This window comes from Kitasatospora griseola (assembly GCF_044999035.1).
Lineage (GTDB): Bacteria > Actinomycetota > Actinomycetes > Streptomycetales > Streptomycetaceae > Kitasatospora > Kitasatospora griseola.
In genome coordinates, this window is the sequence record NZ_CP173360.1 from 444,472 (window position 1) to 500,982 (window position 56,511).

The window sequence follows — 56,511 nt, forward strand, 5'->3', positions numbered from 1 at the left end:
GTCGGCCGGGCGGCCGAAAGCGAAGGCCTGGCGATCGTCCCGTCGGTGCGACGGAATTTCGTTCGCGTCCGGGTGGGTTCGTGTTGAATGCTGACGGAATGACGCTGCACGAGGACGAGATCCCGACCGACGAGTCCCTGGTCCGCCGCCTGCTGGCCGAACAGCGCCCGGAGTGGGCCGAGTTGTCGATCCGGCCCGCCGGGTCGGGCACCGACAACCGGATGTTCCGGCTCGGTGACGGACTGCTGGTGCGGCTGCCACGGACGCCGGGGACGGCGGCTGCGGTGCGCAAGGAGCAGGTCTGGCTGCCGCGGCTGGCACCGGAGTTGGTGTGCGGGGTGCCGGAGCCGGTGCACGAGGGCGTGCCGGGGAGCGGGTTCCCGCTCCCGTGGTCGGTGTACCGGTGGATCGAGGGCGCCGAGCCCGGTCCCGACTCGGTGCCCGACTGGGGCGTCTTCGGGACGGAGCTGGCGGCGGCGGTCAGCAGCCTGCATGCCCTGCCGCTGCCGCCCGAGGACGCGCGGGAGGGCCTCCACTGGTACCGGGGCGGCGAGTTGGCGCCCTGCGACACCTGGGTCGGCGAGTATTTCGCACAGGCCCGCAGGCTCCCCGGCCTCGACCTGGATCTCGACCGTCTGCAGGCGATCTGGCACGCGGCACTCGCCCTGCCCGCCCCGTCCGGCCCCCGGGTGTGGCTGCACGGCGACCTGAAGCCGTCCAACGTGCTGGTTCAGGACGGCCGGCTGCGCGCGGTGATCGACTTCGGCGGCCTGTCGATCGGCTTCCCGGACGCCGAGCACGCCCCGCTATGGGACTTCCCGGTCGCCGCCCGCCACGCCTACCGCGCCGCCCTCGACGTCAACGAGCAGACGTGGCAACGGGCTTGCGGCTGGGCGGTGGCCGTGGCGATCACCGGAGTGCCGTACTACTGGGAGAGCGACCCGGCCTTCGCCGCCGAGTGCGTCGCCCGCCTGCGCGCCGTCCTGGACGACCCGGCCGGGCTCTGACCCCCCGCGGCCGCCGAACGGTCAGCGCTCCGGCACCACCGTGTGGGCCGGCACGGAGAGTTCGAACGGCCGCAGCGCGTCGGCCCGTTCGCTCCACAGCTCGGCGTCCACGGTGTCGCGCCGACGCAGGGAGTCCGGCGGGCGCAGGCTGTGGGCACTCAGCAGGGTGTCCACCTCCTCGACGGCGAGGAAGGTCCGCCACGGCTCGCCGCCCCCGGCGGCCGCGGCCTGCACGTGCTCGGCGCAGGCCTGCCCGGCCGGGTCGCGGTGCCGGCCGGGTCGCGGTGCTCGGCGGGCAGCAGGTGTTCGGCGATCAGTTCGGTGCCGGGCGCGAACTCGCCGACAGTGGACAGCACTTGGCCGATCGCCTCGACGCTCAGGTACATGGTGACGCCAAGCCGGCCGACACGGCCGGCCGCGCCGGGTCGAACCCGGCGGCCGCCGGAGCGGCGGTCGGTGCACGCGCCCCGCCCTGTTCGAGATCGAGCGGAACGAAGGACACCGTGGGCGGGACGGTGATCCCGGCGACAGCCGGGCGGGCCTGCCTCCACTCCTGGGTGTGCGAGTGGACCACCTCGAACACCTCTGTGCTGTGGGCGATTTCGCTGCGACAGGCGAAGGAGTCCAGGCCCGCGCCGAGCACCACGCACTGATGGATTCCGCGTCGGGCCACAGCCTCGGCGAGGCGTTCCTCGGCACAGCGGCTGCGGGTGACGGCGGCCGTCCGGGCGCCGGCCAGGATCGGGTGGGAGCCGAACACGTGGTGGTGGCCGAGGAGTTCCTCGGCGCGCTCGCCGACTATCGGCGCCGTCGCCGCCGGTTCCCCGCCCGAGGGGCGTCCTCGGCCATGGCGACTCCGTGCGCCGCCTCGGCGGAGACCAGCACCAGGAAGCTGCCGAGCACGGCGAACACCGCCGGGACGCCGGTGAGGATCCGCACCTCGGCTCCCCGGCGCCGCTCGTACTCGGCCCGGTCGATACCGGTGCGCACCAACGTCCGCCCGTTCGGGCCGAGTTCACGCTTCGTCCAGGAGTATCCGGACTCGTCCTTGTAGACCTCGGCCGCGCCCCCGCCGGTCGCCAGCCCGACGGCGAGCAGGCAGGCCGCCACCGCATAGCAGACCCGCACGCTGCGCGGCAGCAGCCACAGGTACTTCAGCAGGCCGCAGCCCCTGCGCAGGAGCGGCACCGACCAGGAACGCGCCAGTGCGGCACCGAACACCAGGACGATCGCCACCAGGGTCGAGCCCCATAACCACGCCGGCGCCGCCCACCGCAACGGCGGCGCGGTGGCCGCAAGGCAGAGCAGTTCGACGGCGCACAGCACCCACGCCGCCACGAAGTGCACTCGGTGACCGCCCTGCAGAACCCGCACGCCCCACCCCGTTCACCCGACACCCCGAATGCCCGCGCAGCCTATCCCCGGCCGCACCCCGCGGGGCACCCTTGCACTTCCGGGCCGCCCCTCGGGGTGGGACCCTGCGGGGCCGAGCACGGCCCGCAGGGTCCCGGACGCACCGGGGCGGACGTCGACACCTCGCCGACAGGCAACTATGCCTGGATCAGGGGCACTTGGGGATCCAGTTGTTGTGGAACGCGGCAGCACCGTCGACATAGGGGGCGAAGACCCAGCCTCCTACCTGCTGGTAGGAGGCGCCGCCGTAGATCTCCTGGAAGGCGTGGTACCACACGTTGCCGAAGTTGCCGACACTGCCGCCGGCGGTCCAGCAGTTCACCGCGACGGAGTCGCCGGGGTGCAGGTCGGGCACCCCGACCTTGGCGGAGCCCGCGTTGGGCGCCGAGTAGACACCGGCGCTGTAGGTGTTGCCGAGAGCGATCACAGTGCTGGCCGAGGCCTGCGCGCCACCGGTCCCGACGGCGGCCGTGGTCGCCGCGACGAGAGCGACGGCGGACACGGCCGCACGCCTGAGTATCTTGCCCATGACTGATCCCCCTTGAGTTGCGTGTGATTGATGTGCTCATAACAACAGGGCTGGGAAGGGGGTTGCCATCCGGTTTTCGGACAACGTCGGTGCTCCGGGCCGCGCCGGTAGGGGCTCGCCGACGTCGGCCACCGCCGGGCAACGAAGTGACGAGCACCCGGAGGGTCCGGGAACAGCGCGGCCGAGGGCCGCCCCCGCAGCGAACCGGTCCGGCGGACGCCCCGCTCGGGGAATTTCCGGCAAATACCTGCGAAGCGCCGCCCCGCGCTCCATGATCGGGCCATGGACGACACCGCGGCCGCGGCGGAACAGCACTGGGGAACGACCATGGAGCAGCAGGCCGGGACGGGCAGCGTCGTCGAGACGATGGACGGCATCGTCGAGCGGATCCTGTTCGTCGGGAGCAACGGCTTCACCGCTCTGCGGCTGGGCCTGGAGAGCGGTGAGAGCCTGACCGCGAAGGGCGAGGTCCTGGTCGGCGTCCAGCCCGGCGAGACGCTGGAGCTGACCGGCACCCGCGCCCAACACCCGGTCTACGGGCCGGAGTTCCACACCACCGGATGCCGCTACGTCGAACCCGCGACCGTCCACGCGATCCGCAAGTACCTCGCCTCGGGCCTGGTCCGCGGCATCGGCCCGAAACTCGCCGACGCCATCGTCGACCAGTTCGGACTCGACACCCTGCAGATCATCGACACCACCCCCGCCCGGCTGCGGGAGGTCCACCTGATCGGCGAGGCCCGGTACGCCGGAATCGTCGCGGCCTGGCAGGTCCACCAGGAGATCCGCCAGCTGATGGTCCTCCTGCAGGGCGCCGGCGTCTCCCCCAGCCACGCACCCCGCATCGCCCACCACTTCCGGGTGGAGAAGGGCGAGGCCCACGACGTCGCCGACGTCCTGGACATCGTCCAGGACACCCCCTACCGGCTCACCGAGGTCTTCCGGATCGGCTTCGCGACGGCGGACAAACTCGCCCTGTCACTGGGCTGGCCCGAGCGCAGCCCCGAGCGGCTGCAGGCCGCCCTCGTCCACACCCTCGACGAAGCTGCCGTCCGCGAGGGCCAGACCTTCCTGTGGGACGCCGACCTGTTCCGCAGGACGTGCGCGAACCTCCGCGACGACGAGCTGGCCCCGCTGCTGCCCGACCAGCTCGACCGGCTCACCGCCGACCGCCGCGTCGTCGTCCAGGACCTCCCCCACCGCGGCCGCCTGCGCCCGGCGGTGTTCCCGCCGCGCCTGCACGCCGCCGAGGTCTCCGCCGCGACCCGGATCGCCCGCCTGCGCACCGCCCCCACCCGCCTGGCGGCCCGGCACCCCTGGCGCCAGGGCCCGCTGCCGCTGGTGGACAGCCGCGTCCAGCTGACGCAGCGTCAGGAGGACGCCGTCCTGATGGCCGTCACCGAGCCGGTGTCGGTGCTCACCGGAGGCCCGGGCTGCGGGAAGTCGTTCACCGTCAGCGCGATCCTCGACCTCGTCGAAGCCGTCGGCGGCCGGGTCGCGCTGGCCGCGCCCACCGGCCGCGCCGCCAAGCGCCTGTCCGAGCTCACCGGCCGCCCGGCCACCACCGTCCACCGCATGATCGGCAGACCCAGGGACGACGACGCCGGCCCGCTGAGCCTGTTCGACGCCCACGACCCCCTCGACGGCGCCGACCTGGTCGTCATCGACGAAGCGTCCATGCTCGAACTCCCGCTGCTGGAGCGCCTGCTGACCAAGCTCCCGGCCGGCGTTCACCTGCTGCTGGTCGGAGACGTCCACCAACTCCCCAGCGTCGGCCCCGGCCAGGTGCTGCGCGACCTGCTGTCCGTCGAGGCCATTCCCCGCACCGAACTCGACACGATCTTCCGCCAGGCGGGCGCCAGCACCATCCCGCCCAACGCCCACCGCATCCGCCATGGTCAAGTGACGGTCAACGGTGGCGAGTTCTGGTTCCTGCCCACCCCGGACCACGCCCTCGCCGACACTGTGGTCGACCTCGTCACCCGCCGGCTCCCGACGACCTACCGCGTCCGCCCCGAGGAGGTCCAGGTCCTGGCCCCCTCCACCAAAGGCCCGGCCGGCACCCGCGACCTCGCCCTGGCGATCCAGAACGTCGTCAACCCGCACAAGGACGGCTCACCCCAGCACTTCGCCGACGGCCGGCCGTTCCGCCTCCGCGATCGCGTCATCGCCATCCGCAACGACGCCCGCAAGGGCGTCCTCAACGGCACCACCGGCACCGTCACCGCCGTCGACGACAAGGAACGCCGCCTCCACATCCTCACGGACGACGGCTCCACCGCGCTGTACGGCTTCGAGGAACTCGACGAACTGCTCCACGCCTACGCCGTCACCGTCCACCGCTCCCAGGGCAGCGAGTACCCCGTCGTCGTCGTCCCCCTCACCAGGAACTCCTCCTACCTCCTGCTGCGCCGCAACCTCCTCTACACCGCCGTCACCCGCGCCCGCCGCATCGTCGTCCTGCTCGGCGACCCCGAAGCCCTCGCCGACGCGATCGGCCGAGCCGCCGACCCCCGCAACTCCTCCCTCGCCCCACGCCTGCACGAACTCCTCACCGGCACCGCCCTGTTGCCCCGCCCCACCCGCGGCCCCGACGGCCAGGCCACCCTCTGCTGAACCCGGACCACCACCGGCGGGTGGCGGCGTGATCGCCGCGCACCCGCCGGCGTGAGGGCGGTGGCCGTCGGGGCCTGCCGGAGCGGATGGGTCGTCAGGCGCGGTAGGCGGCCCAGGAGGTGGCCATGCGGGCGACCTGGCCGGCGGTGAACTGGGTCATGCAGGAGTCGTAGGTGTAGTCCATGAAGTTGTGGATCGGGTCGACGCCGGCGGTGGTGCAGGTGTCGCGGCCGGTCGGGCACTGGTAGGCGGCGGTCTTCTCGGCCGGGGTGTCGGAGACCTGGTCGCCCTGGCCGCCGCAGCCGCCCTGGAAGGTGTGGTAGAGGCCGAGCCAGTGGCCGACCTCGTGGGTGACGGTGTCGCCCTCGTTGTAGTTGGTGGCCGAGCCGCCGGGGAACGAGGTGTCGAGGATGACCACGCCGTCGTCGGTCGGGCTGGACTTGTAGCTGCTCGGGAAGGTCGCCCAGCCGAGCAGCGACTGCCCGAGGCTGGCGCTGTAGATGTTGAGGGCGTTGGCGCCGCCCTTGCGCAGCGCGCTCTTCATCGAGCTCTCGGCGCTGGAGCCCGGCGCGACGCCCGCGTACCAGGACGCGTTGTCGGTGTAGTCGGTCGAGACCAGCTGGAACTGGAACTGGCTGGGGGTGTTGCCCGCGCCCTGGCCGCTGTAGGCCGCGTTGAGGACGTCGATCTGCTTGGCGATGGTGGTGGCCGTCAGCTTGCCGGTGGTCCCGGAGTGGACGACGTGCATGTACACCGGGATGGTGGTGGCGACCGTCGCACCGGGGGCGAGCAGGGCGCCGCCCTGAGCAGTGCTCGCCAGCTGGGCGACGCGCGCCTTGAGGTCGGCCTCCATCGTCCTGACCTGTGCGTCGGTCACGGCGTTGGGGTCCCGGCCGACGGAGTTGCCGGCGGGCTTCCGGGCCGCGGCGTCGTCGTGGGCCGCCTCCCCGACGCACTCGGTGGAGGCCGCGGCCTGCGCGGTGGTGACCGTGGAAGGGGCGGCGAACTGGGTGAGGCCGACGCCTGCGACCAGTGCCGCGGCGCCGAGCAGCCTGCCGGCGGCACGCGAGGGGATGCGAACGGAACGACGCATCTGCGCTCCTGGGGAGTTGTGGGGGACGGCGGTCGAGGGAACCGCCGGGTCAAGGCTACGCAAAGGGGCATGTCCGCGTCAGACGCGTTCCGGCCTGGAGATTCTGACGACGAATCGGACAGAATCCGAAAGTTTGAGCGGCTCGACCCCCGCCGCACATGGAGGATTTCCCGTCGCACACGCAGCACCGGAGGCGGCCCCCGGCTGTCCGAAAACGGACGGCCCGCTCCCCCTCGGCCCGCTCCCCCTCGGGACGCCCGCGCGAGGCACCCCGCGCGGGGTCGCGGTCGATCAACGTGGCGACTTCACCGTCGACGGCCGTCGCTTCCTCCACGAGCAGGGGCGGACGGGCCACGCCCTGGTCGCGGAGTTCACCCCTCCGCCGTCCGCACGGCCGCCGAGAGCGTGGCTCGGGTAGCGGCAGCCCGTTGCGGGACAGCCCGTAGACTTCCCCGTGTGGCCTGCCGCATCAGCGAGTTGATCCTGGACTGCGCCGACCCCGAGCTGCTCGCCGGGTTCTGGTGCGAGGTCCTCGGCTACGTCGAGCTGGGCCGCGAGCCCGACGGCGGGATCGAGATCGGGCCGCCCGGCACCGGGTTCGGCGGCCCGCAGCCCACCCTGATTCTCAGCCCCGCCACGGACCCCCGGCCGGCCAGGCTCCCGCTGCACCTCGACGTCAGCCCGACCGATCGCGACCAGGACGCCGAGCTCGCCCGGCTGCTGGCTCTCGGCGCGCGGCCCGCCGATGTCGGGCAGACCGGCGAGGAGAGTTGGCACGTCCTCGCCGATCCCGAGGGCAACGTCTTCTGCCTGCTGCGCACGCGCGTCCCGGCGGCCTGACCGCACCGCACCGCCGTCCGGGCCCCAGCCCCCGCCCGGTCACTCGGCGTCGCGCACCTGGCGTCCCGTCAGGACGTCCACGACGTGCGGCCACGCCGTCGCGCCGAGCAGTGCGTCGCCCGCCGGGGTGCCGCCGTAGGCGAAGACGGTGGACGCGGGGGCCGGGCCCTCGCCGGGGAAGCGCGGGCGGTGGCCGGCGTCCGGGCGTTCGATCACCCGGGCGCCGAGGCCGGCCCGGTGGCGGCGGGCGGCGAGTCGGTGCGCGAAGGGCGCCGAGGGCCACATCGCGTCGTCGGCGCCCGCGATCAGCAGCAGATCGGCGCGGGTGCGCTCGATCGGGATGGTCGCCGCCGGGACCGCGTCCGCGAACGTCCGTTCGCTCTGCTCGTACCAGCCGCGGATGGCCACGGGCTCGCCCTCGGGCTCCCTCTGCGTCCAGGTCTCGTCCATCGGCACGAACGGCAGTGGCCGGCCCCGCCACGTCCAGCAGGAGCGGAGCGGGCGGTCGGCGCCGTCCAGGCCGGGGCCGACGTTGCTCCAGACCAGCGAGGTGGGCGACTGGGCCACCACCGCGTCCACCCGGGGGTCGTGGACGGCCGTCAGCATCGCGGCCTCGGCGCCCTTCGACGACCCGAGCACGCCTATGCGCTCCGCCCCGGCCTGCCGCAGCAGGTCCACGCCCGCCGTGAACGTCTCCAGCGGCACCTCGCAGACGCCGGGCGTCTGCCCGGGGCCGCCGAACCACCGGATCGCCAGCGCCGTCACCCCGGCCCGGGCCAGCAGGCGCGCCCGCTCCCGCTCCACCCGCCCGCTCGATCCGGCCAGCACCAGCACTCCGGCCCGGCTCCCGCCCTCCGGCGTGCACAGCACGGCCTCCCAGGGCTCCGTCAACTCTCTTTCCACCAAGGCTCCTTCATCGATCATCAGGTGCGGGCGCACCGCTCCCGGGCGCACTCCGCGCCGGGCCGGCACGGCAGCGACACCCACCCGGCGGAGCCCGCCCGGCCCTCGCCGCAAGACTGCCCGGTCCACGCCGCACGACCGGCCGGTCCTCGCCGCACGACCGGCCGGTCACCCACCGTTCGGAATCGAACGCTACCCCGCCCGGAGAAACCCCTACTCCGGACGCACCCGGGTGGGTCCGGAGAGCGAGAGCCGCCTCCTCCCGTGGAGCGATGACGACGAACGGCCGGTGCGGCAGCGTGGATCCATGACGGAGAACACGAAACTGACCACTCGTCAGTCTCGCTCGGGAGTAAGCCGGTTGGCGTCCGGTGCGCTCGCCCTCGGGCTGGCCGCCGGGCTGTTGACGGCGCTCGCGCCCGCCTCGGCGCAGGCCGCCGACACCGACCTCGGGGCCGACCGGGGCGGCTGGACCGCCAAGGTCCGGCGGACCGAGTACGGCGTCCCGCACGTGCTCGCGCGGGACTTCGGCGGCCTCGGGTACGGCTACGGGTACGCCTTCGCCCAGGACAACCTCTGCGAACTCGCCGACCAGGTGGTCACGATGCGCGGCGAGCGCTCGCGCTGGTTCGGCCCGGACGGCGAGTCCTCGGACCGGATCGCCAACCCGGACAGCGACGCCTACCAGCTGGCCCTGCGGCGCTCCGGGACGGTGCGGCGGCTGCTGGCCGAACCCGCGCCGCTCGGTCCGACCGGCGAGGTGCGGCAGCTGGTCGACGGGTACGTCGCGGGGTACAACCGCTACCTGCACGACACCGGGGTCAACCGCCTCCCGGACCCGTCCTGCCGGGGCAAGGGCTGGGTCGGGCCGATCACCGCCGACGACCTCTGGAACATCCTCTACGACGTCAACACCCTTGCGGGCACCGCCAAGAGCCTGGTCGCCAACGCCGTCCCGGGCGCCGGGGCGACCTCCCTCGCCGCGACGCCGGCCCCGGTGCGCCGCGCGACCGACACCCCTGACCTCGGCAGCAACGGCTGGGCGATCGGACGGGACGCCACCCGCAACGGAAACGGCCTGCTGCTGGCCAACCCGCACCTCCCGTGGGTCGGCTCGCAGCGGTTCTACCAGGCCCAGTTGACCATCCCCGGCGTCCTGGACGTGGCCGGCGCGGGCCTCTACGGCATCCCGTTCCTGCAGATCGGCCACACCGACGGCCTGGCCTGGACGCACACCTCCAGCTACTCCGACCACGCGACCATCTACCGGCTCTCGCTGGCGCCGGGCGACCCGACCTCGTACCTGGTGGACGGCAAGGTCGAACGGATGACCGCGACCACCGTCCCGGTCACCGTCCGGGCCGCCGACGGCACGCTCTCCACCGTCGAGCGGACCCTCTACCGCTCCCGGCAGGGCTACGTGCTGGCCGCCGGGTGGACGGGCGAGCAGGCCTACGCCCTGCGCGACGCCAACGCCGACAACCTCCGCTCCCTCAACGAGTGGGTGGCGATGGGCCGTTCGCAGAACCTCGACCAGCTGCGCCAGGCCCAGCGCACCTACCAGGGCGCCCCGTGGGTGTACACCACGGCCGTCGACACAAGCGGAACCGTCTACTTCACCGACTCCGCCGCCGTCCCGCACCTGCCCGACGCGCAGCTGACGCGCTGCCTGGTGCCCAGCCCCTGGGAGACGGGCGTGCTGGACGGGTCGACCACCGGCTGCGACCCGGGCACCGACCCGGACGCGCGGGTGCCCGGCATCTTCGGCCCGGCCAACCACCCCGCGCTGACCCGCACCGACTACGTGGCCAACTCCAACAACGGCCCCTACCTGACCAACGCGGACGCGCCGATCGCCGGTCTGCCCATCGTCTACAACGCGGCGCAGCAGCTCGCGACGCGGCCGCAGCTGGGCCTGCGGATGATCGCCGACCGCCGGGCCGGCACCGACGGCCTCGGCGCGCCCGGCTTCACCCTCGCCTCGCTCCAGGCGACCATGTTCGGCAACCGGGTGCAGAGCGCCGAACTGGACCGCGACGACGCCGTCGCGCTGTGCCGCGCCCACCCGGCGATCACGGCGTCCGACGGCACCCGGGTCGACGTGCGCGCCGCGTGCGACGTGCTCGCGGCCTGGGACACCCGGGCCGACGCCGCCAGCCGGGGCACCGTGCTCTGGCAGGCGTACCAGCGCGCGCTGGCGGGCACCCGCAGCCGGGCCTGGCAGACCGTCCCGTACGACCCGGCGCGGCCGTTGACCACCCCGCGCGGGATCGCCGCCGACAACGCCGACGCGCAGCGCGCGTTCGCCGACGCCGTCCTGCGCCTGGCGGCCACCGGGGTGCCGGTGAACGCGGCGATCGGTGACGTCCAGCGCTGGGCGGGCATCCCGCTGCACGGTTGCACCGGCGAGATCGGCTGCTTCAACGTGCTGACGGCCGGGCCGGATTCGGGCGCGGGCGGCGGCACCTACCCGGCGGCCGGCGCGGGCGCGCCGCACGGCTCCAGCTTCCTGATGGCCACCGAGCTGACCCGGCAGGGTCCGCGCACCCGGACGCTGCTCACCTACGGGCAGTCCGCCGACCCGACCTCGCCGCACTTCACCGACCAGACCCGCCGCTACGCCGCCGAGCAGTGGGTGACCGAGCGCTTCACCGAGGCCGAGATCGGCTCCGCCCCGGGCCTCACCGTCACCACCCTGCGACGCTGACCCGCCGTCAACCCGTCGAGGCCGGACCGCCGCCGTTCTCCCCGAACGGCGGCGGTCCGGCTTAGGATCTGCGGCCTCTGGACGTCCTCCCCCGGGCGTCCTCCTCACCGGATTGGGGTGTGCCGTGGCCGGGTCGGTGCTGTCGCGTCGGGATCTGGACTTCCTGCTGTTCGAGTGGCTGGGCGCGGAGGCGTTGACCGCGCGGGAGCGGTTCGCCGAGCACGACCGGGAGACCTTCGACGCGGTGCTCGGCCTCGCGGAGGAGCTCGCCGTGCGGCACTTCGCCCCGCACAACCGTCGCAACGACGTGGAGGAGCCGCGGTTCGACGGGGAGCGGGTGGTGCTGCACCCGGAGGTGGGGGCGGCGCTGGAGGCGTTCGTCGCCTCGGGGTTGATGTCGGCGGCGATGGACCACGACCTGGGCGGGCAGCAGTTGCCGACGCTGGTGGCGAACGCCTGCACGGCGTGGTTCCAGGCGGCGAACGTGGGCACGGCGGCGTACCCGTTCCTCACCGTCGCGAACGCCAACCTCCTTGCGGTGTACGGCACGTCGGAGCAGCGCGAGCGGCTGGTGCGCCCGCTCGCCGCGGGCCGGTTCTTCGGCACCATGTGCCTCTCGGAGCCGCAGGCGGGATCGTCGCTGGCGGATGTCCGGACCACGGCGGTGCCCCAACCGGACGGCGGCTACCGGCTGTTCGGCACCAAGATGTGGATCTCCGGCGGCGACCACGAGTTGAGCGAGAACATCGTGCACCTGGTGCTGGCCCGGACGCCGGGCGCACCGGCGGGGGTGAAGGGGCTGTCGCTGTTCGCGGTGCCCAAGTACCTGGTGGGGCCGGACGGTTCGCTCGGGGCGCGCAACGACGTGGTGCTCGCGGGGCTGAACCACAAGATGGGGTACCGGGGGACGGTCAACACGGTGCTGAACTTCGGCGAGGGCCGGTACCGTCCGGGCGAAGCGCCGGGCGCGGTGGGCGAGTTGGTGGGCGAGCTGCACCGCGGGCTGGCGTGCATGTTCCACATGATGAACGAGGCCCGGACGGGCGTCGGCCTCGGCGCGGCGGCGCTCGGGTACACCGGTTACCTGCACGCGCTGGACTACGCCCGGTCCCGCCCGCAGGGCCGCCCGTTGACGGGCCGTAACCCGTCCGCGCCGCAGGTGCCGATCATCGAGCACCCGGACGTCCGACGGCAGCTGCTCGCCCAGAAGGCCTACGTGGAGGGCGCGTTGGCGCTCAGCCTGTACTGCAGCCGGCTGATCGACGACCAGCGCACCGCCCCGGAGCCGGCCGAGCGGGCGGCGGCGGGGCGGCTGCTGGAGGTGCTGACGCCGGTGGCGAAGAGCTGGCCGGCGCAGTGGTGCCTGGCGGCGAACGACCTGGCGATCCAGGTGCACGGCGGGTACGGCTACACCCGGGACCACCCGGTGGAGCAGTTCTACCGGGACAACCGGCTGAACGCGATCCACGAGGGCACGCACGGCATCCAGGCGCTCGACCTGCTCGGGCGGAAGGTGGTGCTGGACGGCGGCGCGGGCCTGGCCGCACTGCTCGGGGCGTTCGCGGCCACCACGGCGAGGGCCGAGCGCGTCGGCGGCGAGGCGGCCCGGTTCGCGGCCGCGCTGGACGCCGCCGCCGGGCGGATCCGGCACACCACCGGGGCGCTGTGGTCGGCGGGCGACCCGGACGTCGCGCTGCCGAACGCCTCGGTGTACCTGGAGGCGGTCGGGCACGTGGTGCTGGCCTGGATCTGGCTGGAGCAGTACCTCGCGCTGGGCGCCGCCGACACGCCCTTCCACCACGGCAAGCGGCAGGCCGCCCGCTACTTCTTCCGGGTCGAACTCCCCCGCACCGGGACGCAGTTCGACCTGCTGGACGCACTCGACCGGACGGCTGCCGACACGCCCCCGGAGTGGTTCTGACCAGTGGCCCGACGTCCGTCGGCCGGACGCCCACCCCGTCCTGACGCACGGTCACGGTGCGCGGACGCGGCCGCCGGCCGGACGCCGGGACAGTTGAAGTCTCAAGGCCCTATGGTGAGTTGAGGATTGAAGGGGTTCGACTGACGAGGGGGTCGGCCGATGGATCCGGAACCGGAGGAGCCCCGGGTTCACCTGGAGGCCGAGGTGTCCGGCGACGCCAGGGCCTTCATGGCCGGGCGGGACCTGTTCGCGGCCGAGCGCGACCTGCACCTCCATCTGGAGGACGGCGTCCACCAGGTGCGGCAGGTGCTGTCCGGTCAGGCCGGGGCGGAGTGCCCGTACCCGGGGCTGACCACGTTCGGGCCGGACGAATCCCGGTGGTTCTTCGGTCGGAACCCGGCGATCGCGGACCTGCTCGTGCGCCTGGCCGGGCGGCTCGGTTCGGGCGGGCCGCAGTTCGTGCTCGGGGCGTCCAGCGCGGGGAAGTCGTCGCTGTTGCGCGCGGGGTTGTTGCCCGCCCTGAGCAGGGGCGGGCTTCCACGGGGCGGGGCGGCGCACTGGCCGCACCTGGTCCTCACGCCCACCGCCGGGCCGCTGGCCGAGGCGGCCCGCGCGCTGGCGGCGGCGGTGGGCCTGGACCTCGCCGTGGCGGAGTCGCTCGTCGCCGACCCGGCCGGGTTGGCCGCCGCCGTGCGCGAGGCGATGGACGAGGCCTCGCTGGAGCGGCTGGTCATCGTGGTCGACCAGTTGGAGGAGCTGTTCACCCTGGCGTCCGACGACGCCGAACGGCGGGCGTTCCCGGAGCTGATGGCGCAGCTGGCCGAGCCGGGCGGGGGCCGCGAACCCGTCGCACTGGTCGTCTACGGCATGCGGTCCGACTTCTACGGCCGGGCCATGGACCACCCGCGGCTGCGCTCGGCGCTGGCGGACCAGCCGGTCAACCTCGGGCCGCTGCCGGAGCAGGGCCTGCGCGAGGCGATCCTGTTCCCGGCGCGCTCGGCGGGCCTCGATGTGGAACCCGGCCTGGTGGAGCTGCTGCTGCAGGACCTCGGGGCCACCGCCGGCGGCGAGTACGAGGCGGGCCGGCTTCCTCTGCTCGCCCACGCGTTGCGGGCGACGTGGCAGCTCCGGGACGGCCATCTCATGACCGTCGGGGCCTACCGGGCGACCGGCGGCGTCCTGCATTCCGTCGCCGCCACTGCGGAGAGGGTGTTCGGCGGCCTCGACGACGACGGTCGGCGGCTGGCGCGCTCGCTGCTGCTGCAACTGGTGGAGCTGGGTGACGGCACCGACGACACCCGGCGCCGACTGCCCCGGGAGCACCTGATCCGGGAGAGCCCGGATCCGCAGCAGGCTGCCGCCGTGCTGGACACCATGGTCCGGGGCCGGCTGCTCTCCCCGCGGGACGACGGGGTCGAGATCACCCACGAGGCGCTGCTGCGGGCCTGGCCCAGGCTCCAGGTCTGGCTCGGCGAGGACCGCGAGGGCCTGTTGCTCCACCAGCAGCTCGCGGAGGCGAGCGACAGCTGGTCGCAGGACGACAGGCGGCGGCGCAGCCTGTTGCGCGATCCCCGGCTGGCCCGGATCCGCGAGTGGGTGCGGAGCCCGGGCCGGCGGGCCGATCTGACCGTGCAGCAACGGGAGTTCGTCACCGCCAGCGTCCGCGCGGCGCTGGTCCGCCGGGCGGCCCGCACCGTAGGAGTGGTCGGTCTGGTCCTGACGGTCGTGGTCAGTGTGATCGCCGTCCAGCAGCACCGCGCGGCCCGGCAGCACGAGGCGGAGCTCACCTCCCGCCGGCTCGCCACGAACGCGGCGGCCATCCGTCCGACCGACCCTTCGGTGGCGCTGGAGCTGAGCCTGGCCGCCTACCGCACGTCGCCCACCGACGAGGCCCGCAACGAGATGTACGCCTCCTACACGAGCCCCTATTCGGTGACCCTCGACGACCCCTCGGGCAAGGATCACCCGAGGACGGTCGTCAGCCTGTCGTTCAGCGCCGACGGGCAGGTCCTCGCGAGCGGCGACACCGACCACAAGGTCAAGCTCTGGGACGTCGCCAATCCCGCCCGTCCCGCCTTCGGCGCCGCGCTCACCACCGAGGGCACCTCCGCGGTGGCCTTCGCGCCGAACGGCCGTCTCCTCGCGACGCACGGCCGAAGGTCACTGCAGCTCTGGGAGACGACCGACCCGCGCCACCCCAAGCTGCTCAGCAGCACTCCGGACGAGACGGAGGTGGCGTACTCGCTGGCCTTCGGCCCGGACGGGCGGACCTTGGTCTCCGGGGGCGACAAGGGAGTCGCCCGGCTCTGGAACATCGCCGACCCCGCCCGTCCCGCACCGCCCCGCACGTTCTCGGCGGACTCCGAGGACGTCACGGGCGTGGCCTTCCACCCAGACGGCCGGACCGTGGCGACCGCGAGCAACGGCGGAAGCGTGCGGCTCTGGAGCGTGGCCTCGGATCGGCCGACGGTCCTGGCCGCCCTGTCGGTCAAGAGCGCCTGGAACCTCGCCTTCCACCCCGGGGGCAGACTGCTCGTGGCCGCCGGCACCTACGGGCAGCTCAACTACTGGGACGTCACCGACCCGAGCCGACCGCTGGCGAAGGAACTGGCGCTCGACAGCGCACGAGGGGACTTCCTGGCCCTCGCCTTCAGCGCCGACGGCAAGGTCCTCGCCTCCGCCAACACCGACGGCAGCGTGAACCAGTTCCAGATCGACCGGCGCCCCGACCCCGACACCGTCGACATCGAGCTGTGGAACACGCTTCCCGGCTCGGGCGCCCTGCGCTCGCTGGCGTTCCGCCCCGACAACCGCACCGTGGCCGTCGGCGGGGACAACGGCCTGGTGCGGATCTGGACCACACCGGGGGCGGCCATTCCGCAGCGGCTGACCGGCGCGGCCGGCAGCACCTCGGGCACGGCGTTCGGCAACGACGGCCGCACGCTGGTGACCGGGGACCAGGACGGCAGTGTCCGACTCTGGGACATCACCGACCGGCTACGGCCGGTTCCCGGCGCCGCCCTGCCGCGCCCGTGGTCGAGCGGAGCCTTCCTGTCCGACGGCCGCACGCTTCTCACCGCACCGGCGGACAACTCCTCCGTCGGCCTGTGGGAGGTGGGCGACGCCCACCACCCCGTCCTGCAGGCCACTCTCGCCAGGAGCGGGTCGTCGGCCGGCCGCTTGCCGGCAGTGGCCTCCGCCGAGAGCAACGTCCTCGCCCTGACCGGCCCCTCCGCCGGTGTGGTCCACCTCTGGGACATCACGGACCGCCGCCGTCCCAAGGAGGCGGCGACGGTGGCGGTCCCGTACACGCCGGCCGGGATCGGGCTCCACCAACAGGGGCGCGCACTGGTGGTGATCGACGAGAAGCTGGACGTGCGGCTCTGGAGCCTCGCGGATCCGTACCGTCCTGACGGACCCCACCCGCTGCCCATGGAGTTCCACGACGCCTGGGCCGTCGCCGGCACTCCGCAGCGCCGGATGCTCGTCATGGAGGAGGACCGTGACATCCAGGTCCTCGACGTGTCCGAGGTCAGGAACCCCGTGCGCACGGGAGAGCTGCCGGTGGCGGCGAACGCCTTCGGGGAGTTCGGCGGCGGCAGGTACGTCGCGGCCGCGTCCAACCGGGAACGGGCCGTCAGCTTCTGGGACCTCGACCATCCGGACGCGGCGATCGCCAGGGTCCCGCTGACGGACAAGGCGCAGGACCTGACGGTCAGCGGCGACGGCCGCACCGTCGGCCTGACCACCGGTGGAATCCTCGTCAGCGGCAAGGTCCTGCTGTGGAACGTCGCCGACCCCGCGAACGTGTCCGTCGGCTCCGCCCTCACCCTGCCCGGAAGCGACCTGGAGTTCAGCCCCGACAGCAGCATGGTGGCCACCAACGTGCGCGACTCCCTGCACGGTGACAGCATCCGCCTCTGGCCACTGGACGCCGACCGGATGTACCGGCAGATCTGCGCCGACATCGGCACCCCCGTGCCCGACAGCCGGTGGACGAAGTACGCCGGGAACCATCCGTACCGGCGGCCGTGCGCCTGACGGCGCCTGACGTTCGATCGGCCGGGCCTCGCCGGAATCGCACTCCGCAGCGCGCCCGCCCTCGGCCGGCGCCGCCGATGACCGGCTGCGCAGGCCGTAGGGTGGGGCGTTCGCAGGGTGGACGGGGGGCGGGGCGTCGTGGAGCGGTCGCGGCTGGTGGGGGTGGGTGGCCCCGGCGGTCCGGGTTCGGGGTGTGCGGTCGGCGGGCGGCTGGTGCTGACGTCCGCCCATGTGGTGCGCGGCGACGGGCCGGTGGAGGTGTTCCGGCCGGCGGGTGCGGGGCCGGTCGGGGCCGAGGTGCTGTGGTGCGGCACGCCGGGCGGGCGGGACGACGCGGCGCTGCTGCTGGTCGACGAGTCACTGTGGTCCCGGCCGCCGGGTCCGGTGCGCTGGGGACGGCTGGTGACGGACCGTCCGGGGACGCCGTGCGAGACCTGGGGGCTGCCCGACCTCGCCCAGCGGGCGGGCCGCCCGGCCGAGGCGGTGCAGCTGGTCGGGGAGGTGAACCCGGGCACCGACTACGTCGGCAACCGGCACGTCATGGACCTGCGTCAGCAGCCGCCGCAGTGGTCCGCCGGCTCGCCGTGGGGCGGGCTTTCGGGTGCGGCGGTGCACTGCGGCGACCTGCTGGTGGGGGTGGTGGCCGCCGAGCGGGCGCACTCGGGCGGGGCGCAGCTGAACCTGGTGCCCGGGTACGTGCTGCACCACGATCCGGCGTTCCGGGCGGTGCTGGCGGCGCACGGGGTGCCGGCGGCCGCGCTGGAGCCGGTCGAGTTGCAGCACCTGGCCGATCCGGCGGTCGGGCCCGAGCGGGCGGCCGGGCCGGTCCGCTCGCCGGCGGCGCTGCTCCGGGCGGCCCGCCAGGTGGTGCCGTTCCACGGCCGGACCGAGCTGCTGGGCGAACTGGTCGAGTGGTGCGAGCGCGGCGGGTTCGGAGCCTGGCTGCTGCACGGCCCCGGCGGTCAGGGCAAGACCCGGCTGGCGCACGAGCTGGCGGCCCGGCTGTCGGAGCGGCAGTGGGCGGTGCTGTGGCCGCGTCCCGACGCCGGGGCCGAGGAGTTGACGGACTGTCGGCTCGCGACGCGTCCGCTGCTGATCGTCCTGGACTACGCCGAGCACCGCACCGCCCAGCTGGCCGCCCTGGTGGCGGCGGCCGCCGCGCACCGCGGTCCGACGGCGTTCAAGCTCCTGCTGCTGGCCCGCACCGACGGCGACTGGTGGCAGCAGGCCGTCACCGCCGACGACACGGCCCAGGACCACCTGGAGTACGCCCCGACCCGACGCCTCGACCCGCTCCAGGACGAGCCGGCGGGCCGCCCGGCCGCGTACCGGGCGGCGCTCGACGCGCTGGCCGCCGCACTGCCGTTCGTCGACGGCCAGTCGGGGCCCGACTGGCCCGGCGTCGCCGCGACGCTGCCGACCGCCCCGGGCCTCGACCAGCCCGGCTACGGCAACGCGCTGACCCTGCAGATGGCCGCGCTCGCCGACCTGCTCGACACCACGGGGACGGCCGGGTTCGACGGCCGCCCGGGGGCCGCCGCGGTGGAGGACCGGCTGCTGGGCCACGAACGCCGCTACTGGCAGCGCACCGCGACCGCGCTCGGCCTCTCCCCCGCGCTGTCGGTGCGCGCGCTGGACGCGGTGGTCGCCGCCGCGAACCTGGCCGGCGCCGTCGACCGCGAGCAGGCCGACCTGCTGTGGCGTCACCTCCCGGCGCTGGCGGACCAGTCCCGCGACCGCCGCGACACCGTCACCGCCTGGCTCGGCGCCCTCTACCCCGCCTCCGCACCCCGTCCCTTCGCCCCGCTCCCGCCCGACCGCCTCGCCGAACGCCACATCGCCCGCGTCCTCGACACCGACCCCGCCCTGCCCGAACACCTGCTCCCCGCCCTCGACGCCCCACGCACCGCGCACCTCCTCACGGTCTACACCCGCGCCGCCGCCCACTCGGCCGCCGCCGGCCGCCTCGACGCCGGACTGACCGCCCTGTGCGTCCGCCAACGCGCCACGCTGGCCCCGTACTTCGTCTTCCTGGCCACCCGGAGCCGACGCCCGGGGCCGCTGCTGGCGGCGCTGGAGGCGATCGTCTCGGACCCGGGGACGCCGTTGACGGAGCTGTCCGAACTCAGCCGACTGTTCCCGGACTCCAGCCAAATCCTGGTGCACGAGGCGGCCCGACTCGCCCGGGTGCACACGGACCGCCTGCGGGTGGGGGCAGCCACCGATCCGGACGGGTTCGGACTGCCGCTCGCCACCACGCTCAACGAGCTCTCCGTCAGGTTGAGCCAGCTCGGCCGCATCGAGGAGAGCCTGACCGCGATCCAGGAGGCGGTCGAGCTGTACCGGACGTTTGCCGCCGCCGACCCCGAACGCCATGCCCTTGGTCTGGCCGCCATGCTGGGAAATCTCGCCGACCGGCTCACCGAACTCGGTCGACCGGACGAAGGCCTGACCTTCGCACGGGAGGCCATCGAACTGCATCGGGCGCGCGGCGAGGCGGGGCTACCCGAACTGGCCGACGCCCTCGTCCGCCTGTCCACCGTCCTGGGCGGCCTGGGACGGCACGAGGGCGGGCTGGCTGCCGTCCAGGAAGCCCTCACCGTGATCGCGCGCCTCGCCGATTCCGACCCGTGGCCGCACCTGGAACGGCAGGCGGCTGCGATGACCAACCTGACCATCCGGCTGGGCGACCTCGGCCGTCTGCCGGAAAGTGCGGCGGCCGCGCGACGCACGGTGGCCGCGAGTCGGGCGCTCGCCGAATTCGACCCGGACGCGCACATGTCCGATCTGGCCGGGGCCCTCGGCAACGAGTCCCAGGCCTGGCGTCTCCTTCGCCGACCGGACCAGGGGCTGGCCCCGGCGGAAGAGGCGACCGCCCTGCTCCGTCGGCTCGCGGACGGCAACCCCGATGCGCACCTGCCGCGGCTCCGCACCGTCCTCACCACTCTGGCCGACCACCTGCACGATCTCGGCCGGCAGGCCGAGGCACTGGCCGTGGCCCGGGAGGCCGTGGCCATCGCCCGGACCCTGCACGCCACCTCACCCGATACCAATCGCCCTTATCTCGCCCATGCACTGGTCGGTCTGTCCCGCAACCTCGGTGAGCAGGGTCGGGTCGAGGAAGGGGTGACGGTCGCTCAGGAGGCGGTCGAGCTCTGCCGCCCGCTCAGCGCGCTCCGCCCCACCGTCCACGCGCCCCGGCTTGCCATCGCCCTGGACCACCTGGCCCGCCACCTCCAGCAGCTGGGCCGGGAGGAGGAAGCCCTGGACTCCCGACTCGAAGCGGTGGCCCTCCTCCGTGCGCTCGACGCACCGGCTCAACTCCCCCAATTGGCTGCGGCTCTGGATGACTTGGCCGAGCTGCTGCGTGTCCTGGGAGGACACGTCGAGGCGGTGCCGGTGTGGGCGGAATCCGTCACGGCCTGGTACACCCTGGCCGAGTCCGACCCGCGCACCCGCCTTCCGCGGCTCGCCGCTGCTTTGATCCGACTCAGCGAGGAACTCCGCCTCGCCGGAGACCGCGACTCGGCCATCCGCCCCGCCCGCGATGCCCTCGACCTCTGCCGCAGCCTCGACGAGGCGATACCCGGGCACCATCTCCCCCTGCTCGCCACCGCGTTGACCAACCTCGCCGACTGCCTGGACGGACCCGACCAGTTGACCGAGGGCCTCGCCTTCGCCGAGGAAGCGACAGCTCTCCGCCGCACCCTCGCCGCCACCGATCCCGACGCTCATCTGCCGCTGCTCGCCCACGCGTTGATCGTGCTGGCCACCACGCTCGGCATGGCCGACCGGGCGCAACACGCGCTCGATCCCGCCCGTGAAGCGGTCGGCATCTGCCGCGAGCTCCACCGCGCCGACCCTGGCATCCAGCTGTCCCCGCTGGCCGCCGCCCTGCGCGTCCTCGCCGTGGTTCATCTCAACCTCGACCACCGCACGGAGGCACGGAATGCGGCGCACGAAGCACTCGCCCTCTACCGAGGGCTGGCTGCCGGAGTACCCGCCGAATTCGACCGCGTGGTGGCGCAGTTCGAGCAGATACTCGCCGAGATCGACCAACTGCCGTCGTGAACCGGCCCGTTGCTCAGCCATTCGCTGGCGGAGCACCATTCCGGACAGCTAGTATCCCGAATATGCGGACGAGCGAAGGCGTCGAGTGGGGCCTGCACTGCTGCCTCACCCTGGTGTGGCTGGGCGAGACCGACCCGGTGCCCTCGGCCCGGCTGGCGGCGATGTTCGAACTGTCGCCGACCTACCTCAACAAGGTGCTCCAACGACTCACCCGGGCAGGCCTGTTGACGTCCACCCCGGGCCCGCGCGGCGGCGTCCGCCTGGCCCGCGACCCCGCCCGGATCACCATGATGGACGTGGTGACGGCCGTCGAGGGTCCCGACCCGCTGTTCGCCTGCGCCGAGATCCGGCAACAGGGCGTCTCCGCGGAGGGCGCACACCCCCGCGAGTTCACCCGCCCCTGCGGCATCGCCGCCGCGATGCGCCGCGCCGAACTCGCCTGGCGCCGCGAACTCGCCGCCCGCACCGTCGCCGACCTCGCCCAGGACGCCCCGACCACCACCATCACCCGCGTCCGCACCAACTACGCCCGCCTCACCTCCACGACCTGAGCAAGCGCGAAGGCAAAGGCAGGGGCGCTGCGCGAAGAGGAACACACTCGCCGGAAGGATCGCGACGCGGGGCAATGACCTGCACCTGTTCGCGACCTTGCTGACGTTCGCTCGCTGCTTGCGCCGTTCCGCCCCCTCGGCCTCGCCTGGGAGTACCCCCGGCGCCCCCGGTAGTGCACCTGCCTGCCTTTCGCACCCGAATTCCGGATACCGAACATCCCGAATCCTGTCAGGAGCCCCACCATGTCCCCACCCCCGTCGGCAGCAGGTCTCCGGCCCGCCGCCGTGCTGGCTCTCGGCACCTTCGCCGTCGGCACCGACGCCTTCGTCACCGCCGGCTTCCTCCCCGCCATGGCCGACGCGCTGCACGTGTCGACCGCCGCCGCCGGACAGTCCGTCAGTCTGTTCGCCGCCGTGTACGCACTGGCGTCGCCACTGCTCGCCGTCGCCACCGCCCGACTGCCCCGTCGCACTCTGCTGCTGGGGGCACTCCTGTTACTGACCGCCGCCAACACCCTCTCCGCACTCGCCCCGACCTACGAAGTCCTCCTGGCCGGCCGCGTCCTCGCGGCCCTCGGGGCGGCCGCCTTCACACCGACCGCCGGAGTCACCGCCGCCGCGCTGGCGCGAGCCGACTCGCGGGGACGGGCTCTCGCCGTGGTGATCGGTGGATTGACGGTGGCAACCGCCCTCGGGGTGCCGCTCGGGCAGCTGGCCGCCGTCGGTCTGGGGTGGCGGGCGGCGCTGGGCGCCGTCGCGGTGCTGTCCGCACTGAGTGCGCTCACAATCGAACTGACGCTCCCTCAACTCCCGGGCGCAGAGCCCGTTCCGCTGCGGTCGAGGGTGGCGGCGCTGCGCCGTCCGGGAGTGCTCGCGGTGCTGCCGTTGACGGTGCTCGGAATGGCCGCGAGCTACGTGCCGTACTCGTACAGCGTGCCGGTGCTGGCGGCGGTCGGCGTCTCGGGGCGGATCGCCGTGCCGGTCGCGCTGGCGCTGTACGGGGCGGGTGCGGTGGCGGGCAACCTGTTGGCGGGGCGGTGGACGGACCGGGTCGGTCCGGTGCGGGTGCTGACGGTGGGGTACGCAGCGATGGCGGTGTCGTTCGCGGCGCTGGCCGCTCTCGCGGCAGGGCAGCTGCGCAGCACTGTCGCGGTGGGGGTGTTGGCGTTCCTGTGGGGTGCGAGCAGCTGGTGCCAGACTCCGGCGCAGCAGCACCGGCTGCTGGCCGCCGCCCCCGAACAGGCACCGCTGGTGGTGTCGTTGAACTCCTCGGCGATCTATCTGGGCATCGGCGCGGGCACCGTGCTGGGCGGGTTGGCGCTGCCGTCGGGTGCAGCGGCGGTGTTCGCGCCGGCGGCGGTGCTGGCTTGCGGCGCGGCGGGGTGTCTCCGTGCGACGGCGGCGCGGGGTCGGGCGGGTGCTACATCCACATGAACGGCTGGCCGGCGATCGCGGCGGCGGACCGGGCGCTGGCGGTCAGCAGGTCGTCCGGGTGGTCGCCGGGGCGCTGGTCGGCGTAGCGGGCGGCGATGACGGTGATGTGGTGGCCGACCGTCTCGACCCGGATCGCCGTCATCGGCTTGATGCCCGCGGCGGGGGCCACCACCCCGTCGGGGAAGGTGAATTCGAACTCCGCCGCGTGGTCGCGCACCGCCTGCGCGGCCTGGGCGGCGGCACCGGGGTCGGCGAAGCGCAGGACGGTGATGCTGGTGATCACGGGCTGGTCGTTGCGGGTGAGCGCGACGCCGAGCCAGGCCTGGCAGTCGAGCTTGTCCAGCAGGTTGTGGCTCTTGTCGTTCTGGACGCCCTGGCAGTCTCCGCCGTCCCGGGCGGCGGTCCGGCGGGCCTTGAACTGGTCGTACTCGTAGCCGCGTTGCGCAGGGAAGTACCGTTCGGAGTTGAAGGCCTGAGCCTCCGTCAGCGGCTTGGCGACCTGTCCGGGCGCGGCGGCGACGGTGGCGGGCAGGCTGCTGGTGGGGCCGAGCCCGGGCAGGATGTCGCCGGGGTGCGGCGTGGACACCACCCAGACGCCGCCGGCGGCCAGCACCGTGACGACGCTCCACAGGGCGGCCAGGCGTCTGCGCTCGCCGACGGCCCGATGCCCGGTCACCGGCAGGTCCTCGGCGGCGCCTGCTGGCGCTTCCCCCTGGATGGTCATGGCGCCGATTCTAAGCAGGTCATCCCACAATCCCACCCTCGGGTCGAACGTATCGGAAGCACCCTTGCCACCGACCGCAAGGAGCGGGCATTCGACTTGTTGGCAGATATGACGTTATGTCCAACTTGCCTGCACCGACCGAACACTGAGACACCGCCGGACGGCCGCACCGAGGTTCGCTGAAGGAATCAGGCCGGCCTCCTCACCTATGGCTTCACATCGAGACGCACGAGCGCGCCGATCTCCACGAGTTGATCCGGCAGTGCCAAGGCGGAAACGCCCATGACCGTGCTGGCGGGCCGGTGCTCCCCGAAGTACTCGGCGTGGAGGCGGGCTGTCGTGTCGAAGTTCTCCCGCAGGTTCCTCACCAGAACCGTGGTCTCCGCTGGCCACGCTCGGCCCCGAATTGCCTCAGCACCAGGTCCAGATTCTCCAGCGTGGTGCGGACCTGCAGTTCGAAGTCGCCGGCACCCACGAAGTTGCCGTGACGGTCGTCATGAGACAGCTGCCCCGACACATAGACCGTGTCACCGACCTGAGTGGCCTGACTGCTGAGGATGAGCACGCCAGGCACAGTCAGAATCCGCGGCTGATCAACGGAGACCATGTCAGGGCGAGGGCAGCGTTCCGCAGCTGAGCCGCCCACGTCTGCTGGTCAAGCCCCAACGTGTACTCGATGCAGCAATCGCACTGCGGGATCAGCGCCACGAACGATTGCTCCGCCGCGGTCTCGACATCCGTCTCCCACCAATCGTCCGTCGCCAGGTCAGCGGGAGTTATCTCTCTCTCCATCGATGAATCTCGCCGCAACCGGATCCCGGACTCGGCAAGTGCTTGCTCGGACGCGTCACGAATGTCGCGGGCATCCGCGTTGCGGGAGAGGCGCTTGAGCTCGTGGACGGTGAGGATGACCTCTTGGTCAGGGGCGGTCTCCTTGATGTCGTACGCCGGCTTCAGCGCCTTCTCCAGCTCGGGACGGTTCTTGATACGCGTGGAGATCTTCTCGGAGAAGATCCGCTCGCAGACCGGTTCGAGCGCGGTGAGCCGGGAGGCGGGTTCCTGCTGGGTGGTTGAGCAGCAGGCGTACCCGATCCGGATCGGCTTGGCCGCCGGGGCAGCCGGCAGGGACGGGGCGGGCGGGCCCGGCGTTGGCGGATCGCGGTCGCTCACCCCGCTCCGACGCATGCCTCCGCCTCTGCCAGGTACCGCGCCACCGGGCCCAGGGTCAGCATTCCGCTAGCGGCGCCGGCGTGTTCTGCACGGGCATCACGCAGGGCAGCCGCAGCGCGCGCGGCGATTCCGCGCTCGCCGAGGCGCACGGCGGCGCGGGCGGTCAGGCACCACATGGCCTCCTGCAGGTGGTCACGCGGTGGTTCGGGCACCGCAACGAGGGCGGTACGGGCCTGCTCGCCCCGGTCCTGGGCGAGCAGCACGAGGGGGCGAGTCCAGGGCCTGTACGGGCCCCAGTCGAGGTGCGGGTCGGTGGGCGCGGGCCGGTCGTGCAGCAGGCGCAGTCCCAGTAGGGCGAGCGGGAACAGGCCGCGGTGCAGCCCCGGCATTCCGGCCGTCCGGAGGGCGTCCTCGGCGGCCCGGTAGTGCGCTGCTGCCGTGGCGGCGGTCGGTCCGCCGGGTTCGGCGCTGCGGGCGGCCGTGACCCGGGCCCTGAACCACCCGGTGAGGACGGGGACGAGGGGCGCCTCGGTGGTGGCGGCGAGCTGGTCGGCTGCATTGGCGTGCGAGGTCGCGGCGTCGAGGTCGCCGAGGGCCGAGGCGGATTGCAGGCGGACGAGTCGGCCGAGCACGGCGAAGTTCGGCAGGTCGTGCCGGGTGGCCAGGTCGAGGATCTCAGCGCCGGTCCTGTCCCGTGCAGCCGCGAGCCCGGGGCTGCTGAAGGACTGCAGGAACACCCCGTTGAGGGCGAAGGCCAGCAGGGCGGGATCGGCCAAGTCCCGTGCCAGTTCCTCAGCCTGACGCGCCGCCTGCTGCGCGTGCTTCAGCTCGGTCGCGGACAGATCGGCGCTGCGGCTCTCAACGGCGACCGTGGCCAGGAGGCGGGCGCGCAGGTCGGCGGGGCCGTCCGGGCCCAGCCCGGTGAGCGTGCGCTCGGCAGCCGCGACGACGGCGCGGGACTGCTCGGGGTCGTCGGCCCGGCTCCAGATGGCGGGCACGTCGTAGGCGCCGATGATCCGGGCGGTCAGGGAGAGGTCTCCCGTGCGTTCCGCCGCCTGGACGGCGGCGAGGCGGTCGCGCCGCGAGCGCACGAGGGCGTCGCCGCCCGCCAGTGCGAGGGTGCGGGCCAGATCCACGGTGGTGCGCGGGCCGAGCCGGACACCGGGGCCGGTCCACGCCGTACGTGCTCCTTCGGGGGGCGCGGACCCGTTGAGGATGTCCGTCTCCAGGCGCTGAAGGTCGCCACCGGGGTCGAGTCCGAGTTGGTCGACGAGCATCGCGCGGGCACGGCGGAGGGTGGCCAGCGCGTCGGCCTGGCGGCCCGCGCGGTACAGCGCGCGGGCAAGCAGCTCCCAGGCCGGCTCGCGCCACGGGTGTTCGGCGACATGGGCACCCAGTTCGGCAACGAGATCGGCCCCTTCCCCGGAGTCGAGAAGGATCCGGGCGCGCAGTTCCACCCCCTCCAACCTCAATTCCTCCAGCCGGTTCCGCTCGCGCTGCGCCCATGCGGAGCCGGTCACATCGGCGTAGGCGGGTCCTCGCCAGGCCGCGAGTGCCGCGCCGAGGTCGGTCACCGCGGCGGGGTTGCGGCGGGCTCGGGCCAGGGTGTCCTGGAACCGATGGACGTCCACCTCCTCGCGCGGCAGGCGCAGCGCGTAGCCGGGACCTTCGGTGACGATGACGCGCGGTGGATTGCGGGGCGGTCGGTCGGGTTCGAGGGCACGGCGCAGCGCGGCGACGAAGGTACGCAAAGCGCCGACGGCGCGGGCAGGCGGATCGGTCCACAGGTCATTGACAAGGGTGTCGGTGGTGACCATCCGTCCCTCGGCGGCGACGAGCCGGGCGAGTACCTCACGATGGCGGGGTCCGCCCAGGTCAACCGGGCTGCCGTCGTCGTGGAGGGCCCGCACCACACCGAGCACGTCGATTCGCATGCCCTCATCCTCCGTGCCAGGGGCCGACTGCTCCCAACCGTACTGATCGGTTGCTGATCGCCGTCGCCCAAGCTGATCCGGTCAAGTCCCCGACCCGAAAGGGTGGTCCCTCATGACGCTCACCATTCCCGGCTTCGATCACGTCCGCCTGCCCGGTGCGGACGGTGTGGAGCTGGCTGCAGCTGTCGGCGGCAGCGGAAGCCCGGTCGTACTGTTGCACGGTTTTCCCCAGACCCACCTGATGTGGCGACACGTCGCCGAGCGGCTCGCCGACGAGCACACGGTGATCTGTCCTGACCTGCGGGGCTACGGCGCCAGCGACAAGCCGGCGGCCACCCACCCCGATGTGTACGCCAAGCGCACCATGGCCGCCGACATCGTGTCCCTGGCTGCGGCGCTCGGCCACGAGCGCTTTGCCCTCGTCGGCCACGATCGAGGCGCCCTGGTCGCCTTCCGGGCGGGGTTGGACCACCCTGAGACCATCACGCACCTGGGCATCCTCGACGTCGTGCCGACGCTCGACATGTGGAACGTCCTGCATGGCGTCTCGGCGGCGGTCGGCTACCACCTCTTCCTGATGGCGCAGCCGCCGGGCCTGCCGGAGGCGATGATCGCAGGCAGCGCGGACGCGTTCTTCGGCTCGTTCCTCGACGCCTGGGCCAACGACCCGACCACCATGCCCGAGGACGTACGTGCCGAATACCTGCGCGCGAGCGCCGCGGCAGTGACGTCGATCGTCGCGGACTACCGGGCCTCGGCGGACGTCGACGTCATGCACGACCAAGCGGACCTGGACGCCGGGTCGCAGCTGGCCATGCCCGTGACGGTCGTCCAGCAGGACTGGGGCGCGCAGCTCGGCTACGACGCTGCCGGGGTGTGGAAGGCGTGGGCGCCGGACCTGGACCACCGGCTGACCCGCGCCGGGCACTTCATGGCCGAAGAGGCACCCGACGAGATCGCAGCCGTGATCCGGGGCCTGCTGGCCCGCTGAGCCTCCTGCTCTCGACTCGTCGGCCGGGCCACGGTCGGTCGGCGAGCGCCAGGTTCTCGGCGATCAGCATTCTTTCTTGCGCCGGGTCCCCAGGCGGTGCCGCCCGGCCTACCCGGGGTACCACGAACGGCCCGACGTCTTGGGTGCGCCGGCGGTCGGTTCTCTTCCTCGTCGTCCTCGGCCGCGGGGTCGCGGAAGGTGCGCAGGCCCTGCCCGGGGCCGCTGGCCGTGATGTCGAACAGGTGGCGGCCCAGGAAGTTGATGTGCCGGTCCTTGAGCGGGGAGAGGTTAGCTGCGTCCTCGCCCTTGATGTCGTGGCCCTCGGCGCGGAGCCAGGCCACGGCGGCATCCAGGTAGCGGGTGTTCCACAGCACCACCGCATTGAGGACCGGGCCCAGGGCGGCCAGCTGGCCCTCCTGACCCTCGCGGTACGCCCGGCGGATCTGGCCGCGGCCGCCGTGGCAGATCGCGCGGGCGAGCGGATGGCGTGACTCCTGGACGGTGAGCTGCCGGTTCATCAGCCGCCGGTGGGTATCGTCCACCGGGTCGAGCAGGGCGATCAGGTGCACGGTCCTGTCGATCCGCCCGTACTCGGCGAACGCGGACCGCTGGTCTTCCGGGCCCCGGAAGCGCGGAGCGAAGCGGAAGCCGAGCATCTTGTACAGGCCGAACGCCATGTCCGAGTACCAGGCGTTGTCGGTCGCGACCATCTCCGGCTTCACCCCGCCGTCGAGGTTCAGCAGGGTGTCCAGCCTGTACAGGCTGTCGCGCGGGGTGCCGCGCACGACCATCGCGCGACCAGGACCCGTCCGGTCGGTCTCGCGCGTGCCCGGCACGGTCGGCCGGACAGGACCTGGCGCTACGCCTGCTCCAGGACGCGCAGTTCGTCCAGTGCGGCGCGCGCCCGGGCCGTCAGGTCGACGTGCGCGACCTCGTGGTGGGCGACGGGGAAGGTGACCGTCGGCGGCCTGGACCGCCACTTGTACTTGCCGGGCGCGGCCCGGCGCAGGTGCACCAGGACGCCGACCTGGTTGGTGACGAAGGACAGCTCCAACTGCGAGAAGTCCCGGCCGTCCCCGGCGGGGTCGGTGAGGAACATCGACTGGTGGCCCTGGTAGAGCTGCCCGGACGCCGGAATGCGTTCGTCGATCACCCGGGCGGAGCGCTCGGTCCAGCCGAGTTCGGCGAAGGCCGCGACGGCGGCGGCCGGTGCGGCGGTCGGCGGCACCCGCAGCGGGATCCGGTGGCGGATGCCGCCTTCCTTGACCGGGATGGTGTGCAGCGTGGCCTGCACGCCGACCCCGAAGTCGAAGCCCTGGCCGTCGTACTCGGTGAACGGGCATTCCCAGGGCAGCTCCCGCCGGAACCGCACCTGGTTCTCCTCGCCCGGTGCCAGCTCGAAGCAGTAGTCGTCGACGGTGAGTCCGCAGATCACCATTTCCAGGTGCTTGCCCCGGTGGCTGTAGGCGTCGGCCACCAGCTCCATGCTGAACCTGACCATCTCCAGCGCCTGGCGGCCCGCCCGGATCACCGCCGTGCCGGCGATCCACCGGTCGGTCAGTTCCGGGTCGTCGAGCCGCAGTTCGACCTCGGGCGGGTCGGTCAGCTCCGCCTCGGGCCCGACCCCCGACTTTCCACGCTCGGCCACCGGCAGCCCCCTCCTCGGTGCGGTCAGCGGGACGAGCATAGCCGGGACGGCCTGTTCCGCCTCCGCTGTGTTCCGGCGGCGGGGCCGGCGTTAGGCTTTGCCCGAACTTTGCGCGGGGAGGCGGACGATGGGGCTGCGGAAGCTGCTGGGAATCGGCGACGGGAACGGCCGGGATCCGCGGATCGACACCGTGCTCGGCACCGTCCTCCCGCAGCCGGGCCGGCGGATCGACGGCGAGGTGCTGTTCCGGGCCGGCTGGCTGAAGCTGCGGATCCACGACCTGCACCTGGACGTGGTGAGCAAGGCCCGCGACTGGGAGGGCAACACGGTCGACGGCGACGAGGTCCCGCTCCGCCCCGAGATCACCTGGTTCGACGTGGAGCGGAACACCGAGCACCGGATCGGGTTCCACGGCCGGCTGCGCTGGGACTGCCCCGTCACCGAGCTCGGCGGCCGGTCGACCGGCGTCGACCTGTCCCTGGTCACCACGATCGGCTACGACTCGGACGACGTCCGGGACGTCGACTTCCTGCACGTGGCGGCCCTCCCGCTGCACGAAGCGGTCATGGACGCACTCCTGGCGGAGGGCTACCGCTTCACCGGGTCGGAACTGCTGGCGACGCAGGTGGAGGGCATCGACCACCGCAGCCTGCGGACCCAGGTCTTCCACCTGGAGGACCCGGCCGCCGACCCGGCCGGGTTCCCCGCGCTGGAGGTCGTCTTCGTCAACAACGTGGTGGGCGCGACGGTGTTCGTCCGCCGGGCGGCCCGCCAGTTCTTCTGGTGGCGGGCCAAGCCCCCGGCGGTGTCCTTCCCCGTCGCCCACCACGAGGCCGGCGCCGTCGATCTCGGCCCCCGGGTCCGCGACGCGCTGGCGTCCCTCGCCGTGAAGGACCGCGCGCCCCGCTGACGAGGCGTCACTCGCGGCAGCAGGCCCGGTCGAACCCGGTCCGGACCGCTGGCGGCAACTCCGGCCAGGCCTGCGCCGGCTCGCGGCGGCACCCCAGGTCGTTGCTGAGCTCGGGCGCGGACCAGGAGCACCCCGCTTCGACCTCGTCCACCAGCTGTCGCCATTGCGACACCGACCTGCTGACGGCGCCGGGCGACCCGCCGGCCCACCGGTCCGCTTCGGTCACGGCCGTCTTCGCGACCGGCGGCTCACGCGCCGAGGCCCGGGACCCACACCAGGCGCAGGACGTCGATGGTGCGTTCGTCGGGGTTGACGAAGAGCTCGGCGGTGACGGACGGGGCGAGGACGGCGCTGCGCAGGTCGCCCCAGTCGTCGACGGGGGAGCCCGCGCGGTCGTCGAGTGTCACCAGTGCGGCGGTGACCAGGGCGAACAGCAGGTCGTCCGCCTTGGAGATCTCGACCATCGCCTGGGCGGGCTGGTCCTGGAGCCAGACCCGCCACCCCTTCACGCGACGGCCCCGACCGACCGGCCGGCGACGAGCACGGGGCCGACGGCCGCCCGGTATCCGGAGCGGTCGCCGCCGTACGCCGCGGACATGGCGCGCAGCCACCACGACGTGATCACCGCCTCCCGGTCCAGCGGATCCTCGACCGGCCCCAACTCCGCGTAGAACCGCGCTCGTTCGTCATACGTGAGCGCATGCTCGATGCCGTTGATGCTCCGTGGCACCCGCAGCGTGCCGGACTCCGCCATTGCCGTCATGCCCTGCCCTCCCGTCCCGATGTCTCCGACCGTACCCGGGCTCGCGCGATCCGTCTGCCATCTTTCTCCAACGACTCCCCCGCACCGGCCCGGTGGAGCCGTCGCCGCCCGTTCTCCGCGACCCGCCGTCGAGTTGACGGCGCCCGGCGATTCACCGTCTCCACCGAGCGGCGCGCTCCTACGATGGGGAGGCCGACAGTCCGAGCGACAGGGGTTGGTCTCAATGCCGGGCGACACCACAGGAATCGATCCGTCGAAGCCGAGCATCGCTCGCATCTACGACTATCTGCTCGGCGGCACGGACAATTACGCCGTCGACCGCGAGATCGGCGATTTCTTCCTCAAGGGACTGCCCGGTTCGGTGGCCGTCCCGGTCGAGAACCGGCGGGCCCTGATTCGCGCCGTGGGGACGATGGCCTCCGACGGCATCCGCCAGTTCATCGACCTGGGCAGTGGTCTGCCCACCGCCGACAACGTGCACCAGGTCGCCCAGCGGCACCGGCCCGACGCGCGCGTCGCCTACGTCGACAACGATCCGACCGTCCTGGCCCACGGCCGCGCCCTGCTGGCCGCCGACGAACGCACCGCGGTGATCGGGGCGGACGTCCGTGAGCCGGAGAGCATCCGCCGCCATCCCGACGTGGCGAGCCTGATCGATTTCGACGAGCCGGTGGGCCTCGTCTTCAGCGCCGTCCTGCACCATCTCGACGACGCGGAGCGGCCCGGGGATCTGGTCCGCTGGTGGACGGACCAGGTGCCGTCGGGCAGTCAGGTCTACCTCTCCCACTTCCGCTCCGGCGACAACGAGCAGACCCGGATCGCGGAACGGAAACTCCAGGAAACCTTCGGCCGCGGCCGCTGGCGCACCGACGAGGAGATCACCGCCCTGTTCGGCGACCTCGAACTGCTCGCCCCGGGCCTCGTCAACTGCTCGCTGTGGCGGCCGAGTTACGCGACGGGCAGCGACGCCGGCGCGGAGCGGCGCGAGCTGACGGTGTGGGAGCGGATGATCTCCTGCGCCCTCGCCCGCAAGCCATGACTCGGCGTTGACTCTGCGTTGACGCGGCGGTGGGGGGCTTCGACGGGGCCGACGCGATCGTGCGGTGCCGCTGAACGGGCAAACCGGCTTTGACAATTCGAACGCGACCCCTATTCTTCAGCCCATCTCTGCGCGTGACCAGCACCGCAGGCACGTTCCGGTGGGGGCTCGCCGTGCACTCCGAATCCGCCTACGACCAGCCGCCGGCGCAGGTCCTGCCCGAGCACGGATCGCTCGCGGGCTTTCGGCGACTGGCCGTCGCCGCGCAGGTGGCGATCGGCGTTCAGACCGCCTGGAGCCTGGTGCTCGGCGTGACCGGCGGCACCGGGTCGACGCTGTTCCGCGTGTCCCTGCTGCTCGTGCCGGTGCTGTTCTTCGCCCCGGTCGTCCTGTTCATCCTCTGGTTCCGGCGCTGCCGGATCAATGTCGACCGCTTCGGCCCGGGGCTGCAGAAGTACTCGGCCGGGTGGACGATCGGCGCCTGGTTCATTCCCCTGGCGATGTGGTGGATCCCGCGCCGGATCGCGCTCGACATCTGGCGCATCACCGCGCCCACCGCCAGTGCCTGGCTGATCAACGCCTGGTGGGCCGCCTGGCTCGCCAAGACGCTCGGCTCCCTGTGGGTCAGCCGGCTCAGCGGGAACGCCACCGGTTACTCGCTCTTCGACATGGCGGCCGGCCTGGCCGCCGGAGCGCTCGCCATCCTGATGATCCAGCAGGTCACCTCCCACCAGGAGGCCCGCCTGCGCGCCACCGCGCAGCCCGTCCCGTCGGCCCCGCCCGCGCCGCACGCCTGACCGCCGCACGCCTGACCGCCGCGCGCCTGACCGCTGCACTCCCTCCCGACACACCCCCCGACGTCCGACTCCCGACGTCCGACTCCCGATGGAGGAGAACCCGTGCCCGATCGTCTGACCGAGGTGCTCGCAGTGCTCGGCCCCGGTGAGCACCGCTTCGCCGACGCCGCGGCGTGGGCCGAGTTGGAGGCCGGTCTCGGCATGGCGCTGCCGAAGGACTTCAAGGCCGTCGTGGACGCGCACGCCCCGATCCGGATCAACCACCACCTCTACCTGCACCATCCGGCCACCGACCGGTGGAACCTCGGGAAGTGGATCCGCGAGACCGCCCAGGCCTGGGCCGACGTCGACTTCGACGAGGAGGAGTGGGAGGACCCGGAGGAGGACCCGCGGACTGCGCTCGGCCTGTCGGAGGTGACGTTCGGGACCGCCGGCGGCCTGATCCCGATCGCGGGCACCGACCGCGGCGAGTACGTCTTCCTCGCTCCGCTCCCCCACGACGACAGCGACGACGACAGCGACGGTGGCGACGGCGACGCCCCGGGCCTGCGCATCTGCGTCGTGGACCAGGACGTCTGCTGGTACGAGTACCGGATGAGCTTCACGGAGTGGCTCCACCGCTACCTGGCCGGCGAGGACATGGGCGGTCCGAACAGCTCCGCCTTCTACCCGGGCCCGGTCGACGTCCAGTACCTGCCGATGTCCCGCGACGACCGCCCGGCGGCCCGGTCGGGTCCGGCCCGCTGAACGGGCCGACGTGCCGCCGATCGGACGTCACCCTGTGTGATGCATGTCTCGCCGGGCGCCGAGGGCCGTGGATTACCGTCGGATGGTAAGCAAAGCGGCAGGTCAGGGTGTGTTGTGACTACTCGCACACGCTCCGGGCGATCTTCTGGCGTGTTCCCTCTGGCGGACGGCGGGGCCGCCCGGGCAGGATCGGGCCATGGATCTCCTCGACACGCTGACCGACAAGGGCCTTCGCCGGGAACTGCCCACCCGCGAGGAGGCGCTGGCCGTACTGGCCACCACGGATGACGAGCTGCTGGATGTGGTCGCGGCGGCGGGCCGGGTGCGCCGGCAGTGGTTCGGGCGGCGGGTGAAGCTCAACTACCTGGTGAACCTGAAGAGCGGGCTGTGCCCGGAGGACTGCTCGTACTGCTCGCAGCGGCTCGGGTCGAAGGCGGAAATCCTCAAGTACACCTGGCTGAAGCCGGATCAGGCCGCCGAGGCGGCCGCCGCGGGCGTGGCCGGCGGCGCGAAGCGGGTGTGCCTGGTCGCCAGCGGGCGCGGTCCGACGGACCGGGACATCGACCGGGTCGCGGACACCATCGCCGCCATCAAGGGCGCGGACGAGCAGGTCGAGGTGTGCGCCTGCCTGGGCCTGCTGTCGGACAATCAGGCCGAGCGCCTGAAGGCGGCCGGCGCGGACGCGTACAACCACAACCTGAACACCTCCGAGAGCACCTACGGCGACATCACGACCACCCACACCTACGCGGACCGGGTGGACACCGTGGCGAAGGCCCACGGGGCGGGCCTGTCCGCCTGTTCGGGCCTGATCGCGGGCATGGGCGAGAGCGACGAGGACCTGGTCGACGTGGTCTTCGCGCTGCGCGAGCTGGACCCGGACTCGGTGCCGGTGAACTTCCTGATCCCGTTCGAGGGGACCCCGCTCGCGGAGGAGTGGAACCTGACGCCGCAGCGCTGCCTGCGGATCCTCGCGATGGTCCGGTTCGTCTGCCCGGACATCGAGGTGCGGATCGCGGGCGGCCGCGAGGTGCACCTGCGCTCGATGCAGCCGCTGGGCCTGCACATCGCCAACTCGATCTTCCTGGGCGACTACCTGACCAGCGAGGGCCAGGCCGGCCAGGCCGACCTCGACATGATCAAGGACGCCGGTTTCGAGGTGGAGGGCGCCGAGCAGACCACCCTGCCCCGCCACCGGGTCACCGCCTCGGCCGGCGGCTGCGGCGGGGGCGCGTCGGTCTGCGGCAGCAGCGACTCGGCCTGCGGCGGCGACTCCGGGTGCGGCGGCCACGAGGACGCGAGCGCCTGCGGCCCGTGCGGCGGTCCCTCGACCGAGGAGAGCTCCGAGGACGAGGCGCGGACCGACCTGGTCCGGGTGCGTCGTCGTGGCGCGGGCACCGAACTGGCGCCGAACGCGTGAGGGACGCAGCGCAGTTGCTCGACCTGGACCGGGCGCACGTCTGGCACCCGTACGGTCCGATGCCGGGGACGGTCCGGCCGTTCGTGGTGGAGTCGGCCGCGGGTGTCCGCCTGCGGCTGGCCGAGCCGGTGGGCGGGCACGAGGAGCTGATCGACGGCATGTCGTCCTGGTGGGCGGCGATCCACGGCTACCGACACCCGGAGCTGGACGCGGCCGTCCGTGACCAGCTGGAGCGGATGAGCCACGTCATGTTCGGCGGGCTGACGCACCGTCCGGCGGTCGAGCTCGCCGTCAAGTTGGTGGAGTTGACGCCCGAGCCCCTGCAGCACGTGTTCCTCGCCGACTCCGGTTCGGTGGCGGTCGAAGTGGCGCTGAAGATGTGCCTGCAGTACTGGCAGTCGCTGGGGCGGCCGGAGAAGCGGCGGGTGCTGACCTGGCGCGGCGGCTACCACGGCGACACCTTCCACCCCATGTCGGTGTGCGACCCCGAGGGCGGGATGCACCACCTGTGGGGCGGAGTGCTGCCTCGTCAGCTGTTCGCCGACGAGCCGCCCGCCGGGTACGACGCTCCGACCGACCCGGAGTACCTGGCACATCTCGCCGACCTGATCGAACGTCACGCCGACGAGCTGGCTGCGGTGATCGTCGAGCCGGTGGTGCAGGGCGCGGGCGGAATGCGCTTTCACTCCCCCGCTTATCTGACCGCGCTCCGCGAGTTGTGCGACGCGCACGACGTGCTGCTGGTCTTCGACGAGATCGCCACCGGCTTCGGCCGCACCGGCGAACTGTTCGCCGCCGACCACGCGGGCGTCTCCCCGGACGTGATGTGCCTCGGGAAGGCGCTTACCGGCGGCTACCTGACGCTGGCCGCCACCCTGTGCACCAGCAGGGTCGCGGAGGGCATCTCGCGCGGCGAGGTCCCGGTGCTGGCGCACGGCCCGACGTTCATGGGCAACCCGCTGGCCACCGCCGCCGCCAACGCCTCGATCGACCTGCTGCTGCGCCAGGACTGGCGCACCGAGGTCAAGCGCATCGAGTCGGCGCTGCGCGACGCCCTCGCCCCGTGCGCCGGGCAGCCCGGCGTTCGGGACGTCCGGGTGCTGGGCGCGATCGGCGTGGTGCAGCTGGACGCACCGGTCGACATGGCGGCGGCGACCGCGGCCGCAGCCGAACAGGGCGTGTGGCTGCGGCCGTTCCGCGACCTGATCTACACCATGCCGCCGTTCGTCACCGGGAACGCCGACGTGGCCGCGATCGGCCGCGCCGTCGCCGCCGCGGCGTCCGCGTCCCACGCGGTGCACAGCAGCTGAACCACCGCGCCACCGTTCCACCTGCATCGAGGAAGCACCATGTCGCCCGTTCTGTTCGTCACCGGCACCGGCACCGAGGTCGGCAAGACCGTCACCACCGCGGCCCTCGCCGCGCTGAGCACCGACCCGGTCGCGGTGCTCAAGCCCGGCCAGACCGGGCTGGCACCGGGCGAGCCGGGCGACGTGGACGAGGTGGCCCGGCTGGCCGGGCCGCTGGTGCACGGTGTCGAACTGGCCCGCTATCCCGAGCCGTTGGCCCCCGACACGGCCGCCCGGCGCGCCGGTCTGCCGACCCTCGCGCCGGAGGACGTGGCGAAGGCCGTGGCCGACCTGGCGGACCGTTTCGGGACGGTGCTGGTGGAGGGCGCGGGCGGGCTGCTGGTCCGCTACGACGAGCAGGGCCGGACGCTGGCCGACCTCGCCGCTGCCTGCGAACTCGCGGGCGTCCGGGTCGAGTTCGTCCTGGTCGCGGCGGCCGGCCTGGGCACCCTGAACGCGACGGCGCTGACCGCGGAGGCGCTGCGCCACCGCGGTCTGGCGCTGCGCGGGGTGGTGGTCGGCAGCTGGCCCGCCGACCCGGACCTCGCGGCCCGCTGCAACCTCGCCGACCTGCCGTCCGCCGCCGGCGCTCCGCTGCTGGGCGCCCTGCCGGCCGGCGCGGCGGCCGACCGGTCCCCCGCCGCCTTCCGGGAGTTGGCCGCGTCCTCGCTCGCCCCGTCGCTGGGCGGCCACTGGGACGCCGAGGCCTTCGCGACTGCGCACCACCCGGGCTGAGCAGGCACCACCCCCGGGCCGAGCAGTCGGAGACGGCGCGACGGAACCCCGTCGCGCCGTCTTCCTGTCCTCCTGTCAGCCGATGGTCCAGCGCCGCAGCGTCGACGCGGTGTCGGGCTGCTGGGTGACCAGTGCGCCGTTGGCGGTGGAGGCGGTGGTGACCAGCAGCCCGCTGCTCTGCGAGGCGATGGTGTAGCCGCCGCTCACCGCGCTGACGATCCAGCGCTGGTTGCTGCCGCCGGTGCAGGTGTACTGGATGATCGCCGCGCCCGCGCTGCCGGAGCCGCCGTTCACGTCCATGCACAGGGTCGATTCGGCGTTGCTGATCTGGTAGCTGCCGTCGGCCTGCGGGGTGAAGATCCAGCGCTGGTTCTGCCCGCTGTTGAGGGGCCAGGTGATCAGCTGGGTGCCTGCGGTGGTGGAGTGGTTGGGGTTGTCCAGGGCCTTGCCGGAGACGGTCAGGGTGTGGGTGCCGGTGAGTGCCGGGTTCACCGCCCAGGCGAAGGTGGTCGATCCGCTCGCCGTGCCGGAGGAGGCGGTGACCGTGACGGTGGCGGAGCCGGCCGTGGTCGGGGTGCCGGTGATCAGGCCGGCCGGGCTGATGGCCAGTCCGGCGGGCAGGCCGGTGGCGGTCCAGGTCAGCGCCTTGCCGGCCGAGTCGTTGCCGCCGAGCTGCAGCGAGACGGCGGTGTTGACCTTGGTGGCCTGGTTGCCGGGGTTGGTGACGGTGACGGTCTCGGGCGCGCTGCCCACCGCCGTCAGGGTGAGCGCCTGCTCGCCCGCGGTGCGGCCCGCGCCGACCGCGCTGCCGGAGGTGTCGGTCCAGGAACGGGCGGGGGCGGTCTCGACGAGTCGGCCGGTGGCGGCGGAGAGGCCGAGCGCCAGACCGCTGTAACGGTTCACCAGCTTGACGGTGCCGTCGGCGTTGCCGGCCGCGTCGGTGCCGCGCAGCACCCACCACTGCTGACCGGTGCTCGGCCCGCCGGCGGGCGCGGCCGTCGCGGTCGGCTGCGCGCCCCAGGCCCGGCCGGCCACCGCACCAGAGTCGACGCCGAGCAGCCGCCCGGTCGAGGAGTTGACGATCCGGTAGGAGCCGTCGCCGTTGGCGGCGAAGGTCCACGACTCCAGCGCGGACCCGGTGGGCGCGGCCAGCGAGGTGGTGGTGGAGCCGCCGGAGACCTGGGCGAGCACCCGGCCGCCGCCGCCCGCGATCCGGTACGCCTTCGTCAGGTCGACCGGCGGCGCGGCGGGCGCGCTGGAGTCGATGGTGACGTTGACGTACTGGCCGGACGCGCCGCCGGAGCAGCCGAACGCGCAGTACGAGCGGAACGACTTGCCGACGATCGCGGAGCTGGTGCGGTTGGCCCCGTCCAGGAACCAGCGGTACCAGGACGCGGTGTGGTAGCCGCCGGTGTCCCCGATCGGGTACCACTTCTGGGTGGCCAGGTTGTCGGTGGCGTAGAACTGCTGCGGGGCGTTGCCGCTCTGGTCGACGGCCTGCGGCTCTCCGATGTACAGGCCGAGGTAGGCGTTCCAGGTGACGTCCATAACGAACAGCGGCGAGGTGGCGGGCATCCGTCCGGCCGCGATCTGCTGGGCGGAGGTGCCGGTGTTCGCCGGGTTGTACTCGCTGGAGACGGGCGTGTACCCGGTGCTGCTCGACGCCCCGACGGGCACCATGTTGGACTCCTGGCCGCCGACACCGGGCTCGCCCCAGGCGCCGTTGTACCACTTCTGCCAGGAGCTCGGCGCCATCTTGCCGGCGATCGGGGCGCGCGCGACGTGCTCGTAGAACGCCTTCCAGCCGCCGCTCTTGTCGACCACCCGGGAGCCGTAGAACACGTAGAAGTACCCCGACGCGGCGTCCACCAGCAGACGCTGGTCGCCGTCGCCGTACGAGTAGGTCTGGTTCGGGAACTGCGCGGTGTCGCCGCGCGCGGTGCTGTACGGCGAGGTGATCACGTGGTCGCGGATCGTCCAGGTGCGGCCCTGGTCGGTGGAGACCGCGTAGTCGATGGCGTCGAAGTGCAGCCCGTCGCCGAAGGGCTGGGGCGTGAACTCGTTGTGGACCAGGCCGTACCAGTCGCCGGTGTCGGGGTCGATCCAGACGCCCGACAGGTCGCAGTAGTTCTTCTGCGCGTAACCGGAGCCGCTCGGCGCGGCGGTGGCGGTCCTCCCGGTCGGGCTGTTGTTGCAGCGCCAGGTGGTGTCGTTGTTCTTGTCCTGCGCGTTCGCCGGGTTGACGGCGTTGGACACCGCCGCGGACCGGGTGGCGGTGTCGAAGTCCGTCCCCGTGAAGAAGTCCCAGTAGCGCGGATCGCTCGCGCCGTACAGCGCGGCGGACTGCTGGAACCAGAACGTGCCGTCCTTGTCCAGGTACGGCACCGCCGGGGTGTCCGTCGGATGGTTGTACGTCACCGGAGCGCCCACCGCGACGGTGTACGTCGCGGCATCGGGCGCGACCGGAGCGGCCGTCGCCACGCCGACCGCTCCGGCCACACCGGCCGTCGCAGCCAACAGGACGGCGGCCAGCGCGGCGGCGGCCGGTCTGCGCGGGGATGAGAACACGAGGACTCCTTCGATCGCCCGTTCTGCAATGAGATGCAGTATCCGGGCCCCGATCGAGCACTTGTCAACAACCGCGCACAGAATCCTGCACGTTGTCCTGTTCAGAAGTGTTCGAAACCCACCCTTCAGCGCAGCAATCGCTCACAGACCAACACCCGGGCCGCTCGCACCGCTCGCACCGCTCCTGCCGCTCCCGCCGCTGCCGATCAGGCGGGCCACCAGCTCGTCGACCAGTTCGGTGCGCTGTTCGGGTGTGAACAGGTCGGGCAGGGCGAGGCGCTCCAGGATGAGCCAGTTCAGGGCCAGGTAGAGCAGTTGGACGGCGGTGGCGTCGCCGGGCAGACCGGCGGCGAGGTGGTAGTCGATGTTGAAGCGGAGGTCCGCGCCGATCCGGCGGGTGACCGTCTCGCGCAGTTCGGGGCGGCGCAGCGCGGCCAGCCGCAGTTCCAGCAGGGCGAGGAAGCCGGTCGGGAAGTCGGCGACCCGGTCGACGAGTTGGTGCATCAGTTCGGCGACCCGGGCGGTGTCGCGCGGCCCGGTCAGGCCCTGGGCGAGGGCGTCGGGATCGGCGCCGAGGCGCTCGTAGACGCGTTCGGCGCACTGGGTGAGCAGGGCGTCGCGGTTGGCGAAGTAGTTGGAGGCGGTGCCGGCGGGGACGGCGGCGCGCTGGTCGACGGCGCGGAAGGTGAGTCCGCGGGCGCCTTCCTCGGCGAGGACTTCGATCGCGGCGTCGAGCAGGGTCGCGCGTCGTTCGGGGTTGCTTCTGGCCATGTGCTTGTAACCACTCCACTCGTAGTGCTACGGTCCTACCACTCCAAGCAGAGTACTACAGACCGAGTGGTCAACCTTCGAAAGGCACTAGATGCGAAAGCTCGTGTACTACGTCGCCGTCTCCATCGACGGCTTCATCGCCGGCCCGGCCGGCGAGTTCGACTTCTACCCCCAGTGCGACGACATGGCGGAGTACCTCCGGGCCGAGTTCCCCGAGACCATGCCGAGCCACGTCCGGCCGCACATCGGCCTCGACGGGGCGCCCAACAAGCGCTTCGACACCGTGGTGATGGGCCTGAACACCTACCGCCCCGCGCTGGACATCGGCATCACCAGTCCCTACGCACACCTGAAGCAGTACGTGGTGTCGTCCACCCTGCCCGAGCCCACCGACCCTACGGTCAACGTGGTGCGCACCGACCCGCTGGGCCTGGTACGGGAGTTGAAGCAGCAGCCCGGCGACGGCGACATCTGGCTGTGCGGCGGCGCCCGGCTCGCGGGCGAACTGCTGCCGGAGATCGACGAACTGATCTGGAAGCGCTACCCCGTGGTGGCCGGCACCGGCCTCCCCGCCTTCGCCGGCGAGTTCCGGCCGCGCCCGTTCACCCCCGTCGAGACGCTGGAGTTCAGCAACGGCGGCTCCGTCTCCACCTACCGCGCGACCGAGTAGCGGCCTTGAAAGGCCGACGTCCGTGTGGCCGACCACAGCCTTCGACCCAGGCCGATGACCGCGGGCGTCATGTGGTCACCGGCCGGGTCGGCCGCGCGGGACGGGTCGGTCAGGCGATGTTCCTGGTGGCGATGCACACCCCCGCGGTCCGCGGCGCCGTCACCGAACTCTCCCGACGCCTCCTCGGAGCCACCCGCGAACCCGACCCCGACGGCCGGGCCCTCGTCATCGCCACCGCCCGCGACGCAGCAGGCCGCCCCCTGGCCACCACCGCTCCCACCAGCCCCGACCCCTACGAGATGACCGGCTCCCTCCTCGCCTGGGGAGCGAGCCACGCCGCCACCCCCGGCACCACCCTCACCCCCGGCACGCACGGCCCCGTCACAGCCGTCGGACTCCGGACACTCCGCGACGGCACCATGCAGGCCGGCCTGTACGAAGTCGGGGACACCGCTGTCCCGAAGTGAGGGACGAAGGCCGCCGGCACGACGCTTCCGAAGCACGACCCCGGCCCGGCCGGAAGGTGACGACGCGACGGCCCGACGCGTTCGCGGCTCCGCCCCTCGACCGCGCACCGCGAGCCACGGCGGTGGTCGGCCAGGAGCCCGTTCGAGACGACGGCCCGCGTGCGCGGCGTCCACCGGCGGCCGGCCGCGTGGGCCACGCCCCGCCGCCGAACCTGCCGCACGATGCGGCGGGCCAGCCATCCTGACGAACCGTCAGGTCGCCGCCGAGGACCGCCTCGTCCCACCCGCCGACCGGTCCCGCGTCGACGTGCGCCTCACCAAGGCGAAGGTCCTTACCACCTGGCCTTCAACAGCCCGGCCAGGCCCGGGTACGGGCCGATCCGCCCGTCCGGTCCTCGACGAGCCGGGCTCGCCGGCTGCCCCTGTCCCCACTGTCGCGACGAGCGCGAGGCCGACCGCTTCCCGACCTCCTCCGGCCTCCGGCTGCCGGGGTGGCTGCGACAGCCGGAATGCCGGGGGACCGCAGCCACCCGGTGGTCAGCTCGCCGGGGTCACGGGGAGGCAGATGGCGTAGACCACGTAGGAACCCGTGGTGCCGGCCGAGTTGTTGAACGACAGCGTCCAGGTGTTGTCGGCGGAGGGATACGACTCGCACACCTGGACCGTGAGGTTGTTGCCGCCGAGGGGCGTCTTCATTCCGCCGCCCGTGATGACGGTTCCCGGCGGGCAGACCGCGGTTCCCGGGTTGAGTCCGGACGTCAGCGTGTAGGTCTCCTGGACGATCAGGGTCGGCAGGGCCGGTCCAGCCGGCCCCGGAGGCCCCGGAGGCCCGGGGGGTCCGGGAGGTCCGGGAGGCCCCTGAGGTCCGTGCGGGCAGGTGTGCGAGCAGTTGCCGTCCCCTTCATGGCCGTCCCCACCGCCGGCCGTGGCCTGGGTCGACACCGTCCCCATCAGCATCGCGGCGACCAGCACGGGCAGGCCCGCACCTCGAAGCAGGGCTGTGCATATCCGTCTCAAGCTGTCCTCCCTGGGTTTGTTCGGCCCCGGGGCCCACTCTGCACAAGCAGATACACGAGCGAGATGCCCGAAAAGCCTTGGATCTGACGATCTGGACACGCCCAAGGCAGCTCCGCCAGCGAGAAGATGCTTCGGAAAGCGGCCACCCCGCACCGAAAGAGCCGGCGAGGACACCGGCGGAGACTCGGTTGTCGGCCTCGTCGTACGCGCGCTGCCACTCGGCCTGCCCGGCCGATGCCGCGACTCCTCCGCCCCCGGCCCTTGTCGGCAAGGAATTTGCCGGGCTTGCGCCGACGGGGCACATCGGGGGCGGACCAGTGGCCTGCCGTCACGAGCAGGATCAGGGCCTGCCCGCCATGGACGTTGGCCCCGGAACTGCCGACAGGCAGGCGCATGCCTGTCCGGTCGGTGACCAGGTGGCTCTCCGAGCCGTCCTTGCCCCGGTCCACCGGATTCGGGCCGGCCGGCCACCGGCTCGCGGATCCGCTCGGCACCCGCTCGGCGTGCATGGCACCGCACCGGCCGGCATCTCGACCGGCCCGTACACTCCCCGGCGTGAGCGACGAACGGGGAACGATGAACCGGAACCACCTGACACCGACGTCCCTCCGGCAGCGCCGGGCTGCCGCGCTCGCTCTGTGGCGGCTGCGGGCGCCGATGGTCGCGTTCGAGTGGGACGCCGAGTGGGGCCTCGATCGCGCGGTGGTCGACGAGCTGTTCCGGTCGGCGGTGTCGGCGCCCGACGAGCAGTCGGACGGCCGGTACCGTCGGGCCGCCGCCGAGCTGTCCCGCGCCCCGCTGTTCGACTCCGAGGCGGACGACCCGAACGTCCGCGAGCTCGTTCAACTGGAGACTCTCGTCCGGCTGTTGGCCTTCGGCGAGGCCCTGGCGGAGCCCGCCGAGGAGCAGAGCGATGATCAGGTCGAGTTCATCGTCGAGGGCCCGCGCGACCTGGCCCACTACGTCGACCAGTGCGTCGAGGCCTCGTTCCACGACCACCCCTCGCAGGACGCCCACCGCCAGTACCTCACCGCTCTGCCCGAGCCCGTCCGGAGTCACGGCCTGGGCTACTTCGCCTCCCGCAACCTCGCTGTCGAACACGCCTGCGTCGAGACGCTCCCCACCCTCTCCACCGCCGACGGCTTGCTCGACACGCCCGCCGGCCGGGACCTGATCGCACGCTGCGAGGACTTCGGCGCGGAGCTGGCCGCCACGCTCAAGTGGCTCGGAACGACGGGCCACTGACGGGGCGTCCGGTCAGAGGTGGAGGGTGGCGAGTTCAGCCGGGGTGAGGGTGAGGCGGGCCGCGGCGGCGGAGTCGCGGATGGAGGCGGGGCGGCGGGCCCCGGGGATCGGGAGGACGGTCGGGGCCTGGGCCAAGTGCCAGGCCAGGCAGATCTGTTGGGGGCTGACGCCGTGTGCTGCGGCAAGCGCGTGGAAGGGGGTGGCGGTCGGCGGGGTGGGGGCGGCCGGGTCGTCGACAGCGCTGAGCGAGATACCGCCGAGGGGGCTCCAGGGGAGGAAGGCCAGGCCGAGCTCGGTGCACAGGTCGAGGGTGTCGCGGGTGTCCTGGTGGGCGGGCGAGAAGCGGTTCTGCACCGAGACCAGGCGGTCGCCAAGGATGTCCCGGGCGGTGCGGATCTGTGCGCCGTCCACGTTGGACAGGCCCACCAGGCGGATCGTTCCCGCGTCGGCCAGGTCGCGCAGCGCTCCCACCGAGTCGGCGAACGGCACCTCGGGGTCGGGCTTGTGCAGTTGGTAGAGGCCGATCGCGTCCACGCCGAGGCGGGCCGCCGAGGCCTCGGCCGCGCGACGCAGGTGGCGCGGGTCGCCGTTGACGGTCCACGAACCGTCGCCGGGTCGTCCCCGGCCGCCCTTGCTCGCCACCAGGACGTGGGCGGTGTCGCCGCCGTACGTCGCCAGGGCGCGGGCGATCAGCCGTTCGTTGTGGCCGACTTCGTCGGCGTGCCAGTGGTAGCTGTCGGCGGTGTCGATAAGCCGGACGCCCGCGTCGAGTGCGGCGTGCAGGGTGGCGATCGCCTGCGTCTCGTCGGGGCGGCCCTCGACGGACAGCGGCATCGCGCCGAGTCCGATCGTGCCCACCGGGATGCCGCCGATGGTGCGGGTGGTCTGCTCGTTCACGTCTCTTCCGGCCCCTTCCGGTCCGTGGACCGCGAGTTGATCGTTCACGGGAGAGCAGCCTGCCGGGCACTGGACACCAGCGGTAGTGTCGAGCTGAGGATCCCGTCCACAGGAGAACTGTTGATCGACGTTCAACGACTGGCCGTCCTGCGGGAGGTGGCCCGCCGGGGAAGCTTCAACCAGGCGGCCGCGGCGCTGCACTGCACGGCCTCCGCGGTCTCCCAGCAGATCGCCGCGCTGGAGCGCAGCCTGGGCGCGGGCGTGGTCGAACGGTCCACCCGGGGTGTGACGTTGACGGAGACCGGCCGGGTGCTGGTCGAGGCGGCGGACTCGATCGCGGCCGAACTCGCCGACACCGAGCAGCGGATCACCCGGCTGACCGCCGTCCGCACCGGGTTCACCGTCGCGACCTTCGCCAGCGGTGGCCGTCGGCTGCTGCCGGGCGCGCTGGCCGGGTTCGTCGCCGACCATCCGGAGGTGGAGCTGACCATCCTGGAGGCTGAGCCGGAGGACAGCCTGCCCGCGGTGCGCGAGGGCCGCGCCGACCTCGCCATCGCCTACCACCTGGACGGCCCGCCGCCGGCCCGGTCCGGCGACCGGTCCGGCCTGGACTGGACGTCCCTGGTCGAGGATCCGCTACGGGTGGTCCTCCCCCGCCGCCACCCGCTCGCGCAGTCGGCCCCGGCGGCCCTGCACCTGGCCGAACTCGCCGACCAGCGCTGGATCCTGGGCTGCCGCAAGTCCGCCGGGCAGCTGTCCCGGTTCGCCGCGCTGGCCGGGCTGGACCTGCGGATCTCCTGCACCGCGACGGACTACGAGTTCGCTCAGTCGCTGGTCCGGTCGGGGGTCGGCATCGCGCTGATCCCGCAGATCGGCCTCGCCGACCACCCCGAGCTGGTCGCCCTCCCGCTCGCCGAACCCGCCCCGCGCCGTCATCTCGGCCTCGCCCTCTCCCGCCGCCGCCGCGGCCACCGGGCCCGCCTCGCCGAGGACCTGGCCACCCGCCTCACCGCCGAGGCCCGCACCCTCCCGTCATGACGCCGAACGGGCGGCACTCCGTCACCACCTGCCCCGCCCACCCGTTGAACGACCGAACTGCCAAACGGCCGGACGGACGACGGGATGTCCGGACGACCGTCGGCCCCGCACGTCCCGAAGGACCCCGCCCATGCGCACCACGCTCACCGCCCTCGCCGCCGTCCTCCTGGCCGCCGCCCCGCTCACCGCCGTCTCCGCCACCGCCGACGCCCCGACGACCGCCCCGGCGGCGCCGACGACCCCCAACCAGGGCTACAGCGTCCCCGTCGGCACCATCACCGACCTGGGCGCCCTGCCCATGCTCGGCGGCCTGGGCAACGACTTCGCCCACCTGCTCGGCCAGTGACGCGCACGCGTCGTCCCCCGCGCAGGCCTCCACGATCAGGACGAAGTGCCTCGTCAGCGGCACGGCGGCGGGATTCCTCGGGCCGATAGGGTGACGTGATCGTTCCGAGTGAAAGGCCACGACACCGCAGTGACCGAGTCCCGCCCCCACCCGCTGTTCGCCCACGGCACGCTGTTGGACCCGCAGGTTCAGGCCGCCCTGTTCGGGCGCACGGTGCCGACGACCCCGGCGTCGCTCGTCGGCCACACGGCCGGCCGTCTGGAGACCGCCGACGACGGTCGAGACCTGCGCCCCACCCTGCAGCGCGAGTTCGGCGGCACGGTCGAGGGCGCCGTCCTGCGGCTGACCGACCGGGAGTTGGCTGCGGCCGACGCCCACGAGGGGGACGGCTGTGCCCGGCGGCGCGTCCTCCTCGGCTCGGGCGAGCCGGTCTGGGCCCACCTGGACGCGCGACCGCTGCGCCCGGCGGCACGCATCGTGATCGTCGGCGACAGCATCGCCTACGGACGTTGCGACCCTCGGGGAGGCTGGGCCGCCCACCTCGCGGCGGCCCACATCGCCTCGAACGAGACGAACCACCGGGTCTTCAACCTGGCCATCCCCGGCAGCACCCTGGCGGACGTCGCCGCGCAGACACCGCCGCTGCTGGCTCCCCGCCACCCCGACACGCTCGTCGTGGCCGCGGGGATCAACGACTCCGCCATACAGCTCGCCGCGCCCGACACCGCCCGCGACAACCTGTCGCACCTAGCCGACCATCTCGCCCCACTGGCCGCAACTGCCCTGCGGCACAACGCCCGTATGGTCGTCGTCGGACCGGCCTGGCTCGACGAGACACGACTTGACGACTACGAGGGTCTCCGCTTCACCACGGCGCGAGCGCTTGTACTGCGCGCCGCCCTCCGCGCCTGGTGCGAGGGCAACCACATCGACTTCATCGACCTGTGGGAGCCGCTCCGCGACCGGCCCCACCTGTTCGTCGACGGTGTGCACCCCACCTCGGAAGGGCACGAGGAACTCTTCCGGCATCTGAGCAGCTGAGCAGCTGAGCAGCTGAGCGCCTGAACGCCCGAGCGCCTCGACCCGCAGCCCGCAGCCCGCAGCCCGCAGCCCGCGCATAGTTGACCCTGGGTTCAAATATGTCGTACCGTCAGGTCATGGGACGACCGAAGCAGTTCGACGAGGACACCGCGATCGCGCAGGCGATGCAGGTGTTCTGGACGAACGGCTACGCCGGGTCCTCGCCGGCCGAGCTGGCCGAGGCGGCGGGGATCGGGAAGGGCAGCCTGTATCACGCGTTCGGCTCGAAGCGGGAACTGTTCGGGCGGGCGCTGGACGCCTACGACCGGACCGGCGCCGAGTTGATCGAGGAGTTGCTCTCGGGGCCGGGCAGCACGAAGGAGTGCGTCCGCACCTACATGACGACGCTGGTGGACACGGACTTCGACGCCCCGGTGCGGCGCGGCTGTCTCGCCGTCAACACCGCGCTGGAGCTGGGCGGACGGGATGCGGACGTCGCGCTCGCGGTGCGCCGGTTGACCGATCGCGGCGTCGACCTGCTGGCCGCGCGCATCGAGCGGGGCAGACTGGAGGGCGACGTTCCGGCGTCGATGGACGCGGGGGCGCAGGCCAGATTCCTGGTGGCGGCGATGGCCGGACTCCGGGTGATGGCCAGAACCTACGACCGCGACGCGGTGCTGAAGGTCGTCGACACCACCGTCACCACCGTTTTCGGCGCCTGACCGCACGCCACCGGAGCCACATCGCACGACACCGACACCGCACGGCACATGCAGCCGTGCGGTCACTCACGCCCTGATATTTGACCTCTGATTCAAGAATATCGGCCGTCCACACCGGCCGGACCGGAAACGAGGAGCCATGGATCTCGGACTCAACGGCCGCACCGCCCTGGTCACCGGCGCAGGACGCGGCATCGGCCTCGCCGTCGCCCGCGCACTGGCCGCCGAGGGAGTGAAAGTGGTGGGCGCGACCCGCACCGCCACCCCCGAGCTGGCCGCTTTCGCCACCGCGGCGATCGCGGACCTGAGCACCCGTCAGGGTGTGGAGTACGCGGTCGAGCAGGCGCTGGAGACGCTCGGCGGCATCGATCTGCTGGTCAACAACGTGGGCGCGGGCGACGCCTCGACGATCACCCTGGGCAGCGTGCTGGACGTGTCGGACGAGCAGTGGCAGTCGCTGTTCGACCTGAACGTGATGTCGGCGGTGCGCGTCACCCGGGCGGCGCTGCCCAGCCTGCTGGCGCGACGCGGCGCGATCGTCAACGTCTCCTCGATCAACGCCCGCATCCCGACCGGCTCCCCGGTCGGCTACGCGGAGGCCAAGGCGGCGCTCACCCAGTTCGGCAAGCGCCTCAGCGAGGACCTCGCACCGCGCGGGGTGCGCGTCAACACCGTCTCCCCCGGCAACACCGTGACCGACATGTGGACCGACCCCACCAGGTTCGGCGGCCTGGTCGCCGAGGCGATGGGCGTCCCGCACGAGGTGATGCTGAAGAGCCTGGCGGGGCAGGCCGGCACCGCGTCGGGTCGGCTCTCCACTCCCGAGGAGGTCGCCGACCTGGTGGTCTTCCTGCTCTCGGACCGCGCCGCCAACATCCACGGCGCGGACCACGTGGTCGACGGCGGAACTCTCAAGGCCGCTTGAAACAAGGTGAATTGACGATTGATCAGGCCAGCGGCCGGGTCCAGCGGCGCCACTGCTCCTCGCGCCCGTACCCGGCCGCCCGCCAGGCCGACTGGCCGAGCTCGTTGCGCTCCAGCACCATCGCGTCGGACCGGCGGCCGCCGAGCTCCTCGAAGCGGGTGTGCGCGGCGGCCAGCAACGCACCGCCGATGCCCCGGCGGCGGGCCGACGGGTGGACGGCGAGGCGGTACAGGTGGCAGCGCCAGCCGTCCCAGCCGGCGATCACCGTGCCCAGGATCGCGCCGTCGCGCTCGGCCAGGATCAGCGCCCGCGGGTCGCTCTCCAACAGCCGCGCCACGCCCGCCCGGTCGTCGCTGATGCTGGTGCCCTCGGCGGCCTCGGCCCAGAACGCCAGCACCGCGTCGATGTCGGCGGGCCGCGCGGCCCGCAGTTCGTACTCGTCCATGGCCCCCCTTCCTACCAGCGGCGACGCCCCGCCCACCAGTCATTTGCCGCCCCGCCCTTGACGGCACCGCCCCCGCCCCAGCAAGGTGTGGGCCACTCCCTCGCACCGCTTCCCGTCCCGACCTCCCCACCTCGGAGATGGCATGCGTGCACTCGGAACCACCCGTCGCGACCGCCGCCGCGACGGCCTGCCGATCGGCCTCGCCGCCGGCGCCCTCGCGCTGGCCGGCGCCGCGCTCGGCCTCGGCACTCCCGCGTCCGCGGCGCTGCCGACCGTCGACGTGGTCGACAACGGTCACTTCAACCAGGGCAACCGGATGCTGGGCTGGAGCTGCGAGAGCGGCCGGGTCCTCCCGCCGTCCGACGCCTTCGGCGTGCTGGAGGGCTTCCCGACCGACACCGGTTACGCGGGCTGCACCCAGACCGTCACCGTCGAGCCGAACTCCGTCTACCGGCTCAGCGCCCGCGTCACCGGGCCGTACGTGTTCGCCGGCGTCACCGGCTCCGGCACCACGGACGTCGCCCTCTGGTCGAGCGGGACCGACTGGAGCGTGCTGAACGGGACGGTCACCACCGGCCCGGACACCCGCACGCTGAAGGTGTACTTCCACGGCTGGTACCAGCAGGGCCCGTACCGGATCAGCGCCGTCGAACTGTGGGGTCCGGGGCAGCCGCGGACCACCTGCACCCCGATCCCGGTCGCCGAGAGCCCGACCCCGTCGGCCGACCCGTGCTACCTGACGCCGACGGCGACGCCCAGCCGGACCCCCGGCCCGTCCGGCAGCTGACGGCCCACCAAGCACCGCACGCCCAGCACCGCACGCCCACTCCTCCCCCACTCCGGAGTTCGCCATGCGCTCACGTGCCCGTCCCCGCCACCGCTTCGCCGCCCTGGCCGGCGTCCTGGCCCTGACCTCCACCGTCGGACTCGGGCTGCTCGGCACCGCCGACGCCCGGGCCTCCGTCCGCGACACCGTCCAGGACGGGGCGTTCCACGGCCCGCTGGAGGACAGCTGGACCTGCACGGGCGACGTCACCCGCACCGAGCGGGGCATCGAGGGACGGCCCGGCAGCCACGACCTCGCCGGCTGCACCCAGCTGGTGTCCGTCCAGCCTTACGGGACCTACGAGTTGACGGCGACGGTGGCCGGCTCGTTCGCGTTCGTCGGGGTCTCCGGCGGCGACACCACCGAGGTGTACCGCTGGGCCGACGGGAGCGGCCGGACCGAGCTGCACGCCACCGTCAGGATCGGCCCGACCACCCAGGTCCTCGGCGTGTACTTCCACGGCTGGTACGGCCAGGGCCCCTACCAGGTGCAGCAGATCTCGCTGGTCGGCAACCTGTACATCCCGGTCTGCCCGTCGATGACCGGCGCGCCGCCGCCCAGCACCCGCGCACCGGGCCCGGCCGCCCTGGTGCCCAGCCCCAGCCCGACCTGGACCGGAATGAACTGCTACCCGCCGCCCGTTCCGGCCACCACCCGGACTGGAGAAGCAAGTTGACGGAATGTCAGTTCCGCAGGGCCCAGACCGTGGTGGCCTTCACGGCCGCGTCCTCCAGGTCGGCGGCGACCGGGACGGCGTACTCGGCCAGCGCGGTGAAGCGCTCGCGCGGCAGATAGGCGCGGCCCGGGTCGCCGACCACCACGGTCGCGCCCCGGGCGGCGGCGCGCTCCAGGAACGGCAGGAAGCGCGCCGCCATCGCCCGCTCGTAGAACACGTCTCCGGCCAGCACCACCTGGCAGCCGTCGCCGTCGCCGTCCAGCACGTCCGCCAGCTCCGCCGTCACCGACACGCCGTTCGCCGCCGCGTTCACCGCGATCGCCGCCACCGCGTACGCGTCGATCTCCGCCGCCCGCACCTGCGACGCGCCGCTCAGCGCCGCCGCGACGCCGACCAGGCCGGAGCCCGCCGCCAGGTCCAGCACGCTGCGCCCGGCCACCAGTTCGGGCCGGTCCAGCACGTGCCGGGCCACCGCGACGCCGCCCGCCCACGGGAACGCCCAGAACGGCGGCGGCAGTCCGATCTCCCCGCGCTCCCGCTCGGTGACCTCCCACAGCGCGATCGCGTCCTGCGCCATGTGCAGCCGGACTTCCGGCACGAACGGCACCGGGCCCGGCCGGGTGTGGGCGCGCACGAACTCCGCATCGGCGGACCCGAGCTGACGATCCGCAGTACCCGCCCGCAGGACGGTGTCGTTCCCCATGCCGCACAGCCTAGGGCCAACGATCACCGCTCCGGTGCCATCGCCTCGCCGCCGGGCGATCACCGGGTGATCACAGGCCACGTACCGTTTCGATACCGAAGCCGTGATGAGCTGCGGAAACGCTCGCTCCGTGGAGGGCGCCCGAGTACGATCCGGGCAGACGCCCCGGTCCGCGGCACACGGTAGTGCCCGGTCGCGGGCGACGGCTTGCGCGGGGGCGCTCCCGGTACCACACGCCGGTGCGCCGCGACCCGCGTCCACGGCACCGCGCGCAAGGGCAGGCGCGCGAAGCGGAAGGGCAGCAACTTGGCGGATCGTCTTACCGGCGGGGACTCCTCACTGCTGCGGCGGATCAACGCGGCGGTCACCTTGCGGTCGTTGCGCGACGGACAGGCTGTCACCCTCACCCAACTCGTGGGCGACACCGGTCTGTCCAGACCCACCGTCGAAGGCGTCATCGAAGGGCTGCTGGAGTCCGGGCTGGTCGCCGAGGTGGACCACGTCCAGGAGTCGGGCCGTCAACGCGGCCGCCCGGCCCGCTGGTTCCGGTTCCGCGCCGAGGCCGGGCACGTCCTCGGCATCGAGATCGGCGTCCACGACCTGCGGGTGATCCTCGCCGACCTGGCCGGCGAGGTGCTCACCAGCCACGCCAAGCCGGTGGACGAGTCGATGGAGGCCGAGGAACGGCTCACCCAGCTCCGCGGCACCGTCGCCGAAGTGCTCAGGAAGGCCGGCGTCTCCCGCGACAGCCTGTGGGAGGTCGCCGTCGGCACCCCCGGCATCGTCGACCGCGAAGGCGTCGTCCAGCTCGGCACCGCGATGCCCGGCTGGACCGGCCTCGACCTCGGCGCCCGGCTGCGCCGCTCCTTCCGCTGCCCCGTGGTGATCGAGAACGACGCCAACCTCGCCGCCATCGCCGAGCACTGGAAGGGCAGCGCCGTCGGCAAGGGCGACGTGGTGTTCGTGATGGCCGGCCTCAGCCCCGGCGCCGGCTCGCTGATCGGCGGCCGACTCCACCGCGGCTACGGCGGCGCGGCCGGCGAGATCGGCGCCCTCCACCTGCTCGGCCGCCAGGTCACCCCCGAACGCCTGCTCTCCACCACCGGCCAGCCCCTCGACCCGCTGGACGAGGCCGCGGTGGCCCGCGTCCTGCGACTCGCCCGGGAGGGCGACCAGGTCGCCCAGGTCGCCATGGACCGCTTCCTCGGCCGCCTCGTCCACGACGTCACCGCGCTCGTCCTCGCCCTCGACCCGCAGCTCGTCGTGGTCGGCGGCTGGGCGGCCGGCCTGGACGGCGTCCTCGAACCCCTGCGCGAACAGCTCGCCCGCTACACGCTGCGCGCGCCCGAGGTCGCCCTCGCCGCGCTCGGCTCGGAGGTCGTCGCGATGGGCGCGCTGCGGATCGCCCTCGACCACGTCGAGGAACAGCTGTTCGCGGTGGACCCGCCCACGGCCAACCGGTAGGGCTCGCTCAGGGCAGACAGGTCAGCTCGTACTCGCCGCCGAACCGGTCGCGGGCGTGGGCGCGCATCCGGTGCGCGTAGCGCCGGTCGTTCTTCAGCGCGTCGTAGCCCTCGCCCTCGGCCGGGTGCAGGATCCCGGCCGTGTCGGCGAGGTACGCGTCGAAGCCCGGGTACATCAGCACGGCGCAGGGCAGGTCGTCGATGTCGAGCGCGAACACCGGGTACTCGCCCGACTCGTCGCGCTCGCCGTTCGGCCCCAGCGACAGCACGCGGCGCGAATCGGAGCCGCCGGGCAGCAGGAAACAGCCGCCGAACCGCTCCGAGAACGGCTCGAAGCACGCGTGCCACGGCTCGCCGAACTCGTCCGCCGCGATCTCCCCGAGGGTGCGCGGCGAGAGGTTCCCGTCCTCGTCGAACCAGCCGTGCCGCTCCAACATCCCACCGTCGTACGCCAACCAGGCCCGCAGGCCCGGCGACAGCGGATGCCCGCCGGGGAACGCGTCGACGCCGCGCGGCCGGGGCTCGCCCTCCACCCACGGCCCGGCGAACCGGTTGTACCCGAGCACCGGCCGGCCCGGATCGGCCGCCACCGCGGCGATCACCCGCTCGACGAGCGCACTGCCGTGGTCCCTCGAATCGGTCGAACTCATCGCCGTGCCACCCCTGTTCACGCTCTGCCTGATGTGGGCAGGAGCGTAGGGGGTGGCTCCGACAGTACCGCTCGGCCCTTCCCGACGATCCGTCAGGAAGCGGCGGTGGCCGCGGCGGGGGCGGCGACCTGGACGGCTGCGCCGGACTCGCCGAAGGTGAGCTTGCAGGTGTCGGCGCGGTAGGTGGCGACGCCGACGGCCGCCAGGCGGCCCGCTGCCGCGTACTGGGTGGTGACCACCAGGACCGGGGTGCCCGGGGGGCGCTCCAGCAGCGCGGCCTCGGCGGACTCGGCGACGCCCAGCTCGACCGAGCGGGACTCGCCGTCGACGCCGAGCCGCTCCAGCTGGCGCAGCACGCCGCGGGCGCGGTCGTTCTCGTCGACCACCACGGCCAGGTGCGGCAGGCCGGCGGCCGGGACGTGCAGCGACTCGGCGGCGACCGTCACGCCCTGCACGATCCGCAGGCGGCGCACCGTGTGGACCTGCTCGCCCTCGGCGATGCCCAGGGTGCGGGCCAGCGCGGCGGACGCGGTGGCGGTGGTGCAGTCGACGACCTTCCACTCCTGGCCGCGGGCGGACCCGGCGCGGCCGGACTCGCGGTCGCCGACCGGGATGCCGACGCGCGGGGCGGCGACCAGGGTGCCGATGCCGCGGCGGCGGACCAGCCGACCCTCCAGCTCCAGCTGGTCGAGCGCCTGCCGCAGGGTGGCGCGGGCCACACCGAAGCGCGCGGAGAGCTCACGCTCGTTGGGCATCACCTGGCCGGTGGAGAACTCGGCGTCCATGGTGCGCAGCAGCACCGTGCGCAGGTGCCAGTACTTCGGCTCCGCAACCGCCGTGAGCGTTCCTTGCCCCACCGTGTCCTCCACCCTGAAGGGCGGCGGCCCGCCACGGCTCCCCGGTTTCGGCAGGTGGGGAGGGCGGGCTTTATCCGTCCTTCTTTATTAAAGGTCTTTGCAGTAAGTGACAGTAGGGGGTGCCCGTGGACATGGTCAAGACCAATGGGAGCGGTTCCTGCCGGGTTTCGCGCCCCGGTCGCGACCGCGACCCGGTACGCTCGCCGGGTGAAGAGTGTTTCCACGGTCAACGTCAACGGGATCCGGGCCGCCGCCGCAAAGGGCTTCCTGGAGTGGATCGACGACACCAAGTCCGAGGTGGTCTGCCTGCAGGAGGTCCGCGCCGAGGCCGACCAGATCGGCGAGGTGCTGGCCCGGCTCGACGGCTGGCACGCGGTCTGGGCGCCGGCCGAGGCGAAGGGCCGCGCCGGAGTCGCGGTGCTCTCCCGCCGGGAGCCGGACGCCACCCGGATCGGCTTCGGCTCCGCCGAGTTCGACGTCTCCGGCCGCTACGCCGAACTCGACCTCCCGGGCCTGACCGTCGCCTCCCTCTACCTCCCCTCCGGCGAGGTCGGCACCGAGCGCCAGGACGAGAAGGAACGCTTCATGGCGGAGTTCCTGGTCCACCTCGGCGCCCTGCGCGAGCGCGCCGCCGCCGAGGGCCGCGAGGTCGTGGTCTGCGGCGACTGGAACATCGCCCACCGCGAGGCCGACCTCCGCAACTGGAGGGCCAACCAGAAGAAGGCCGGCTTCCTCCCCGAGGAACGCGCCTGGCTCTCCCGCGTCCTCGACGACCACGGCTACGTCGACGTCCTGCGCGCCCACCACCCCGACCAGGAGGGCCCCTACTCCTGGTGGTCCTACCGCGGCCGCGCCTTCGACAACGACACCGGCTGGCGCATCGACTACCAGATGGCCACCCCCGCCCTCGCCGCCAGCTGCGTCGACGCCCGCGTCGAACGCGCCGCGACCCACGCGGAACGCTGGTCGGACCACGCCCCGGTCACGGCAGTGTTCGATCTCGGCTAAGCAGCTGGCAGTCAGCGACAGTTCAGCAGCACCGAGAGGGAGCCGGAGACCCATGAAGCCAGCCGTGCCAGGGCTCCCTCTCGACTGCGAACAGACACAGCACCAACGTGGATCTCCCTCACCGGTCAGCTGCAGGCCACTGGGCGCGAGCCCGGCCGACCAGCTGCCCGATCAGCTGGTCGACCAGCAGATCCGCCGGCGGCTCGATCGGCCGAACCTCTTCAACTGCCTCGACAGAGACAGTCACATCGCTCATCAGGTGCTACTTCCTGGAGGAGTTGCACCGAAGACCGCCACCCACGTGGGCCGGGCGAGCGTCACCAGCCTTTGATCATCGTGCTGCGCTCTCGCGTCGCTCGATCCATTCGAGGTACCAGGTGCGGAAAGTGTGGGGGTTGCCCTTCGCGTCGAGGTACGGCTCGAAGGGCGACTTGGTCTCGCAGTCCCGGTCGTGGACTTCCCCGCGGTGCGGGCCGACGACGATGAGCCGGCCGGTCATCCCGCAGCCGTGGTCGCTGATGAGGACCGCGCCCCGGCCGCGCTCCAGGTACCACGCCTCGTCGCCGAAGGCCTCACGGTAGTCGTCCAGGTAGTCGATGTCCTCGTCCTGCGTGGTGGGTTCGTACCAGGCGGCGCGAAGGGTCGCTCTCTGTTGGCCGGCCCAGCCTTCCGTCTCGGCGAACGGCCCGCCCGGGTCCAGCTGCCAGTGGTGCCCTGCGGTGCCCCAGAGCCATCCCCACTTCCCGTCGATCCGGCACAACGACGAGAGGTGGCCTGGACCGGGGCCGCCGGCCCCCGACCTCCGCCAGAAACGTGCGGTACTCCTCAGGGAGCGCGACACCGA

General features: G+C 72.9%; 53 protein-coding genes and 3 pseudogenes (2 of these 56 cut by a window edge). 30 read left to right on the plus strand and 26 right to left on the minus strand.

Features of this window, described 5'->3' with window-relative positions; genetic code table 11:
• Positions 1-24, plus strand: a pseudogene (locus ACI1MP_RS02170) (IS5 family transposase); its annotated part reaches 572 nt to the left of the window's first position; the annotation flags it as partial.
• A 74-nt stretch (positions 25-98) separates the two neighbouring features.
• On the plus strand, positions 99-1,007 hold the full coding sequence (locus ACI1MP_RS02175; protein ID WP_404867535.1) for an aminoglycoside phosphotransferase family protein: 909 nt from the start codon (positions 99-101) through the stop codon (positions 1,005-1,007).
• 21 nt (positions 1,008-1,028) lie between these two features.
• Here the strand turns inward: ACI1MP_RS02175 and ACI1MP_RS02180 are convergent, their stop codons facing one another.
• The 4 genes from ACI1MP_RS02180 to ACI1MP_RS02195 all read right to left on the minus strand — a co-directional run bounded on the left by ACI1MP_RS02180 (position 1,029) and on the right by ACI1MP_RS02195 (position 2,949).
• Positions 1,029-1,241 carry a hypothetical protein gene (locus ACI1MP_RS02180; protein WP_404867536.1) on the minus strand — a complete coding sequence of 71 codons (213 nt, stop codon included), beginning with the start codon at positions 1,239-1,241 and terminating at the stop codon, positions 1,029-1,031.
• Positions 1,242-1,383: 142 nt separating this feature from the next.
• Entirely contained in the window at positions 1,384-1,767 is a 384-nt protein-coding gene (locus ACI1MP_RS02185) for a class I SAM-dependent methyltransferase (protein WP_404867537.1), read from the minus strand.
• Between the two features lie 38 nt (positions 1,768-1,805).
• Complete coding sequence (locus ACI1MP_RS02190; RefSeq protein WP_404867538.1) at positions 1,806-2,381, minus strand: hypothetical protein; 576 nt, start codon at positions 2,379-2,381, stop codon at positions 1,806-1,808.
• Between the two features lie 187 nt (positions 2,382-2,568).
• Entirely contained in the window at positions 2,569-2,949 is a 381-nt protein-coding gene (locus ACI1MP_RS02195; RefSeq protein WP_404867539.1) for a hypothetical protein, read from the minus strand.
• A 282-nt stretch (positions 2,950-3,231) separates the two neighbouring features.
• Here ACI1MP_RS02195 and ACI1MP_RS02200 point away from each other — a divergent pair, with 282 nt between their 5' ends.
• Positions 3,232-5,565, plus strand: a complete 2,334-nt coding sequence (locus ACI1MP_RS02200) for an ATP-dependent RecD-like DNA helicase (RefSeq protein WP_404867540.1) — start codon at positions 3,232-3,234, stop codon at positions 5,563-5,565.
• Positions 5,566-5,659: 94 nt separating this feature from the next.
• On the opposite strand, the gene ACI1MP_RS02205 is transcribed toward ACI1MP_RS02200, so the two are convergent.
• Positions 5,660-6,658 (minus strand): zinc metalloprotease, encoded by a 999-nt coding sequence (locus ACI1MP_RS02205; protein ID WP_404867541.1) that lies wholly within the window; start codon positions 6,656-6,658, stop codon positions 5,660-5,662.
• Positions 6,659-7,114: 456 nt separating this feature from the next.
• Between ACI1MP_RS02205 and ACI1MP_RS02210 the strand changes: the two genes are divergently transcribed.
• Positions 7,115-7,498 carry a VOC family protein gene (locus tag ACI1MP_RS02210; protein WP_380331306.1) on the plus strand — a complete coding sequence of 128 codons (384 nt, stop codon included), beginning with the start codon at positions 7,115-7,117 and terminating at the stop codon, positions 7,496-7,498.
• Positions 7,499-7,537: 39 nt separating this feature from the next.
• Here the strand turns inward: ACI1MP_RS02210 and ACI1MP_RS02215 are convergent, their stop codons facing one another.
• Complete coding sequence (locus ACI1MP_RS02215) at positions 7,538-8,401, minus strand: acyl-CoA thioester hydrolase/BAAT C-terminal domain-containing protein (protein WP_404867542.1); 864 nt, start codon at positions 8,399-8,401, stop codon at positions 7,538-7,540.
• 361 nt (positions 8,402-8,762) lie between these two features.
• On the opposite strand from ACI1MP_RS02215, the gene ACI1MP_RS02220 reads away from it, so the two are divergent.
• The 6 genes from ACI1MP_RS02220 (at position 8,763) to ACI1MP_RS02245 (ending at position 23,126) form a co-directional block, all read left to right on the plus strand.
• Entirely contained in the window at positions 8,763-11,108 is a 2,346-nt protein-coding gene (locus ACI1MP_RS02220) for a penicillin acylase family protein (protein ID WP_404867543.1), read from the plus strand.
• A 124-nt stretch (positions 11,109-11,232) separates the two neighbouring features.
• Complete coding sequence (locus ACI1MP_RS02225) at positions 11,233-13,029, plus strand: acyl-CoA dehydrogenase (RefSeq protein ID WP_404867544.1); 1,797 nt, start codon at positions 11,233-11,235, stop codon at positions 13,027-13,029.
• A gap of 159 nt (positions 13,030-13,188) precedes the next feature.
• The gene (locus tag ACI1MP_RS02230; protein ID WP_404867545.1) at positions 13,189-17,070 is read left to right on the plus strand and encodes a hypothetical protein; all 3,882 of its coding nucleotides are present in this window, start codon (positions 13,189-13,191) and stop codon (positions 17,068-17,070) included.
• A 138-nt stretch (positions 17,071-17,208) separates the two neighbouring features.
• Positions 17,209-21,141: a tetratricopeptide repeat protein gene (locus ACI1MP_RS02235; RefSeq protein WP_404867546.1), complete on the plus strand. Its 3,933-nt coding sequence runs from the start codon at positions 17,209-17,211 to the stop codon at positions 21,139-21,141.
• Positions 21,142-21,203: 62 nt separating this feature from the next.
• On the plus strand, positions 21,204-21,692 hold the full coding sequence (locus tag ACI1MP_RS02240; protein WP_404867547.1) for an RrF2 family transcriptional regulator: 489 nt from the start codon (positions 21,204-21,206) through the stop codon (positions 21,690-21,692).
• A 243-nt stretch (positions 21,693-21,935) separates the two neighbouring features.
• Positions 21,936-23,126 (plus strand): MFS transporter, encoded by a 1,191-nt coding sequence (locus ACI1MP_RS02245; protein ID WP_404867548.1) that lies wholly within the window; start codon positions 21,936-21,938, stop codon positions 23,124-23,126.
• On the opposite strand, the gene ACI1MP_RS02250 is transcribed toward ACI1MP_RS02245, so the two are convergent.
• From ACI1MP_RS02250 to ACI1MP_RS02265, 4 genes are all read right to left on the minus strand, one after another.
• Complete coding sequence (locus tag ACI1MP_RS02250; protein ID WP_387999639.1) at positions 23,113-23,850, minus strand: hypothetical protein; 738 nt, start codon at positions 23,848-23,850, stop codon at positions 23,113-23,115. The genes ACI1MP_RS02245 and ACI1MP_RS02250 overlap by 14 nt on opposite strands.
• A gap of 364 nt (positions 23,851-24,214) precedes the next feature.
• A complete protein-coding gene (locus ACI1MP_RS02255; protein ID WP_380331335.1) occupies positions 24,215-24,415 on the minus strand; it encodes a RidA family protein in 201 nt (66 codons plus the stop codon).
• Positions 24,416-24,426: 11 nt separating this feature from the next.
• The gene (locus tag ACI1MP_RS02260) at positions 24,427-25,020 is read right to left on the minus strand and encodes a recombinase family protein (protein ID WP_404867549.1); all 594 of its coding nucleotides are present in this window, start codon (positions 25,018-25,020) and stop codon (positions 24,427-24,429) included.
• Entirely contained in the window at positions 25,017-26,954 is a 1,938-nt protein-coding gene (locus ACI1MP_RS02265; RefSeq protein WP_404867550.1) for a BTAD domain-containing putative transcriptional regulator, read from the minus strand. The genes ACI1MP_RS02260 and ACI1MP_RS02265 overlap by 4 nt, the downstream gene beginning before the upstream one ends.
• Before the next feature lie 112 nt (positions 26,955-27,066).
• Between ACI1MP_RS02265 and ACI1MP_RS02270 the strand changes: the two genes are divergently transcribed.
• A complete protein-coding gene (locus ACI1MP_RS02270; protein ID WP_404867551.1) occupies positions 27,067-27,945 on the plus strand; it encodes an alpha/beta fold hydrolase in 879 nt (292 codons plus the stop codon).
• Between the two features lie 179 nt (positions 27,946-28,124).
• Here the strand turns inward: ACI1MP_RS02270 and ACI1MP_RS02275 are convergent.
• Together ACI1MP_RS02275 and ACI1MP_RS02280 are read right to left on the minus strand one after the other, a co-directional pair.
• A pseudogene (locus tag ACI1MP_RS02275) lies at positions 28,125-28,781 on the minus strand (Tn3 family transposase); the annotation flags it as partial.
• Positions 28,782-28,804: 23 nt separating this feature from the next.
• Complete coding sequence (locus tag ACI1MP_RS02280; protein WP_404867552.1) at positions 28,805-29,593, minus strand: sporulation protein; 789 nt, start codon at positions 29,591-29,593, stop codon at positions 28,805-28,807.
• Positions 29,594-29,720: 127 nt separating this feature from the next.
• On the opposite strand from ACI1MP_RS02280, the gene ACI1MP_RS02285 reads away from it, so the two are divergent.
• A complete protein-coding gene (locus tag ACI1MP_RS02285) occupies positions 29,721-30,503 on the plus strand; it encodes a sporulation protein (RefSeq protein ID WP_404867553.1) in 783 nt (260 codons plus the stop codon).
• Positions 30,504-30,510: 7 nt separating this feature from the next.
• Here the strand turns inward: ACI1MP_RS02285 and ACI1MP_RS02290 are convergent, their stop codons facing one another.
• The 3 genes from ACI1MP_RS02290 to ACI1MP_RS02300 are packed head-to-tail and all read right to left on the minus strand — an operon-like array spanning position 30,511 to position 31,266.
• A complete protein-coding gene (locus ACI1MP_RS02290; protein WP_404867554.1) occupies positions 30,511-30,729 on the minus strand; it encodes a hypothetical protein in 219 nt (72 codons plus the stop codon).
• A 22-nt stretch (positions 30,730-30,751) separates the two neighbouring features.
• Positions 30,752-31,012: a hypothetical protein gene (locus tag ACI1MP_RS02295; protein WP_100584368.1), complete on the minus strand. Its 261-nt coding sequence runs from the start codon at positions 31,010-31,012 to the stop codon at positions 30,752-30,754.
• Complete coding sequence (locus ACI1MP_RS02300; RefSeq protein ID WP_157815356.1) at positions 31,009-31,266, minus strand: hypothetical protein; 258 nt, start codon at positions 31,264-31,266, stop codon at positions 31,009-31,011. Before ACI1MP_RS02300 ends, ACI1MP_RS02295 begins: the two co-directional genes overlap by 4 nt.
• 223 nt (positions 31,267-31,489) lie before the next feature.
• On the opposite strand from ACI1MP_RS02300, the gene ACI1MP_RS02305 reads away from it, so the two are divergent.
• From ACI1MP_RS02305 to bioD, 6 genes are all read left to right on the plus strand, one after another.
• Positions 31,490-32,305: an SAM-dependent methyltransferase gene (locus ACI1MP_RS02305; protein WP_404867555.1), complete on the plus strand. Its 816-nt coding sequence runs from the start codon at positions 31,490-31,492 to the stop codon at positions 32,303-32,305.
• A gap of 134 nt (positions 32,306-32,439) precedes the next feature.
• Entirely contained in the window at positions 32,440-33,102 is a 663-nt protein-coding gene (locus tag ACI1MP_RS02310) for a DUF4328 domain-containing protein (protein ID WP_404867556.1), read from the plus strand.
• A gap of 102 nt (positions 33,103-33,204) precedes the next feature.
• Entirely contained in the window at positions 33,205-33,849 is a 645-nt protein-coding gene (locus tag ACI1MP_RS02315) for an SMI1/KNR4 family protein (RefSeq protein WP_404867557.1), read from the plus strand.
• Positions 33,850-34,045: 196 nt separating this feature from the next.
• Positions 34,046-35,269 (plus strand): biotin synthase BioB, encoded by a 1,224-nt coding sequence (gene bioB / locus ACI1MP_RS02320; RefSeq protein WP_404867558.1) that lies wholly within the window; start codon positions 34,046-34,048, stop codon positions 35,267-35,269.
• A gap of 59 nt (positions 35,270-35,328) precedes the next feature.
• The gene (locus tag ACI1MP_RS02325) at positions 35,329-36,579 is read left to right on the plus strand and encodes an adenosylmethionine--8-amino-7-oxononanoate transaminase (RefSeq protein WP_404870756.1); all 1,251 of its coding nucleotides are present in this window, start codon (positions 35,329-35,331) and stop codon (positions 36,577-36,579) included.
• Positions 36,580-36,618: 39 nt separating this feature from the next.
• Positions 36,619-37,353 (plus strand): dethiobiotin synthase, encoded by a 735-nt coding sequence (gene bioD, locus ACI1MP_RS02330; RefSeq protein WP_380331372.1) that lies wholly within the window; start codon positions 36,619-36,621, stop codon positions 37,351-37,353.
• 75 nt (positions 37,354-37,428) lie between these two features.
• On the opposite strand, the gene ACI1MP_RS02335 is transcribed toward bioD, so the two are convergent.
• Together ACI1MP_RS02335 and ACI1MP_RS02340 are read right to left on the minus strand one after the other, a co-directional pair.
• On the minus strand, positions 37,429-39,921 hold the full coding sequence (locus tag ACI1MP_RS02335; RefSeq protein WP_404867559.1) for an RICIN domain-containing protein: 2,493 nt from the start codon (positions 39,919-39,921) through the stop codon (positions 37,429-37,431).
• 141 nt (positions 39,922-40,062) lie between these two features.
• The gene (locus tag ACI1MP_RS02340; protein WP_404867560.1) at positions 40,063-40,692 is read right to left on the minus strand and encodes a TetR/AcrR family transcriptional regulator; all 630 of its coding nucleotides are present in this window, start codon (positions 40,690-40,692) and stop codon (positions 40,063-40,065) included.
• 91 nt (positions 40,693-40,783) lie between these two features.
• On the opposite strand from ACI1MP_RS02340, the gene ACI1MP_RS02345 reads away from it, so the two are divergent.
• Positions 40,784-41,362, plus strand: coding sequence for a dihydrofolate reductase family protein (locus ACI1MP_RS02345; protein WP_404867561.1), 579 nt, complete (start codon positions 40,784-40,786; stop codon positions 41,360-41,362).
• A 131-nt stretch (positions 41,363-41,493) separates the two neighbouring features.
• Positions 41,494-41,829 (plus strand): hypothetical protein, encoded by a 336-nt coding sequence (locus ACI1MP_RS02350; protein WP_404867562.1) that lies wholly within the window; start codon positions 41,494-41,496, stop codon positions 41,827-41,829.
• A gap of 537 nt (positions 41,830-42,366) precedes the next feature.
• Here the strand turns inward: ACI1MP_RS02350 and ACI1MP_RS02355 are convergent.
• On the minus strand, positions 42,367-42,525 hold the full coding sequence (locus tag ACI1MP_RS02355) for a hypothetical protein (protein ID WP_404867563.1): 159 nt from the start codon (positions 42,523-42,525) through the stop codon (positions 42,367-42,369).
• Between the two features lie 876 nt (positions 42,526-43,401).
• On the opposite strand from ACI1MP_RS02355, the gene ACI1MP_RS02360 reads away from it, so the two are divergent.
• Entirely contained in the window at positions 43,402-44,091 is a 690-nt protein-coding gene (locus tag ACI1MP_RS02360) for a hypothetical protein (protein WP_380331390.1), read from the plus strand.
• Positions 44,092-44,103: 12 nt separating this feature from the next.
• Here ACI1MP_RS02360 and ACI1MP_RS02365 read toward each other — a convergent pair whose 3' ends face one another.
• Positions 44,104-44,988 (minus strand): aldo/keto reductase, encoded by an 885-nt coding sequence (locus tag ACI1MP_RS02365; RefSeq protein WP_380331393.1) that lies wholly within the window; start codon positions 44,986-44,988, stop codon positions 44,104-44,106.
• A 120-nt stretch (positions 44,989-45,108) separates the two neighbouring features.
• Between ACI1MP_RS02365 and ACI1MP_RS02370 the strand changes: the two genes are divergently transcribed.
• From ACI1MP_RS02370 to ACI1MP_RS02390, 5 genes are all read left to right on the plus strand, one after another.
• Positions 45,109-46,026: a LysR family transcriptional regulator gene (locus ACI1MP_RS02370; RefSeq protein WP_380331396.1), complete on the plus strand. Its 918-nt coding sequence runs from the start codon at positions 45,109-45,111 to the stop codon at positions 46,024-46,026.
• A 130-nt stretch (positions 46,027-46,156) separates the two neighbouring features.
• Positions 46,157-46,372, plus strand: a complete 216-nt coding sequence (locus ACI1MP_RS02375; RefSeq protein WP_380331399.1) for a hypothetical protein — start codon at positions 46,157-46,159, stop codon at positions 46,370-46,372.
• A gap of 129 nt (positions 46,373-46,501) precedes the next feature.
• The gene (locus ACI1MP_RS02380) at positions 46,502-47,413 is read left to right on the plus strand and encodes a GDSL-type esterase/lipase family protein (protein WP_404867564.1); all 912 of its coding nucleotides are present in this window, start codon (positions 46,502-46,504) and stop codon (positions 47,411-47,413) included.
• 116 nt (positions 47,414-47,529) lie between these two features.
• On the plus strand, positions 47,530-48,114 hold the full coding sequence (locus ACI1MP_RS02385) for a TetR/AcrR family transcriptional regulator (protein WP_380331404.1): 585 nt from the start codon (positions 47,530-47,532) through the stop codon (positions 48,112-48,114).
• 139 nt (positions 48,115-48,253) lie between these two features.
• On the plus strand, positions 48,254-49,039 hold the full coding sequence (locus tag ACI1MP_RS02390) for an SDR family oxidoreductase (RefSeq protein WP_380331406.1): 786 nt from the start codon (positions 48,254-48,256) through the stop codon (positions 49,037-49,039).
• Between the two features lie 22 nt (positions 49,040-49,061).
• On the opposite strand, the gene ACI1MP_RS02395 is transcribed toward ACI1MP_RS02390, so the two are convergent.
• Positions 49,062-49,484 (minus strand): GNAT family N-acetyltransferase, encoded by a 423-nt coding sequence (locus ACI1MP_RS02395; RefSeq protein ID WP_404867565.1) that lies wholly within the window; start codon positions 49,482-49,484, stop codon positions 49,062-49,064.
• A 142-nt stretch (positions 49,485-49,626) separates the two neighbouring features.
• Here ACI1MP_RS02395 and ACI1MP_RS02400 point away from each other — a divergent pair, with 142 nt between their 5' ends.
• Positions 49,627-50,271 carry a hypothetical protein gene (locus tag ACI1MP_RS02400; RefSeq protein ID WP_404867566.1) on the plus strand — a complete coding sequence of 215 codons (645 nt, stop codon included), beginning with the start codon at positions 49,627-49,629 and terminating at the stop codon, positions 50,269-50,271.
• 64 nt (positions 50,272-50,335) lie between these two features.
• Positions 50,336-50,986 carry a hypothetical protein gene (locus tag ACI1MP_RS02405; protein ID WP_404867567.1) on the plus strand — a complete coding sequence of 217 codons (651 nt, stop codon included), beginning with the start codon at positions 50,336-50,338 and terminating at the stop codon, positions 50,984-50,986.
• Positions 50,987-50,993: 7 nt separating this feature from the next.
• Here ACI1MP_RS02405 and ACI1MP_RS02410 read toward each other — a convergent pair whose 3' ends face one another.
• Positions 50,994-51,689: a class I SAM-dependent methyltransferase gene (locus ACI1MP_RS02410; protein ID WP_380331415.1), complete on the minus strand. Its 696-nt coding sequence runs from the start codon at positions 51,687-51,689 to the stop codon at positions 50,994-50,996.
• Between the two features lie 306 nt (positions 51,690-51,995).
• Here ACI1MP_RS02410 and ACI1MP_RS02415 point away from each other — a divergent pair, with 306 nt between their 5' ends.
• Positions 51,996-53,153 (plus strand): ROK family protein, encoded by a 1,158-nt coding sequence (locus ACI1MP_RS02415; RefSeq protein WP_380331418.1) that lies wholly within the window; start codon positions 51,996-51,998, stop codon positions 53,151-53,153.
• Positions 53,154-53,160: 7 nt separating this feature from the next.
• Here the strand turns inward: ACI1MP_RS02415 and ACI1MP_RS02420 are convergent, their stop codons facing one another.
• A complete protein-coding gene (locus ACI1MP_RS02420) occupies positions 53,161-53,802 on the minus strand; it encodes a hypothetical protein (RefSeq protein ID WP_380331421.1) in 642 nt (213 codons plus the stop codon).
• Positions 53,803-53,894: 92 nt separating this feature from the next.
• A complete protein-coding gene (locus ACI1MP_RS02425; RefSeq protein ID WP_380331423.1) occupies positions 53,895-54,659 on the minus strand; it encodes a GntR family transcriptional regulator in 765 nt (254 codons plus the stop codon).
• 207 nt (positions 54,660-54,866) lie between these two features.
• Between ACI1MP_RS02425 and ACI1MP_RS02430 the strand changes: the two genes are divergently transcribed.
• Entirely contained in the window at positions 54,867-55,667 is an 801-nt protein-coding gene (locus ACI1MP_RS02430) for an exodeoxyribonuclease III (RefSeq protein WP_404867568.1), read from the plus strand.
• 118 nt (positions 55,668-55,785) lie between these two features.
• On the opposite strand, the gene ACI1MP_RS02435 is transcribed toward ACI1MP_RS02430, so the two are convergent.
• The 3 genes and pseudogenes from ACI1MP_RS02435 to ACI1MP_RS02445 all read right to left on the minus strand — a co-directional run.
• Positions 55,786-55,923, minus strand: a complete 138-nt coding sequence (locus ACI1MP_RS02435) for a hypothetical protein (RefSeq protein WP_380331429.1) — start codon at positions 55,921-55,923, stop codon at positions 55,786-55,788.
• A gap of 75 nt (positions 55,924-55,998) precedes the next feature.
• On the minus strand, positions 55,999-56,427 hold the full coding sequence (locus tag ACI1MP_RS02440; protein ID WP_404870883.1) for a hypothetical protein: 429 nt from the start codon (positions 56,425-56,427) through the stop codon (positions 55,999-56,001).
• 31 nt (positions 56,428-56,458) lie between these two features.
• Positions 56,459-56,511, minus strand: a pseudogene (locus ACI1MP_RS02445) (SMI1/KNR4 family protein) (its annotated part continues 175 nt past the right edge of the window); the annotation flags it as partial.

Bases quoted from the DNA above. Each gene is read 5' to 3' on its own strand.
- ACI1MP_RS02175 (WP_404867535.1), top strand. From the start codon at position 99: ATGACGCTGCACGAGGACGAGATCCCGACCGACGAGTCCCTGGTCCGC.
- ACI1MP_RS02195 (WP_404867539.1), bottom strand. From the start codon at position 2,949: ATGGGCAAGATACTCAGGCGTGCGGCCGTGTCCGCCGTCGCTCTCGTC.
- ACI1MP_RS02200 (WP_404867540.1), top strand. From the start codon at position 3,232: ATGGACGACACCGCGGCCGCGGCGGAACAGCACTGGGGAACGACCATG.
- ACI1MP_RS02205 (WP_404867541.1), bottom strand. From the start codon at position 6,658: ATGCGTCGTTCCGTTCGCATCCCCTCGCGTGCCGCCGGCAGGCTGCTC.
- ACI1MP_RS02230 (WP_404867545.1), top strand. From the start codon at position 13,189: ATGGATCCGGAACCGGAGGAGCCCCGGGTTCACCTGGAGGCCGAGGTG.
- ACI1MP_RS02240 (WP_404867547.1), top strand. From the start codon at position 21,204: ATGCGGACGAGCGAAGGCGTCGAGTGGGGCCTGCACTGCTGCCTCACC.
- ACI1MP_RS02245 (WP_404867548.1), top strand. From the start codon at position 21,936: ATGTCCCCACCCCCGTCGGCAGCAGGTCTCCGGCCCGCCGCCGTGCTG.
- ACI1MP_RS02250 (WP_387999639.1), bottom strand. From the start codon at position 23,850: ATGACCATCCAGGGGGAAGCGCCAGCAGGCGCCGCCGAGGACCTGCCG.
- ACI1MP_RS02265 (WP_404867550.1), bottom strand. From the start codon at position 26,954: ATGCGAATCGACGTGCTCGGTGTGGTGCGGGCCCTCCACGACGACGGC.
- ACI1MP_RS02270 (WP_404867551.1), top strand. From the start codon at position 27,067: ATGACGCTCACCATTCCCGGCTTCGATCACGTCCGCCTGCCCGGTGCG.
- ACI1MP_RS02285 (WP_404867553.1), top strand. From the start codon at position 29,721: ATGGGGCTGCGGAAGCTGCTGGGAATCGGCGACGGGAACGGCCGGGAT.
- ACI1MP_RS02300 (WP_157815356.1), bottom strand. From the start codon at position 31,266: ATGACGGCAATGGCGGAGTCCGGCACGCTGCGGGTGCCACGGAGCATC.
- ACI1MP_RS02305 (WP_404867555.1), top strand. From the start codon at position 31,490: ATGCCGGGCGACACCACAGGAATCGATCCGTCGAAGCCGAGCATCGCT.
- bioB (WP_404867558.1), top strand. From the start codon at position 34,046: ATGGATCTCCTCGACACGCTGACCGACAAGGGCCTTCGCCGGGAACTG.
- ACI1MP_RS02325 (WP_404870756.1), top strand. From the start codon at position 35,329: ATGCCGGGGACGGTCCGGCCGTTCGTGGTGGAGTCGGCCGCGGGTGTC.
- bioD (WP_380331372.1), top strand. From the start codon at position 36,619: ATGTCGCCCGTTCTGTTCGTCACCGGCACCGGCACCGAGGTCGGCAAG.
- ACI1MP_RS02340 (WP_404867560.1), bottom strand. From the start codon at position 40,692: ATGGCCAGAAGCAACCCCGAACGACGCGCGACCCTGCTCGACGCCGCG.
- ACI1MP_RS02345 (WP_404867561.1), top strand. From the start codon at position 40,784: ATGCGAAAGCTCGTGTACTACGTCGCCGTCTCCATCGACGGCTTCATC.
- ACI1MP_RS02350 (WP_404867562.1), top strand. From the start codon at position 41,494: ATGCACACCCCCGCGGTCCGCGGCGCCGTCACCGAACTCTCCCGACGC.
- ACI1MP_RS02355 (WP_404867563.1), bottom strand. From the start codon at position 42,525: ATGAAGACGCCCCTCGGCGGCAACAACCTCACGGTCCAGGTGTGCGAG.
- ACI1MP_RS02375 (WP_380331399.1), top strand. From the start codon at position 46,157: ATGCGCACCACGCTCACCGCCCTCGCCGCCGTCCTCCTGGCCGCCGCC.
- ACI1MP_RS02385 (WP_380331404.1), top strand. From the start codon at position 47,530: ATGGGACGACCGAAGCAGTTCGACGAGGACACCGCGATCGCGCAGGCG.
- ACI1MP_RS02390 (WP_380331406.1), top strand. From the start codon at position 48,254: ATGGATCTCGGACTCAACGGCCGCACCGCCCTGGTCACCGGCGCAGGA.
- ACI1MP_RS02395 (WP_404867565.1), bottom strand. From the start codon at position 49,484: ATGGACGAGTACGAACTGCGGGCCGCGCGGCCCGCCGACATCGACGCG.
- ACI1MP_RS02400 (WP_404867566.1), top strand. From the start codon at position 49,627: ATGCGTGCACTCGGAACCACCCGTCGCGACCGCCGCCGCGACGGCCTG.
- ACI1MP_RS02405 (WP_404867567.1), top strand. From the start codon at position 50,336: ATGCGCTCACGTGCCCGTCCCCGCCACCGCTTCGCCGCCCTGGCCGGC.
- ACI1MP_RS02410 (WP_380331415.1), bottom strand. From the start codon at position 51,689: ATGGGGAACGACACCGTCCTGCGGGCGGGTACTGCGGATCGTCAGCTC.
- ACI1MP_RS02420 (WP_380331421.1), bottom strand. From the start codon at position 53,802: ATGAGTTCGACCGATTCGAGGGACCACGGCAGTGCGCTCGTCGAGCGG.
- ACI1MP_RS02435 (WP_380331429.1), bottom strand. From the start codon at position 55,923: ATGAGCGATGTGACTGTCTCTGTCGAGGCAGTTGAAGAGGTTCGGCCG.